The 51,054-nt window shown below is 71.3% G+C and carries 50 protein-coding genes; 20 read left to right on the top strand and 30 right to left on the bottom strand.

The window, feature by feature from the left end; genetic code table 11:
• Nucleotides 1-280 precede the first annotated feature (280 nt).
• Complete coding sequence (gfa, locus tag D2K64_RS17205; RefSeq protein ID WP_120009625.1) at nt 281-859, top strand: S-(hydroxymethyl)glutathione synthase; 579 nt, start codon at nt 281-283, stop codon at nt 857-859.
• 209 nt (nt 860-1,068) lie between these two features.
• Here gfa and D2K64_RS17200 read toward each other — a convergent pair whose 3' ends face one another.
• The 15 genes from D2K64_RS17200 to D2K64_RS17135 all read right to left on the bottom strand — a co-directional run bounded on the left by D2K64_RS17200 (nt 1,069) and on the right by D2K64_RS17135 (nt 16,312).
• The gene (locus D2K64_RS17200; RefSeq protein ID WP_238384254.1) at nt 1,069-1,326 is read right to left on the bottom strand and encodes a formate dehydrogenase subunit delta; all 258 of its coding nucleotides are present in this window, start codon (nt 1,324-1,326) and stop codon (nt 1,069-1,071) included.
• Between the two features lie 36 nt (nt 1,327-1,362).
• Nucleotides 1,363-4,224 carry a formate dehydrogenase subunit alpha gene (gene fdhF / locus D2K64_RS17195; protein WP_120009618.1) on the bottom strand — a complete coding sequence of 954 codons (2,862 nt, stop codon included), beginning with the start codon at nt 4,222-4,224 and terminating at the stop codon, nt 1,363-1,365.
• A gap of 14 nt (nt 4,225-4,238) precedes the next feature.
• Nucleotides 4,239-5,792 carry a formate dehydrogenase beta subunit gene (locus D2K64_RS17190; RefSeq protein WP_120009617.1) on the bottom strand — a complete coding sequence of 518 codons (1,554 nt, stop codon included), beginning with the start codon at nt 5,790-5,792 and terminating at the stop codon, nt 4,239-4,241.
• Nucleotides 5,789-6,262: a formate dehydrogenase subunit gamma gene (locus D2K64_RS17185; protein WP_120009616.1), complete on the bottom strand. Its 474-nt coding sequence runs from the start codon at nt 6,260-6,262 to the stop codon at nt 5,789-5,791. The genes D2K64_RS17190 and D2K64_RS17185 overlap by 4 nt, the downstream gene beginning before the upstream one ends.
• 58 nt (nt 6,263-6,320) lie before the next feature.
• On the bottom strand, nt 6,321-7,247 hold the full coding sequence (locus D2K64_RS17180) for a LysR family transcriptional regulator (protein WP_120009624.1): 927 nt from the start codon (nt 7,245-7,247) through the stop codon (nt 6,321-6,323).
• 49 nt (nt 7,248-7,296) lie between these two features.
• On the bottom strand, nt 7,297-7,983 hold the full coding sequence (locus tag D2K64_RS17175) for an ABC transporter ATP-binding protein (RefSeq protein ID WP_120009615.1): 687 nt from the start codon (nt 7,981-7,983) through the stop codon (nt 7,297-7,299).
• Nucleotides 7,970-8,713: an ABC transporter permease gene (locus tag D2K64_RS17170; protein WP_120009614.1), complete on the bottom strand. Its 744-nt coding sequence runs from the start codon at nt 8,711-8,713 to the stop codon at nt 7,970-7,972. Before D2K64_RS17170 ends, D2K64_RS17175 begins: the two co-directional genes overlap by 14 nt.
• Nucleotides 8,714-8,867: 154 nt before the next feature.
• Complete coding sequence (locus D2K64_RS17165) at nt 8,868-9,857, bottom strand: ABC transporter substrate-binding protein (RefSeq protein ID WP_120009613.1); 990 nt, start codon at nt 9,855-9,857, stop codon at nt 8,868-8,870.
• Nucleotides 9,858-10,077: 220 nt separating this feature from the next.
• The gene (locus D2K64_RS24490) at nt 10,078-10,215 is read right to left on the bottom strand and encodes a hypothetical protein (RefSeq protein WP_157985902.1); all 138 of its coding nucleotides are present in this window, start codon (nt 10,213-10,215) and stop codon (nt 10,078-10,080) included.
• Between the two features lie 2 nt (nt 10,216-10,217).
• Nucleotides 10,218-10,682: a PAS domain-containing protein gene (locus tag D2K64_RS17160; protein WP_120009612.1), complete on the bottom strand. Its 465-nt coding sequence runs from the start codon at nt 10,680-10,682 to the stop codon at nt 10,218-10,220.
• A gap of 194 nt (nt 10,683-10,876) precedes the next feature.
• Nucleotides 10,877-11,875: an ABC transporter ATP-binding protein gene (locus tag D2K64_RS17155; protein ID WP_120009611.1), complete on the bottom strand. Its 999-nt coding sequence runs from the start codon at nt 11,873-11,875 to the stop codon at nt 10,877-10,879.
• Nucleotides 11,872-12,864, bottom strand: coding sequence for an ABC transporter ATP-binding protein (locus D2K64_RS17150; RefSeq protein ID WP_120009610.1), 993 nt, complete (start codon nt 12,862-12,864; stop codon nt 11,872-11,874). Before D2K64_RS17150 ends, D2K64_RS17155 begins: the two co-directional genes overlap by 4 nt.
• Nucleotides 12,861-13,736 (bottom strand): ABC transporter permease, encoded by an 876-nt coding sequence (locus tag D2K64_RS17145; RefSeq protein WP_120009609.1) that lies wholly within the window; start codon nt 13,734-13,736, stop codon nt 12,861-12,863. Before D2K64_RS17145 ends, D2K64_RS17150 begins: the two co-directional genes overlap by 4 nt.
• Nucleotides 13,733-14,698 carry an ABC transporter permease gene (locus D2K64_RS17140; protein ID WP_120009608.1) on the bottom strand — a complete coding sequence of 322 codons (966 nt, stop codon included), beginning with the start codon at nt 14,696-14,698 and terminating at the stop codon, nt 13,733-13,735. The genes D2K64_RS17145 and D2K64_RS17140 overlap by 4 nt, the downstream gene beginning before the upstream one ends.
• An 18-nt stretch (nt 14,699-14,716) precedes the next feature.
• Nucleotides 14,717-16,312, bottom strand: coding sequence for an ABC transporter substrate-binding protein (locus D2K64_RS17135; protein WP_120009607.1), 1,596 nt, complete (start codon nt 16,310-16,312; stop codon nt 14,717-14,719).
• A 127-nt stretch (nt 16,313-16,439) separates the two neighbouring features.
• On the opposite strand from D2K64_RS17135, the gene D2K64_RS17130 reads away from it, so the two are divergent.
• Entirely contained in the window at nt 16,440-17,129 is a 690-nt protein-coding gene (locus D2K64_RS17130) for a creatininase family protein (protein WP_238384252.1), read from the top strand.
• Nucleotides 17,130-17,168: 39 nt separating this feature from the next.
• On the opposite strand, the gene D2K64_RS17125 is transcribed toward D2K64_RS17130, so the two are convergent.
• The 6 genes from D2K64_RS17125 to D2K64_RS17100 all read right to left on the bottom strand — a co-directional run bounded on the left by D2K64_RS17125 (nt 17,169) and on the right by D2K64_RS17100 (nt 22,717).
• Nucleotides 17,169-17,921: an SDR family NAD(P)-dependent oxidoreductase gene (locus tag D2K64_RS17125; RefSeq protein WP_120009605.1), complete on the bottom strand. Its 753-nt coding sequence runs from the start codon at nt 17,919-17,921 to the stop codon at nt 17,169-17,171.
• Entirely contained in the window at nt 17,918-18,934 is a 1,017-nt protein-coding gene (locus D2K64_RS17120; RefSeq protein WP_120009604.1) for a ketopantoate reductase family protein, read from the bottom strand. The genes D2K64_RS17125 and D2K64_RS17120 overlap by 4 nt, the downstream gene beginning before the upstream one ends.
• Before the next feature lie 78 nt (nt 18,935-19,012).
• Nucleotides 19,013-20,512 carry a tripartite tricarboxylate transporter permease gene (locus tag D2K64_RS17115; protein ID WP_120009603.1) on the bottom strand — a complete coding sequence of 500 codons (1,500 nt, stop codon included), beginning with the start codon at nt 20,510-20,512 and terminating at the stop codon, nt 19,013-19,015.
• Nucleotides 20,513-20,521: 9 nt separating this feature from the next.
• The gene (locus D2K64_RS17110) at nt 20,522-20,992 is read right to left on the bottom strand and encodes a tripartite tricarboxylate transporter TctB family protein (protein ID WP_157985901.1); all 471 of its coding nucleotides are present in this window, start codon (nt 20,990-20,992) and stop codon (nt 20,522-20,524) included.
• A complete protein-coding gene (locus tag D2K64_RS17105) occupies nt 20,989-22,005 on the bottom strand; it encodes a Bug family tripartite tricarboxylate transporter substrate binding protein (protein ID WP_120009601.1) in 1,017 nt (338 codons plus the stop codon). Before D2K64_RS17105 ends, D2K64_RS17110 begins: the two co-directional genes overlap by 4 nt.
• Entirely contained in the window at nt 21,971-22,717 is a 747-nt protein-coding gene (locus D2K64_RS17100) for a GntR family transcriptional regulator (protein WP_120009600.1), read from the bottom strand. Before D2K64_RS17100 ends, D2K64_RS17105 begins: the two co-directional genes overlap by 35 nt.
• A 108-nt stretch (nt 22,718-22,825) precedes the next feature.
• Between D2K64_RS17100 and D2K64_RS17095 the strand changes: the two genes are divergently transcribed.
• The gene (locus D2K64_RS17095) at nt 22,826-24,013 is read left to right on the top strand and encodes a CaiB/BaiF CoA transferase family protein (protein ID WP_120009599.1); all 1,188 of its coding nucleotides are present in this window, start codon (nt 22,826-22,828) and stop codon (nt 24,011-24,013) included.
• Nucleotides 24,014-24,058: 45 nt separating this feature from the next.
• Here D2K64_RS17095 and D2K64_RS17090 read toward each other — a convergent pair whose 3' ends face one another.
• Both D2K64_RS17090 and D2K64_RS17085 read right to left on the bottom strand, forming a co-directional pair.
• A complete protein-coding gene (locus tag D2K64_RS17090; protein ID WP_120009598.1) occupies nt 24,059-25,747 on the bottom strand; it encodes a methyl-accepting chemotaxis protein in 1,689 nt (562 codons plus the stop codon).
• 134 nt (nt 25,748-25,881) lie between these two features.
• On the bottom strand, nt 25,882-26,556 hold the full coding sequence (locus D2K64_RS17085) for a GntR family transcriptional regulator (RefSeq protein WP_120009597.1): 675 nt from the start codon (nt 26,554-26,556) through the stop codon (nt 25,882-25,884).
• A 128-nt stretch (nt 26,557-26,684) separates the two neighbouring features.
• Between D2K64_RS17085 and D2K64_RS17080 the strand changes: the two genes are divergently transcribed.
• The 10 genes from D2K64_RS17080 to pqqE all read left to right on the top strand — a co-directional run bounded on the left by D2K64_RS17080 (nt 26,685) and on the right by pqqE (nt 35,539).
• Entirely contained in the window at nt 26,685-27,707 is a 1,023-nt protein-coding gene (locus D2K64_RS17080; RefSeq protein ID WP_238384251.1) for a 4-hydroxythreonine-4-phosphate dehydrogenase PdxA, read from the top strand.
• A 65-nt stretch (nt 27,708-27,772) separates the two neighbouring features.
• Nucleotides 27,773-28,774 (top strand): Bug family tripartite tricarboxylate transporter substrate binding protein, encoded by a 1,002-nt coding sequence (locus tag D2K64_RS17075; protein WP_120009596.1) that lies wholly within the window; start codon nt 27,773-27,775, stop codon nt 28,772-28,774.
• A 4-nt stretch (nt 28,775-28,778) separates the two neighbouring features.
• Nucleotides 28,779-29,261, top strand: a complete 483-nt coding sequence (locus D2K64_RS17070) for a tripartite tricarboxylate transporter TctB family protein (protein WP_120009595.1) — start codon at nt 28,779-28,781, stop codon at nt 29,259-29,261.
• 12 nt (nt 29,262-29,273) lie between these two features.
• On the top strand, nt 29,274-30,815 hold the full coding sequence (locus tag D2K64_RS17065) for a tripartite tricarboxylate transporter permease (RefSeq protein ID WP_120009594.1): 1,542 nt from the start codon (nt 29,274-29,276) through the stop codon (nt 30,813-30,815).
• The gene (locus tag D2K64_RS17060; protein ID WP_120009593.1) at nt 30,812-32,179 is read left to right on the top strand and encodes an NAD(P)H-dependent oxidoreductase; all 1,368 of its coding nucleotides are present in this window, start codon (nt 30,812-30,814) and stop codon (nt 32,177-32,179) included. Before D2K64_RS17065 ends, D2K64_RS17060 begins: the two co-directional genes overlap by 4 nt.
• A 50-nt stretch (nt 32,180-32,229) precedes the next feature.
• Nucleotides 32,230-32,373 carry a pyrroloquinoline quinone precursor peptide PqqA gene (gene pqqA, locus D2K64_RS17055; protein WP_157985900.1) on the top strand — a complete coding sequence of 48 codons (144 nt, stop codon included), beginning with the start codon at nt 32,230-32,232 and terminating at the stop codon, nt 32,371-32,373.
• A gap of 103 nt (nt 32,374-32,476) precedes the next feature.
• A complete protein-coding gene (gene pqqB, locus D2K64_RS17050) occupies nt 32,477-33,400 on the top strand; it encodes a pyrroloquinoline quinone biosynthesis protein PqqB (protein WP_120009591.1) in 924 nt (307 codons plus the stop codon).
• Nucleotides 33,397-34,128: a pyrroloquinoline-quinone synthase PqqC gene (gene pqqC, locus D2K64_RS17045; protein WP_120009590.1), complete on the top strand. Its 732-nt coding sequence runs from the start codon at nt 33,397-33,399 to the stop codon at nt 34,126-34,128. The genes pqqB and pqqC overlap by 4 nt, the downstream gene beginning before the upstream one ends.
• Nucleotides 34,125-34,406 carry a pyrroloquinoline quinone biosynthesis peptide chaperone PqqD gene (pqqD, locus tag D2K64_RS17040; RefSeq protein ID WP_120009589.1) on the top strand — a complete coding sequence of 94 codons (282 nt, stop codon included), beginning with the start codon at nt 34,125-34,127 and terminating at the stop codon, nt 34,404-34,406. The genes pqqC and pqqD overlap by 4 nt, the downstream gene beginning before the upstream one ends.
• On the top strand, nt 34,403-35,539 hold the full coding sequence (gene pqqE, locus D2K64_RS17035) for a pyrroloquinoline quinone biosynthesis protein PqqE (protein WP_120009588.1): 1,137 nt from the start codon (nt 34,403-34,405) through the stop codon (nt 35,537-35,539). Before pqqD ends, pqqE begins: the two co-directional genes overlap by 4 nt.
• On the opposite strand, the gene D2K64_RS17030 is transcribed toward pqqE, so the two are convergent.
• The 3 genes from D2K64_RS17030 to D2K64_RS17020 form a co-directional block, all read right to left on the bottom strand.
• Entirely contained in the window at nt 35,527-36,591 is a 1,065-nt protein-coding gene (locus D2K64_RS17030) for a spore photoproduct lyase family protein (RefSeq protein ID WP_238384250.1), read from the bottom strand. The genes pqqE and D2K64_RS17030 overlap by 13 nt on opposite strands.
• Nucleotides 36,592-36,596: 5 nt before the next feature.
• Nucleotides 36,597-37,472, bottom strand: a complete 876-nt coding sequence (locus D2K64_RS17025) for an oxygenase MpaB family protein (protein WP_120009587.1) — start codon at nt 37,470-37,472, stop codon at nt 36,597-36,599.
• A 62-nt stretch (nt 37,473-37,534) separates the two neighbouring features.
• Nucleotides 37,535-39,514, bottom strand: a complete 1,980-nt coding sequence (locus D2K64_RS17020; RefSeq protein WP_120009586.1) for a DEAD/DEAH box helicase — start codon at nt 39,512-39,514, stop codon at nt 37,535-37,537.
• Between the two features lie 338 nt (nt 39,515-39,852).
• Here D2K64_RS17020 and D2K64_RS17015 point away from each other — a divergent pair, with 338 nt between their 5' ends.
• Nucleotides 39,853-40,320, top strand: a complete 468-nt coding sequence (locus tag D2K64_RS17015) for a hypothetical protein (RefSeq protein ID WP_120009585.1) — start codon at nt 39,853-39,855, stop codon at nt 40,318-40,320.
• Between the two features lie 4 nt (nt 40,321-40,324).
• Here the strand turns inward: D2K64_RS17015 and D2K64_RS17010 are convergent, their stop codons facing one another.
• Together D2K64_RS17010 and D2K64_RS17005 are read right to left on the bottom strand one after the other, a co-directional pair.
• Nucleotides 40,325-40,759 carry a helix-turn-helix domain-containing protein gene (locus D2K64_RS17010; RefSeq protein ID WP_120009584.1) on the bottom strand — a complete coding sequence of 145 codons (435 nt, stop codon included), beginning with the start codon at nt 40,757-40,759 and terminating at the stop codon, nt 40,325-40,327.
• A 73-nt stretch (nt 40,760-40,832) separates the two neighbouring features.
• Nucleotides 40,833-41,630, bottom strand: coding sequence for a VOC family protein (locus D2K64_RS17005; RefSeq protein WP_162306214.1), 798 nt, complete (start codon nt 41,628-41,630; stop codon nt 40,833-40,835).
• A gap of 135 nt (nt 41,631-41,765) precedes the next feature.
• On the opposite strand from D2K64_RS17005, the gene D2K64_RS17000 reads away from it, so the two are divergent.
• From D2K64_RS17000 to D2K64_RS16980, 5 genes are all read left to right on the top strand, one after another.
• Entirely contained in the window at nt 41,766-43,790 is a 2,025-nt protein-coding gene (locus D2K64_RS17000) for a M3 family metallopeptidase (protein ID WP_120009582.1), read from the top strand.
• 189 nt (nt 43,791-43,979) lie between these two features.
• The gene (locus D2K64_RS16995) at nt 43,980-44,465 is read left to right on the top strand and encodes a tripartite tricarboxylate transporter TctB family protein (protein ID WP_120009581.1); all 486 of its coding nucleotides are present in this window, start codon (nt 43,980-43,982) and stop codon (nt 44,463-44,465) included.
• Between the two features lie 4 nt (nt 44,466-44,469).
• Nucleotides 44,470-45,987 (top strand): tripartite tricarboxylate transporter permease, encoded by a 1,518-nt coding sequence (locus D2K64_RS16990; protein ID WP_120009580.1) that lies wholly within the window; start codon nt 44,470-44,472, stop codon nt 45,985-45,987.
• A gap of 92 nt (nt 45,988-46,079) precedes the next feature.
• Nucleotides 46,080-47,081 carry a tripartite tricarboxylate transporter substrate binding protein gene (locus tag D2K64_RS16985; RefSeq protein WP_120009621.1) on the top strand — a complete coding sequence of 334 codons (1,002 nt, stop codon included), beginning with the start codon at nt 46,080-46,082 and terminating at the stop codon, nt 47,079-47,081.
• Nucleotides 47,082-47,184: 103 nt separating this feature from the next.
• On the top strand, nt 47,185-48,399 hold the full coding sequence (locus D2K64_RS16980) for an MFS transporter (RefSeq protein WP_120009579.1): 1,215 nt from the start codon (nt 47,185-47,187) through the stop codon (nt 48,397-48,399).
• 60 nt (nt 48,400-48,459) lie between these two features.
• Here the strand turns inward: D2K64_RS16980 and D2K64_RS16975 are convergent, their stop codons facing one another.
• Nucleotides 48,460-49,449 (bottom strand): Bug family tripartite tricarboxylate transporter substrate binding protein, encoded by a 990-nt coding sequence (locus D2K64_RS16975; RefSeq protein ID WP_120009578.1) that lies wholly within the window; start codon nt 49,447-49,449, stop codon nt 48,460-48,462.
• Nucleotides 49,450-49,773: 324 nt separating this feature from the next.
• Here D2K64_RS16975 and D2K64_RS16970 point away from each other — a divergent pair, with 324 nt between their 5' ends.
• Nucleotides 49,774-50,082 (top strand): hypothetical protein, encoded by a 309-nt coding sequence (locus D2K64_RS16970; RefSeq protein WP_120009577.1) that lies wholly within the window; start codon nt 49,774-49,776, stop codon nt 50,080-50,082.
• A gap of 88 nt (nt 50,083-50,170) precedes the next feature.
• Here the strand turns inward: D2K64_RS16970 and D2K64_RS16965 are convergent, their stop codons facing one another.
• The gene (locus D2K64_RS16965; RefSeq protein WP_202910721.1) at nt 50,171-50,689 is read right to left on the bottom strand and encodes a GNAT family N-acetyltransferase; all 519 of its coding nucleotides are present in this window, start codon (nt 50,687-50,689) and stop codon (nt 50,171-50,173) included.
• Nucleotides 50,690-51,054 lie beyond the last annotated feature (365 nt).

The following is a 51,054-nucleotide window of genomic DNA, read 5'->3' as shown; positions in this document are numbered from 1 at the left end:
TCCTCCACCACCAGCGGCTTGCCCGCCTCCCACGCCACCGCCGCTACCGTCCTCATGCCCAAACCTCCCTCATGGCTTATTGCGCACCGTCAGCTTAGCGTCACCCGGTCGCGGGATCAGCCCTGATTTGTTTCCACCACACGCACCTCTGCGATTCAGCTTTACCTGCCGAAGCCATCTGCCTCATGCTTGGCCGTCCATCCGGCACCGCCACATGCAGGGCTTTCCGCGCCGGGCGCGGCTGGAGGATCAAGCCGAGATCAACGGCAGGAGCATGGAAATGTCTGAGACGATACGGATTCATCCCGCGATCGACCATGGACTGACGCCGGCATCGGGAAGCTTCGCCGGCGGCACCCTGGTATGCCGATGCACGGAGCGGCCGGTGAAGGTGCGTGTCTCCACGCAGGTCGCCCACGATCATGCGTGCGGCTGCACCAAATGCTGGAAGCCGGAGGGAGCCATCTTCTCCCTGGTGGCGGTGGTGCCGCAGGACAAGCTGGAAGTGGTGGAGAACGCCGACAAGCTGGCCGTGTTCGACTCCTCCGCCACCATCAAGCGCTACGCCTGCAGCGGCTGCGGCGTACACATGTATGGCCGCATCGAGAACGAGAAGCATCCCTTCTACGGCCTCGACTTCGTGCATCCCGAGCTGTTCCAGGAGGATGGCTGGGCACCGCCCGAATTCGCCGCCTTCGTGTCCTCCGTCATCGAGTCCGGAGTCAGCCCGGATCGCATGGGCGGCGTGCGCGCGCGTCTCAAGGAACTCGGGCTGGAACCCTATGACTGCCTGTCGCCTCCGCTGATGGACGCCATCGCGGCGCACACCGCCAAGGCGGCCGGTGTGACGGCCCACTGATCCAGGCCGCCGGGGTGGCCGCGGCCACCCCGGCTCCCGCACCGCGCCGCCATCGGCGCGATGCTTCGTCATGCCGTCACGGCGCCGGAGCTTGCCGCAGACTTTCCCGCCGTCGCGGATGACGCCGATCCGCGTGAGCGTCGGGCGTTCACGTCGGGCGTGGCCTGCCGAACAGGTTTGTCCCGGGGCGAACTGCGGCACGGCGGCCATCACCCGGCGTCGCTGACCATGGAGCCGAGCTCATCGGGTCCCGCGATCACCTTCTCCACCGGATCCTCGCCGGCCGGCGCCGGTTCCAAGGCACTCCGCACCAGGTGGTGAAGATCGATCTCCGCTCCGTCGGCGGCGTCGGCGCGCAGGGTCTCGATCATGCGCGGGGTCCAGAAGGCGTGCAGGTGATCGCGGATGCCCGCGACGGCCTCCCGTTCCGGGTAGGATGCGAAGAACGCGGCGATCTGATTGGCCATGCGGGCCAACTTGGCGCTGTTCATCGGCGAAAGACCTCACTCCGCGGCATCGGCCGGCCGCTCGATGCGCGTCAGCGCGGTATCCTCCAGGAAGAACCGCGCCTGCCAGTCGGAAGGACGGTTGGTGCGACGCACCTGCACCGCCGTCACCTTGTATTCCGGGCAGTTGGTGGCCCAGTCGGAATGATCCGTGGTGATCACGTTGGCGCCGGTCTTGGCATGGTGGAAGGTGGTGTAGACCACGCCCGGCTGCATCCGGTCGCTGATCATGGCGCGCAGCGCGATGTCGCCGGAGCGGCTTTCCACGGACACCAGGTCGCCCTCGGCGATGCCGCGTGCCTCGGCGTCGAAGGGATGGATCTCCAGCACGTCTTCCTCGTGCCAGCGGCTGTTCTCCGTGCGCCGTGTCTGCGCGCCGACATTGTACTGGGACAGGATGCGCCCGGTGGTCAGGATCAGCGGGAAGCGTGGTCCGGTTCGCTCCTCGGTCGGGATGAACTCGGTGATCATGAACTTGCCCTTGCCGCGCACGAAGCGGTCCACATGCATCATCGGCGTGCCGGTCGGCGCGTCGTCGTTGCAGGGCCATTGCAGCGAGCCCAGGGCGTCAAGCTTGGCGTAGCTGACGCCGGCGAAGCTCGGTGTCAGCGCGGCGATCTCGTCCATGATCTCGGAAGGATGCGTGTAGTTCATCTCGTAGCCGAGGGCGCGCGACAGCGCGATGGTCACTTCCCAATCGGCCAGCCCGCCCAGCGGCGGCATCACCTTGCGTACCCGGCTGATGCGGCGCTCGGCATTGGTGAAGGTGCCGTCCTTCTCCAGGAAGGAGGAGCCGGGCAACAGCACATGCGCGTATTTCGCCGTCTCGTTCAGGAAGATGTCCTGCACCACCACGCATTCCATGGCGGCGAGGCCGGCCGTGACGTGCTGGGTGTCGGGATCGGACTGGGCAATGTCCTCGCCCTGGATGTAGAGCGCCCTGAAGCGCCCCTCCACCGCCTCGTCCAGCATGTTGGGGATGCGCAGGCCCGGAGCGCCGCTCAACTCCACGCCCCACAGCGCCTCGAAGCTGTGCCGCGTGGCGTCGTCGCTGACGTGGCGGTAGCCGGGCAGCTCATGCGGGAAGGAGCCCATGTCGCAGGAGCCCTGCACGTTGTTCTGCCCGCGCAGCGGGTTCACCCCCGTGCCTTCCCGCCCGATATTGCCGGTGGCCATGGCCAGGTTCGCCATGCCCATCACCATGGTGGAGCCCTGGCTGTGCTCCGTGACCCCGAGACCGTAATAGATCGCGGCGCGCCCGCCGGTGGCGTAGAGCCGCGCCGCCGCCCGCACCTCGGCCGCCGGTACGCCGGTCAGCGCTTCCACCGCCTCCGGGGCGTTGCGCTCCTGCGCGATGAAGCGCGCCCAGGATTCGAAATCATCCAGGTCGCAGCGCTCGCGCACATAGGCTTCGTCCACCAGCCCCTCGGTGACCACCACATGCGCCATGGCGTTGATCAGCGCGACGTTGCTGCCGGGCCGCAGCGGCAGGTGGTGCGCCGCCTGGATGTGGGGCGAGCGCACCAGGTCGATGCGGCGCGGATCGGCGACGATCAGCTGCGCGCCCTGCCGCAGCCGCTGCTTGAGCCGGGAGGCGAAGACCGGGTGCCCGTCCGTCGGGTTGGCGCCGATCACCAGCACCACATCGGCCTGTTCCACCGAACTGAAATCCTGCGTGCCGGCCGAGGTGCCGAGCGTCGCCTTCAGGCCATAGCCGGTGGGCGAGTGGCAGACGCGGGCGCAGGTATCGACGTTGTTGTTGCCGAAGCCGGCGCGCACCAGCTTCTGCACCAGGTAGGTTTCCTCGTTGGTGCAGCGGGAGGAGGTGATGCCGCCCACCGCGTCGCGGCCATGCTGCTCTTGGATGCGGCGGAACTCGCGGGCGGTGTGGTCGATGGCTTCCTGCCAGCTCACCTCGCGCCAGGGATCGGTGATGCGGGCGCGGATCATCGGCTTGCGGATGCGGTCGCGATGCGTGGCATAGCCCCAGGCGAAGCGACCCTTGACGCAGGAATGGCCCTCATTCGCCTGGCCGCCCTTGTAGGGCACCATGCGCACCACGGTGGAACCCTGCATCTCCGCCTTGAAGGAACAGCCGACGCCGCAATAGGCGCAGGTGGTGACCACGCTGTGCTCCGGCTGGCCCATGGCGATCACGGTGTTCTCGGTCAGCGTCGCGGTCGGGCAGGCCTGCACGCAGGCGCCGCAGGAGACGCATTCGGAGCCGAAGAAATCCGTACCGCCCGGCGACACGCGGCTGTCGAAGCCGCGCCCCTCGATGGTCAGGGCGAAGGTGCCCTGCACGTCCTCGCAGGCGCGGACGCAGCGGTTGCAGACGATGCATTTCGACGCATCGTAGGTGAAGTAGGGGTTGGACTGATCGAGCGGCAGCGCCAGCGGCGAATCCGGCTTCACGTGGTTGGCGCCGTCCTCGCCGTAGCGCACTTCCCGCAATCCCACGGCGCCGGCCATGTCCTGCAGCTCGCAATCGCCATTGGCCGAGCAGGTCAGGCAATCCAGCGGGTGGTCGGAGATGTAGAGCTCCATCACGCCGCGCCGCAGCCGCGCCAGCCGCTCGTTGCGGGTGTGCACCACCATGCCGGGCTCCACCGGGGTGGTGCAGGAGGCGGGCGTGCCGCGCCGCCCCTCGATCTCCACCAGGCAGAGGCGGCAGGAGCCGAAGGGCTCCAGCATGTCGGTGGCGCAGAGCTTCGGGATCTGGGTGCCCAGCATCATCGCCGCCGCCATCACCGAGGTGCCGGGCGGCACCGCCACCGGCTGGCCGTCGATGGTCAGCCGCACCGTGGCCTCCCCGGGGCGGAGCGGCGTGCCGTAATCGGTTTCGCGGATCAGCGGCATGGCGGGATTCCGTTTCATTCCGCGGCCTGGGCCTGCACACGCGGCAGGAAGTCCTCGGGAAAGTGGTTGATGGCGCTGAGCACCGGCAAGGGCGTCAGGCCGCCCAGCGCGCAGAGCGAGCCATCGGTCATCACCTCGCACAGGTCGCGGACGAGGTTGAGGTCCTGGCGCGGGTGGTGGCCGGCGATCACCCGGTCCACGGTTTCCATGCCGCGCACGGCGCCGATGCGGCAGGGCGTGCATTTGCCGCAGCTTTCGGTGGCGCAGAACTCGAAGGCGAAGCGCGCCTGCCGCGCCAGGTCGACGCTGTCATCGAACACCACGATGCCGCCATGGCCGAGCATGCCCTTGGCCGCCGCCATCGCCTCGTAATCCAGCGGCAGGTCCAGCAGGGTGTCGGGGAAATAGGCGCCGAGCGGCCCGCCCACCTGCACCGCCCGCACCGGCCGGCCCGAGCGCGTGCCGCCGCCCAGATCCTCGATCACCTCGCGCAGCGTGATGCCGAAGGGTAGCTCGAACAGTCCGCCATGGCGGATGTTGCCGGCCAGCTGCACCGGCAGCGTCCCTAGCGAACGGCCGGTGCCGAGCGCCGCATAGGCCTCGCCCCCGTGTTGCAGGATCCAGGGCACGGCGGCAAAGGTGAGCACGTTGTTGACCAAAGTGGGGCGCTGGAACAGCCCGTGGATCGCCGGCAGCGGCGGCTTGGCGCGCACCACGCCGCGCCGCCCTTCCAGGCTTTCCAGCAGCGAGGTTTCCTCGCCGCAGATATAGGCGCCGGCGCCGATCCGCAGCTCCAGCTCGAAGCCCTGCCCGCTGCCCAGCACGGACGGGCCGAGCAGCCCGGCGCCGCGCGCGACGGTGATCGCGCCCTGCATCACCTCCGCCGCCAGCGGGTATTCCGAGCGCAGGTAGATGAAGCCCTTGCTGGCCCCGGTGGCGAGGCCGGCGATCGCCATGCCCTCGATCAGGGTGAAGGGATCGCCCTCCATCAGCATGCGGTCGGCAAAGGTGCCGCTGTCACCCTCATCGGCGTTGCAGACGACGTATTTGCGGTCGGCTCCGGCCAGCCGCACGGTGTTCCACTTGATGCCGGCGGGAAAGCCGGCGCCGCCCCGGCCGCGCAGCCCGGACAGCTTCACCGCGTCCACCGTGGCTTCCGGCCCGGCGGCGATCGCCGCCGCCAGCCCGGCGAGGCCGCCACCGGCGCGGTAATCCTCGATCGAGAGCGGGTCGGTCACGCCGCAGCGTGCGAAGGTCAGCCGCGTCTGCCGCGCCATCCAGGGCAGTTCCTCAGGCGGGCCGAGACGCAGCCGGTGCGGCGCGCCGTGCAGCAGGCCGGCGTCCAGCAGCTCCGGCACATCGGCCGCGCGCACCGGGCCGTAGGCGATGCGGCCGCGCGGCGTGTCCACCTCCAGCATCGGCTCCAGCCACAGCATGCCGCGCGATCCGGTGCGGATGATCTGCACTGCCTCGCTGCGCCGCGCCGCGCCATCCCGCAGCGCCGCGGCCACCGCCCCGGCGCCCAGCGCCTCGGCCACGCTGTCGCGCGGCAGAAACAGCCGGATCATGGCACCGCCTCCTGTAGCATCGCTTCCAGATCCTGCTGGTCCAGCCGCGCCACCGGCTGGCCATCCAGCAGCGCCGCCGGGCCATTGGCGCACAGGCCGAGGCAGTAGCTCGGTTCCAGCGTCACCCGGCCATCGGCTGAGGTTTCGTGCCAGTCCACGCCCCAGTGGCGGCGCAGCCGGGCGTGCAGCGCCTCAGCGCCGACCGCCTGGCAGGCCTCGGCGCGGCACAGCTTCACCACGTGGCGGCCGGGCGGCTGGCGGCGGAAATCATGGTAAAAGGTCAGGCAGCCATGCACCTCGGCGCGGGACAGGTTCAGCGCCTCGGCCACCAGCGGCACCGCGGCGTCGGGCACGTGACCGAAGGCCTCCTGCAAAGCATGCAGGATCGGCAGTGTGGCGCCTTCAAGGTGCTGGCGCTCACGGATAATGGCTGCGGCATGGTCCGTGTTCCACGCCTGCGCGGCCTGCATATCGGGCGTCCTCCCGCCACTTTGGGAGAATGGAAGCACCCGGACCAGGCCGGATCAATCAAGCGCTCGGGTGGGTCAACAAGGAATCTTTGTTAAACGCATCCTCCGACGCCAGGGTCTTGGCCAGCCGCAGCAGGGCGGCGACGCTGGGCAGCATCGCGTCGCGCTGCGGCACCACCAGCCCGATGCGCTGCACCACCACGGGATCGTTGATCGGGATGCAGCGCACCGAGCCGGGCGGCCCGGCCGCCTCGGCGAAGGCCGAGGGCATGATGCTGGCGCAGATCCCGGCGCGCACCTGTTGCAACAGCAGCAGCACGGAGTTGGATTCGATCGCCGGCGGCGGCGGGGGACGGCCGCCGCCCAGATGCTGGTCGACAATGCGGCGGTTCTGCATGTCCGGCGTCAGCAGGCACAGCGGCAGGGACGCGGCTTCCGCCCAGCTCACCGATTCCCGCTCCGCCAGGGCGCCACCGGGCGCCACCAAGAGGCAGTAGCGCTCCTCGTACAGCGGCAGGCTGGCGACCCGGCCCAGCGGCTCGTTGTCGAGATAGGTGATGCCGGCATCGATCTCCAGGTTGCGCAGCCGCGCCAGGATCTCGATCGAGGTGGCGGAATGCACGGTGAAGCGGACCGCGGGATGCCGCGCCATGAAGGGGCCGGTCAGCGCGCCGATGCGCGGAAGGGCGGTGGGCACGATGGCCAGGCGCAGATGACCGCTCAACTCCTCGCGGAAGGAGCGCAGTTCCTGCTGCATGGCCCGCGCATCGCCGACGATGCGCCGCGCCCAGCCCAGCACGCATTCGCCTTCCGGCGTGAAGCCCTGGAAGCGGGAGCCGCGCTGCACCAGCAGGGCGCCCATCCGCTCCTCCAGCTGCTTCAGCGCCGCGGACAGGGTCTGCTGCGACACGCCGCAGGATTCCGCGGCGCGGCCGAAATGCCGCTCCCGCGCCAGGGCCAGCAGCAATTCCAGGCGGTCGATCACGCCGCAGCCTCGCATCCCGGCGGCCGCGGCGCCAAGCCCCCGCGGCGCCTCATCCCGCCAGCGCCGATTGCAACACCGCCGGCTCCCGCCGCGCCGCCTCGGGCACGGCCACCAGCGCCGACAACGTCGCCGGCCGTGGCGTCAGCATCGCCACCCGGCCGGCCAGCGCCGCCGCATCCTCCACCGCATGCGTCACCAGCACCGCCGTGGTGGCACCCTCGGCCAGCACCGCCGCGATCACCGCCCGCATGCGCACGGCATTGGCCGCGTCCAGCGAGGCGAAGGGCTCGTCCAGCACCAGCAGCTCGGGCCGCACCGCCAGCGCCCGCGCCAGCGCCGCCCGCCGCGCCATGCCGAGCGACAGCTCGCCCGGCAGGCGCGGCGCCCAGCCCTCCAGCCCGACCCGGGCCAGCAGCGCCTCCACCGGCGGCGGCGGCAGGCCTGCGGCGGCGGCGACGATGCGCAGGTTCTCGGCCAGGCTGCGCCAGGGCAACAGGCGCGGCTCCTGGAACACCATGCCGATGCGGCGCGGGCGGTGGCGCACCTCGCCCTCGAACGCCGTGTCGAGGCCGGTCAGGATGCGCAGCAGGGTGGTCTTGCCGCAGCCCGAGGGACCGAGCAGCGCCGTCACCGAGCCGGGCGGGAAATCCAGCGCCACGTCGCGCAGCACCTCCAGTGCCGGCCCGCCGGCACGGGGCTGCGCCTTGCGGCGGATGCGCAGCTCAAGCAGCGGCATCGCGCCAGGCCCGGGCCCGCCGCTCGGCCGGCCGCAGCGCCAGCGCCTCCACCCCCAGCATCACTGCCGCGAAGGACAGCGAATACGCCAGCAGGCCGGCGACGTCGAAGAGCTGGAACCGCAGGTGCAGCTCGAAGCCGACACCGGATGGCCGCCCCAGCAGCTCCACCACCAGCACGATCTTCCAGACGATGGCGAGGCCGGAGCGCGCCGCCGCCGCCAGAAACGGCGCCAGCTGCGGCAGCACCACCTCGCGCAGCCGCATCAGCGGGCCGAAGCGGTACAGCCGTGCCACCTCGTCCAGCGAGGGGTCGAGGGCGCGGGCGCCTTCGCGCACCACCACCACTACGTTGGGCAGCTTGGCCAGCGCCACGGCGCCGATCGCCGCCGCCTCGGTCTGGCCGAACCAGATATAGGCCAGCAGGATCACCACCAGCGCGGGGATGTTGAGCACCAGCGTCACCCAGGGATCGGCGGCGGCATCGGCGGCGCGCCAGCGCCCCATGGCGTAGCCCAGTGCGCTGCCCAGCGTCATCGCCAGCAGAAAGGCGCCAGCGACGCGGGCCAGTGTGGCGGCCAGCGCCGGCAGCAGGGTCCCCGCCGCCAGCTCGGCCCGCAGCGCCGCCAGCACGGCGGGCGGGTCCGGCAGGGCGCGGTCCTGCAGGGTAGCCGCCAGAACCCACCACAGCGCCAGCAGCAGGGCGGCGGAGGCGGCGCGCCAGAGGATCATGGCCGGGCCGGGAACAGCGGCCTTGCTCCGGGTTCTTTCCCGCGCCCGGGCCGTGCTTCCCCGCGCCGCCGCACGGTGGCCGCACGCGGCAAGCCGGGCCCGGCGCCCAGCCGGGGAGCCGCGAACGCGGTGGCTTCCCCCGCCATGCCGTCCGTCATGCCGTGTCCCGCCAGAAGGTGCCGGGAACCAGCGCCGGCGCGGTTCCCACCAGCCGCGTGCCGCCTTCCTCCGCCAGCACCGCGTAGAGCCGCGCGGCATCGGCCTCTTCCGCCGCCACCGGGCGACGCGGGATGCCGGCGCGGAAGCGATCGCGCAGGCGGCGGAACATGGCATCCGAATCGGCGCGCATCAGCGGGCGCAGCGCGTCCCACTCGGCGTCGCTGCTGGCCAGGATCGCCTTGGCGGCGGCGCTGGCGCGGCGATAGCCGGCCAGGACATCGGGATGAGCGGCGGCCCAGCGCGCGTCGAACACCGGCCCGATCATGGACACCGGCGCGCTGGCGCCCAGGGCGGTTTCCACCGCCTCCATGGCCAGCAGCTCCCGCAGGCCGTCCGCCTCGACGCGGGCGGCGAAGTTCCAGTACAGCAGCGCCGCGTCCAGCCCGCCGCGACGCAGCGTCTCGGCCAGCAGCGGCGGCGCGCCGAACACCGGCTGCGCCTCGGCGGCGAGGTCGATACCCTGCCGCCGCGCATGCGCCAGCAACAGCAGCCACGCCTTGTCGAGCGGCCCGCCGGACACGCCGAGGCGCTTGCCGCGCAGCCCCGGCAGCCCTGACACGCCCGAGCCGGCGGCCAGCATCAGCGCCGCGATGGAGGTGGAGAAGGGCAGAAAGGCCAGCGGCAGGCCTTCGGCGCGCTGGCGCGACACGAACAGCCAGTCCCCCACCATCATGTGCACCGTGCCGGCCAGCAGCGCCACGCGCGTCGCCTCGGGCGAGGCGAACTCCACCGCCTCGATGCGCACGCCCTCGCGCGCCGCCAGATCGTGCCGGGCGATGGTGTCCAGCTCCCATGACACGGTGCCGAAGCGCAGCGTGCCGATGCGCAGCACCGGCAGCGCCGCGGCGGCGCGGCGGATCAGGAACGGCGCCGGCAACAGCGCCAGCAGGGCGCGGCGGCTAGCGGATGGCAGGCTGGGCGGCATGGGCGGTTCCGGTGTTGCCGCGCGGGGCACCGGCGGCAGCCGCGGCCGGCGGGGCAGCGGTGATGCGGCTCGGCGGCGACGTGGTCCTGCGGCGCATGGACCCTTCTCCCTCGGCGGCGGCCATCCCCGCGCCGGGCCGTTCTGCCACGGCCTGCGGCGGGGTGGTGCGTTCCGGTTGATCCTGGCGCCGATGGCGGCGGCGCGCAATGGCCCCGGGATCTCAGCGCGGCGGGATCAGCTGCCGGATGCACGTGGTCAGCGCGTCCATGGAGGATAGCTCGGTCATCACCTGCATGCCGGCCTCCAGCCGCCCCTCCCCGAGCACGGCGCTCTCGGCATAGCCGGTGATGAACAGCACCTTCAGCTCCGGGCGTGCGATACGGGCGGCATCCGCCGCCTCGATCGCCGCGTAGCCCAGCTCCTCCACAGCACGCCGCCCACCGCCCCGGCATCGTCGTGCAGCGGCGAGAAGGAGAAGGACCACCAGGTTTCCTCCGGCACGCCATGGCGCGCCATGGTGACCGGCATGTCCTCGAAGCGGCTGGTGCCGCCGGCCAGCGCCTTGTCCACGAAGGGCCGCACCGAAGTCCAGGCATCGGCCCACAGCGTCCTGACCGGCTGCCCGAGCGCCCTCGGCAGGCGCGGCCCGAGCACGGGGCGATACGCATCGTTGAAGAAGAAGGTGAGGTCCGGCCCCCAAAGCAGGTACAGGCTCTCAGGCGAGTTCAGCATCAGGTTCAGCGCGGCGCGCAATGCCGCGGGCCATTCCCCGGGCTGCCCGTGCGGGCTGGCCGACCAGTCCTGCGCGCGGATCGCCGCGCCCATCTCGCCCCCGGCGACGGGAAACGGAGCCAGGGGGTCCCTGCCTCAGCCCGCCCGGCGGCAACCGCGACGCGGCGCGGCCGGCAATGCCGGGCCAGGAACCAGAAGACCGATCAGGGAAAAACGCAGCGCCATGCCCCGCCTCTAGCATCGGCGGCGGCATCCACCCAGGGGCCGGGCCGCGTTTCCGCCACGCCTCAGCCCGTGCCGCCAACCCCGCCATGGTGCAGGTGGCAGGCCGCCTGCTGGTCCTCGGCCACCGGCAGCAGGGCCGGCGCCTCGGCCCGGCAGCGCGGCCCGGCCTGCGGGCAGCGCGGATGGAAATGGCAGCCTGGCGGCGGCGCCAGCGGTGACGGCAGCTCCCCCGCAATGGGCCGGAACACGCCCCGCCCCTGCCCCAGCCGGGGCACGCTGTCGAGCAGGGCGCGGGTGTAGGGATGCGCCGGGCGGGTGTACAGCGTGCGGGTCGGCGCCAGCTCGACGATGCGCCCAAGATACATGATCGCCACCCGGTCCGAGACGTGCCGCACCACGCCGAGGTCGTGCGAGATGAACAGGCTGGTGAGCCCCAGCTCCGCCCGGAGGTCCATGAACAGGTTCAGCACCTGCGCCTGGATCGACACGTCGAGCGAGGCCACCGGCTCGTCCAGCACCAGCAATTCCGGCCGCAGCGCCAGGGCGCGGGCGATGGCGACGCGCTGCCGCTGCCCGCCGGAGAACTGGTGCGGGTAGCGGTTGCGCAGCGCGGGATCGAGACCGACGCGTTCCAGCGCCCGCGCCGCCAGGGCATCGGCTCCGGCGCGGCGCACCATACGGTGCGCCAGCGGCCCTTCCGACACGGTGTCGCCGACGCGCATGCGCGGGTCCAGGCTGGCGAAGGGGTCCTGGTGGATCATCTGCACCCGCGGGGTGCGCTTGTGGCCGTGCTCGCGGATCGGCCGCCCCTCGAACAGCACCGCGCCCTCGCTGGGCGCGTAGATGCCGGCCACCATGCGGCCGAGGGTGGATTTGCCGCAGCCGCTCTCGCCCACCAGCCCGACCACCTCGCCGGCCGTCACGTCCAGCGACACCTGGGTGACGGCGCGCACGCTGCGCGGCGGCCGGGGCTGGCCGAGCAGCGCGGCCAGCCGATCGCCGAGGCCGAGGGGCTGGCCGAAGCGCTTGCTGACCCGCTCCAGGCGCAACAGCGCGCTCACGCGGCATGCTCCACCGGATGGTGGCACAGCGCGGTGTGCCCGGCACCGAAATCGCCCTGTGGCGGCGGCGTGGCGCACACCGTCGTGGCGCGCGGGCAGCGGGTGCGGAACAGGCAGCCCGGATCGCCCCCGGGGGGCGGCAGGCCGCCGGCCAGCTGCGGCAGGCGCTCGCCCGGCGCGTGGCCGGAGGGCACGGAGCCGACCAGGGCCACGGTGTAGGGGTGGCGCGGCGCGGCGATCACCGCGTCGGCCGGGCCGCGCTCCACCACCCTGCCGGCATACATGACGCAGATGGCGTCGGCCAGCGACGACACCACCGCGAGGTCATGGGTGATCCACAGGAAGGCGGTGCCGGTGCTGTCCGCCAGCCGCCGCACCTCGGCCAGGATCTGGCCCTGGATCGACACGTCGAGCGCCGTGGTCGGCTCGTCGGCGATGATCGCCTTGGGGCTGTGCAGCAGGGCGGTGGCGATGGCGACGCGCTGCCGCATGCCGCCCGAGAGCTGGTGCGGGTAGGCGTCCAGCCGCTCCCGCGGGCTTGGGATGCCGACGGTGGCGAGCGCCTGCCCGGCCCGGTCCCAGGCGGCGGCGCGTGACACGCGGTCATGCGCGCGCACGGCGGCGGCCATCTGGGTGCCGATGCGCAGCACCGGGTTCAGCGTCATCAGCGGGTCCTGGAACACCATGGCCACCTGGGCGCCGCGGAGGCGCCGCATGGCGCCGGCGGCCAGATGGCCGATCGGCCGGCCGTCCAGCAGGATCTCGCCTTCCACCACCCGCCCCGGCGGCTCCACCAGCCCGAGGATGGAGAAGCCGGTCACCGATTTGCCGGAGCCGCTCTCGCCCACCAGCCCGAGGATCTCGCCGCGGCCGATGGCGAAGGATACGCCGTCCACCGCATGCACGATCCCGCCCCGCGAGGCAAACTGCGTGCGCAGGCCGCGCACCTCCAGCGCCGGCAGGGACCGAACCGGGGATGCGCCGCTCACCGCCGGCGCCTCGGGTTCAGCACCTGGCGGAGCTGGTCGCCCACCAGATTGATGGCCAGCACCGTCAGCATTAGCGCGATGCCGGGATACACCGAGATCCAGTAGCGGCCCGACAGCATGAACTGGAAGCCGTTGGCGATCAGCAAGCCGAGCGAGGGGCGAGTGATCGGCAGGCCGAGGCCCAGGAAGCTCAGCGTCGCCTCCAGCGAGATGGCGGTGGCGATCTGCACCGTCACCACCACAATCAGCGGCGGCAGGGTGTTGGGCAGCAGGTGGCGCAGCAGCACGCGGCCGCCGGAGAGCGGCGTGGACAGCGCCGCCTCGATGTAGTCCTTGCGCCGCTCGGCGCTGGCGGCACCGAAGGCGGTGCGGGCGAAATAGGCGTATTGCGCGGCGATCAGCGCCAGCATCAGCTGCGGCACGCCCTGCCCCAGCATGGCCACCATCACCAGCGCCAGCAGGATCGCCGGCAGCGACAATTGCAGATCCACCACGCGCATCGCCAGCGCGCCGAACCAGCCACCGTAATAGGCCGCGGCCAGCCCGATGGCGGCGCCCACCACCAGCGCCACCAGCCCCGCCGTGACCGAGATGGTGAGGCTCAGCCGCAGCCCGTACAGGATGGCGGACAACAGGTCGCGCCCCGCATTGTCGGTGCCGAGCCAGTGGACATAGCCGCCCGAGCCGGTCTCGCCCGGCGGCAGCCGCGCATCGAACAGGTCGAGCCCGGCCTGGTTATACGGGTCCTGCGGCGCGATCCAGGGGGCGAGCAGCGCCAGCGCCACCACGGCGACCACCACCAGCAGGGCGAGCACGGCCACGGGGCTGCGCCGGTACTCGGCCCAGCCCTCGCGCAGGGCGGTGGCGTTCACGGCGCGCCCTTCACCCGCACGCGGGGGTCCAGGAAGCCGTAGGTCAGCTCGACCAGGAGATTGATCAGCACGAACAGCAGCACCACCAGGATCAGATAGGCGACCATCACCGGGCGGTCGAGCGCGGTGATGCTCTCGATGATCAGCTTGCCCATGCCCGGCCAGTTGAACACCGTCTCGGTGACCACGGCGAAGGCGAGGGTCGAGCCGAATTCCAGGCCGAACACGGTGATGATCGGGATGCCGATGTTCTTCAGCACGTGCAGCCCGACCACCTGCCGCTCCGGCAGGCCCTGGGCGCGGGCGAAGCGGACATGCTCGGAGCCCATCACCTCCTCGGTGCCGGCGCGCACCAGCCGGATCAGCAGGCCGAACTTGAACAGCGACAGGTTCAGCGCCGGCAACAGCAGAAAGGTCCAGCCCTCGGCGCTCCAGATGCTGAGGCCGAGCGCGCCGGTCGGGCCGCGCCCGCCCGAGGGCAGCCAGCGGAACTCCACGGCGAAGAACAGGATCAGCAGCAGCCCGACCCAGAAGGTCGGCACCGAGAAGCCGATCACGGAGACTGCCATGATCGCCTTGCTGGAGCGCGCCTGCGGCCGGTAGCCGGCCCAGATGCCGAGCGGCACGCCGAGGAGGGTGGCGATCAGCATGGCGGTGGTGGCGAGTTCCAGCGTCGCCGGCAGGCGCGACAGGATCAGCGACAGAACCGGGATGCGGAACACGAAGCTGTTGCCGAAATCCCCCTGCAGCACGCTGCCGAGGAAACGCAGGTATTGCTGCCACAGCGGCAGGTCCAGCCCGTATTGCTGGATCAGCGCCAGGCGCTGGCCCGGCGACGCGGCGGGGTCGATCAGCACGTCGATCGGATTGCCGATGGCGTAGACGCCGAGAAACACCAGCACCGACATGACCAGCATCACCAGCGCCGCCTGCGCCAGCCGCCCCAGGAAAAAGCCCAGCATGAAGCCTGCGCCGGCCCCTTAAGCGTTCTTCGGGGTGATGCGGTGGGCCAGCGATTCCTGATCGACGCGCGGGGTGAAGGAGAGCTTGTTCCTGCCCATCGCCCACACCGTCTGCGGCATCACGATCGGCAGCATCGGCCGGTCGTTCATGCTGATCTCGGTGGCGCGCTCGAACAGAGCGCGGCGCTTGGCGTCGTCCAGCGTGGCGCCGCCCTCCTCCAGCAGCTTGTCCACCTCCGGGTTGCTGTACTGGGAGCGGTTGAAGCCGCCGAGGCCCAGCGCCGTGTCCGCCTTGTGCAGCAGCGCGCCGTAGGTATAGGACGCCTCCCCGGTCAGCGTGCCCCAGCCCGACATCTGCAGCGAATATTCGCCACGCTGGCTGGCCGGAAAGAACACCGTGCCGGTGACGGCGTTGGGGTTCACCTTCAGCCCGAGCCGCGACCATTGCTGCGCCAGCGCCTCGCACAGCGCGGAATCACCGGGCAGGCGGTTGGCGGTGGCGAAGAAATCCACCTCGAAGCCGCGCGGGTAGCCGGCCTCGGCCAGCAATGCCTTGGCCTTGTTCAGGTCCGGGCGGCGCTCCGGCAGGTTCTTGCTGGAGCCGAAGAAATTATCCGGCATCAGCTGGCTCATCGGCTTGGCGAGCCCCTCGAACACCACCCGCGACAGGGCGCGCCGGTCGATCGCCAGATCCATCGCCTGCCGCACGCGCGGGTCGAGGAACGGGTTGACCTCGATCTCGCGGCCGTCCACCCGCACCGGCTTGGGCAGCTTCTGCGCCAGGTTGAAGTACACGTTGAACACGTAGACGCTGTCGCCCACCACCACCTCCATGGTGGTGTCGCGCTGCAGCGCGGCGACGTCGGTGGCGGGCACGTAGTTGATCATGTCCACCTGGCCGCTCTTCAGCGCGGCGATGCGGGCGGCGTCGTTCGGGATCTCGCGCCGGATCACGCGCGCCCAGGGCTGCTGCCCGCCCCACCATTCCGCATTGCGCTCCAGCACCAGGTCGCCGCGCGGCTCCCACTTCACGTAGCGGAACGGGCCGGTGCCGATCGCCGCCTGGCCGGAATTGAACTGCTCGTTGCGCGGCTCCATGCCGATCTTGTGGGACACGATCATCAGCCGGGTGAAGTCGTTCGGCAGGGTCGGCGCCGGGCCGTTGGTCATGACGCGGACCGTCAGCGGGTCCACCACCTCGGCGCCGCGCGCGCGCTTGGTGTAGAGCGTCATGGTCATCGGGCCGGTGACCTGCGGAATGCGCTCCAGCGAGAACTTCACGTCCTCGGCGGTGAAGGGCGAGCCGTCGTGGAACTTGACGCCCTCGCGCAGCTTGAACTCCCAGGTGGTGTCGTCCACCGCCGTCCAGGACACCGCCAGCGCCGGCTGCAGGCCCAGATTCTCGTCCTGGCCGACCAGGCTGTCGAAGATGTGGCGCAGCGCCTCGATGTGCCCGCCCAGCGTGGACCAGTGCGGATCGATGCTTTCCGGCCCGGTGCGCACGCCGACGGTGAGGGTGCGCGCCGCGCCGGCGGCGCTGCCCTGGGCGCGCAGCGGCAGGTGCGGCAACAACGCGGCCGCAGCGGTGGCCGACAGGAGTTGGCGACGGTTCATGACGACACCTCGAATCCTGGGAAAGGCCCTGGCGCCGGTCCGGCAACCGGCCACACTCTGTTGCGAGGCAGCGTGAGCCGGATTCGCGCGGCCGTCAACGGAGTGCGGGTGGATGCGGATCGCCGGGATGGATTGGAGAGCGGTGGAGAACTGGCTAGCGCGGGATGACCGCTGCGTGCTGCCGCTGGGCAGCACCGAGCAGCATGCCGGGCTCAGTCTCGCGGTGGACAGCATCCTGTCGGAGCGGGTGGCGGCGGAAGCGGCCGCGCCGCTCGGCGTGCCCGTCTTTCCCGTGCTAGCCTACGGAATTACGCCGGCCTTCGCGGCTTATCCCGGTACCGTCAGCCTGCGCGCTGAAACCTATCTGGCCATCCTGCGCGACGTGCTGGAAGGGCTCTACGATCAAGGCTTCCGCCGCATCCTGCTGTGCAACGGGCATGGCGGCAACACGCCCGGCGCGGCGGCGGCGCTGGAGTTCACGGGGCGGCACCCGGATGCCCGCACGCGCTGGCACGATTGGTGGCGTGCGCCGCGCACCCAGGAGGCGGTGCAGACCACCGACCCGGTGGCCAGCCATGCCAGCTGGATGGAGAATTTTCCCTGGACCCGCATCCCCGATGCGCCGCCGCCGCCGGAACAGCCCAAGCCGATGACCGACCTGGACCGGCTGCGCACCCTGTCCCCGGTGGCGGTGCGCGAACAACTGGGCGACGGCAATTTCGGCGGGCTGTACCAGCGGCCGGATCAGGAGATGCTGCGCATCTGGCAGGTCGCGGTGGCCGAAACCCGTTCGCTGCTCGAGGATGGCTGGGCCTAGGGCAGCGGCTCCGGGCGGCACCACCCGGCCATGGGCGCCCTAGCGCCCACCATCCACCGACAGCACCTGCCCGTTGACGAAATCCGCCAACGGGCTGGCGAAGAACAGCACCGCGTTGGCGATGTCCTGCGGCGTGCCGAGGCGGCGCAGGGCGATGCGGTCCACCAGCGCCGCCTGCCCTTGCGCGCCATAGCCCTGCCACTGCGCCGTGCTGGCCGGGTTGCTCGGGATCAGCCCGGGCGCCACGCTGTTGACGGTGATGCCGTGCGGACCCAGCTCATGCGCCAGTTGCCGGGTCAGGCCGACCACCGCGTGCTTGGCGCTGGCATAGGCCTGGATGCCGGTGAGCGAGGCCTGCAGCCCGGCGCCGGAGCTGATGGTGACGATGCGTCCGCGCCCCGCCCGCTTCATGCCCGGCGCCGCGGCGCGGCTGAGCGCGAAGGCGGCGCCCAGGTTGATCGCGATGATGCGGTCCCATTCCTCGTCCGTTACCTGCTCAACCGGCCGGAACACCTGACCCGCCACGCCGCCGGCATTGTTCACCAGCACGTCCACCGCGCCGCCTGCCGCCGCCTCCACCCGCGCGATCCAGCCGGCGGCGGCGGCGCGGTCGGTGAGGTCCACCGCGTCGATCTCGATGCCCGGCGAAGGCGGCCCTTCCAGCCCCGGCGCATCCGGGTTGCAGCCGAAGACCCGGGCGCCGAGCGCCGCGAAGCTTTCCGCGATGCAGCGGCCGAGGCCGTGGCCGGCGCCGCTCACCGCCACCACCCGTCCGGTGAAATCCAACTTCATGGCAGCAGCTCCAGCAGGTTGCGGTCATCCAGCGGGCGCTCGCCGCGCTCGATCGCGTGGATCATGCCGGCCAACCGGGCGAGGCCGGGGCAGGCGATTCCATGGCGGGCGCCGCGCTCGATCACCGGCACCACCTGGGCATCCACCTCGGTGCGGCGGCGGCGCACGGCGAGGTCGCGCCAGATGCCGGAATGCGTCTTGGCGCTGCCGCGATTGAAATCCACCATGGCGGCGACGGAGCGGGCAGCGTGGTCCGCCGTGGCCGCGGGGCCGAAGGCGTCCGGGTCGAAGCCGTTGAAGCCGCGCGGCCGCACCCCCTCGGCGGCGGCCACCGCCATCACCTCCCCCGCCAGGCGGCGGAAGGCGGGCAGCAGCTCGGGCCGCGCCAGGCAGTCGGCGATGCCGGACTGGCCCAGCGCCTGGGCGAACAGCAGGGCGCCGTAGCCGAGCTTGCCCCAGAGATAGCTGTGGATGTCGCGGGTGGTGATCGCGTCCGGCTCGAGATGCCGCAGCAGCGCGTGCAGCTCCGCCAGCCGCGGCGTCATGCGGCCGTCGATCTCGCCCAGCACCACGGCGGCGCGGTTGCCGAGCAGGATCTCGCCCGGCCCCATCCAGTCGGCGCCGAAATTGACGAACGCGCCCACGGTGCGCGGGGCGCCGACCACGCCGGCGATTATGTCCTCGCACAACCCGTTCTGCAGCGACAGCACCAGGCCGTCCGCGGCAAGGTGCGGCCGCAGGGCCTCTGCCGCCTCCGCAGTGTGGTGTGCCTTGACGCACAGGAAGATGCGGCGCCACTGGCCCTGCAGCTCGGACGGCAGGAATGCGGGAGCCTGCACGGAGAATTCCGCCACCGGCCCGGTGATGCGCAGCCCGCCATCCCGGATCGCCGCCACATGCCCGGCATCGATGTCAACAAAGGTCACCGCGATGCCGGCCCGGCGCAGAAAGGCGCCCACCGTGCCGCCGATCGCCCCCGCACCCCAGACCAGCACGCCGTCATCGATCGCCATGCATCGCATCCCCTTCGCAGCGCCACGATCCTGCGATGCCGCGGCGGGGAGGTCCATCCCCCGCCGCCACGGCCAGGGTCAGACCTCGCGCGCCTGCGGCTGGCGCAGCCGCGCGGTGGCGCGGAGCACCGGCGGCACCAGCAGGCCGAGCGCGGTGATGGCGAACAGCACCAGGGCGATTGGCCGCCCGATAAAGCCGCCCACCACATCGTCGCCGAAGATCAGGATCGACTGCTTCAGGCTTTCCTCCACCATGGAGCCCAGCACCAGCCCCATGATCAGCGGCGCCGGGGAGAAGCCGGTTCGGCGGAACGCGAAGCCCAGGATGCCGAAGGCCATCATCAGCCACACATCGCCCATCGACTGGTTGGCGCCATAGGCACCGATCACCGACAACACGAACACCGCCGGCCACAACAGCGCGGCCGGGATCAGGCTGATGCGCGCGAACAGCTTCGCCGCGCCGAGGCCGATGACCAGGTACAGGATGTTGGCTGCCAGCATGGAGGCGAACACGGCGTAGAGCAGCCTCGGCTGCTCGTTGAACAGGTGCGGGCCCGGCCGCACGCCCTGCACGATCAGCCCGGCCAGGATGATCGCCGTGGTGGCGCTGCCGGGAATGCCGAGCGCCAGCGTCGGCACCATGCCGCCGCCCACGGCGGCGTTGTTGGCCGCTTCCGGCCCGGCCACGCCCTCGATCGAGCCATGGCCGAATTCATGCTTGTGCTTCGACCAGCGCCGGGTCTCGTTGTAGCCGATCAGCGCCGCCGCGGTGGCGCCCAGCGCCGGCAGGATGCCGATGAAGGTGCCGATGACGCTGCCCAGCCAGATGCTGCGGTTGCACTTTCGGAACTCAGCGCGACCCGGTACCCGCACCGCATCCATCTTCAGCAGGGTCGGCTTGCCCATCTGCTGCGTCGCCTGGTCCAGCATCTCCCCCACCGCGAACAGGCCGATCAGCGCGGCGACGAAGGACACCCCGTCGGTCAGGTCGTAGAAGCCGAAGGTGTAGCGCTCCACCCCCGTGGTCAGATCGATGCCGACAGTGGCCAGCAGCACGCCGAAGGTCGCGGCGATCAGGTTCTTCACCGCGCTGTCGCCACCCACCGCCGCGCACATGGACAGGCCGAACAAGGCCAGCGCCAGGTATTCGGGCGGGCCGAAGCTGTAGGCGGCGCGCGACAGCAGCGGCGCCGCGACGATCATCACCACCACGCTGAAGATGCCGCCGATGGCGCTGGCCACCGCCGACATGCCGAGCGCCATGCCGGCCTCGCCCCGCTCGGCCATCTTGTAGCCTTCGAGCGCGGTGGCGGAGGCGGAAGGATCGCCCGGCGCGTTCACCAGGATGGCGGTGATCGAGCCGCCGAAATTGGCGGCGCAGTAGATCGAGCCGAGAAACGCCAGCGACACCACCGGATCGAGCCCGAGGGTGATCGGCAGCATCAGCGCGATGGTGGTGCTGCCGCTGATCCCGGGCAGCGCGCCGACGGTGATGCCGATCACCGTGCCGGCCACGATCATGAACAGCGCGAAGGGATCGGCCAGGATGGCCATGCCGGCCAGAAACGCTTCCATGCCGCGCCCTCAGCCGAACAGCGCATCGCCGAGCAGGCCGCCCGGCAGGGTGAAGCGGAAGATGCGCACAAACAACAACCAGATCACCAGCGTCACCAACGCCGCGCTGAGCAGCAGCACGGCCGGCCGCCGCTCGCCCCAGAGCCGGCCGACCACGATGGGGAACAGCACCATGGCCGGCAGCATGCCGATCAGCCCCAGCACGGGAAAGAAGCCGAGGCACGCGGCCAGGGTCCACCAGGTGCAGCGATGCACCGGCGGCAGCGCCGCTTCCTCGGCCGGGCTGGAGACGAACAGCACAACCGCCAGCAGCAGCAGGATGGCGCAGATCAGCCGGGGGAACTCGGCGGCGCCGAGCCCTTCCATCAGCGCCGCCGGCACGGAGTCGAAGGTAAAGGTCAGCGCGAAGGCCAGGCCGGCGATCCCGGCCACGGCCAGCGCCACGCGTCGGTCGCGGCCCAGATGCGCGGCGACACTCATCGCGCCACGCCCAGATCGGCCAGGGCCTGCCGGCCCTCGTTGGAGAAGGCTTCCAGCTGCGCCTGCCATTCGGCGCGGCCGGCGACGCTGTCCAGTGCCTGGCCGGAGGTCTTGAGGTAGTTGCTGAAGGTAGGTCCGCGCAGGCCCTTCAGCATGCCTTCCTCCAGCCGGGCGATGCGGTCCTCCGGCACGCCCTTCATCACCGCGTAGCCGCGCGTGGTGGCGGACACGAAGTCGATGCGCAGCTCGCGGGCGGTTGGCGCCTCCGGCAGCGAGGTCATACGCTCGCGCGACAGCACCATCAGCGGCCGCACCTCGCCGGCCCGCAGCTGCGCCTCGCCTTCGGCGAAGTTCAGCAGGCCGACATCGATGTTGCCGCCGACCAGGTTGACCACGATGTCGCCGCCGCCGCGGAACGGCACAGCGGTGGGCGGGCGGATGCCGGCTGCCTTGGCGAAGCCCACCGTGGCCACGTGATCGACGCTGCCCACATGGGTGATGCCGAAGCGCAGCGAGCGCTCCTTGCCGATGGAGGCGAGCTCGTCGGCCGAGCGGAGCGGGCTGTCGGCGCGCACCATGACGACCTGCGGGTCCTCGGTGGCGCGGGCGATCGCCACCAGATCCTCCATCTGCGTCCCTGTGCGGCTGCGCAGCATGGTCAGCAGGTGGGTCTGCGTCAGCAGCAGCACGGTGTGGCCATCCTTGGGCCGCTGCGCGGCATAGGCCAGCGCTGCCGCGCCGCTGCCGCCGGTCTTGTTGACCACCACGATCTCGGTGCCGAGCGCGGCGGCGGCGTCCACCGCCGTCATGCGGGCGGTGATGTCGGTGCCGCCGCCGACGCCGGCATGCGTCACCACTTCGATCGGGCGCGAGCCGAAGGCGGCCTGCGCCCGCAGGATGGAGGGGGCCCCTAGCAGACCGAAGCCCGCGGCCCCCAGCAGAACCGATCGGCGGTGCCATGCCGCCGCGCCGCGCGCCTCAGCCGGGCGGCAAACCTGATTTCCTTCTTGCATCGCTTTCTCCCCCGGCCACTTGCTGTGGCCTTGATTGGTCTGACGGATGGCTCGCGGCGAAGCGGGCCCGGCCGCCGACAATGTGGTGCTCGCCGGCGGCGCGGGCGGCGGCGACGTCGCCGTCGCGCAGCGCCTGCAGGATGGCGGCGTGCTCGGCGTTGGACTGGCGCATGTTCTCGGGCTGCAGCAGGGCACGGCGGCGGAACAGGTGCAGTTCCTTGCCCAGCCCGTCATACAGCTGCGCGGCGCGCGGGTTGGCGGCCAGTTCGAACAGCGCGGCGTGGAACTCCAGGTTCAGCGCGTAATAGGTGGCGGCGTCATCCGCCCGCTCGGCCGCCGTCAGGTCGCGCATGATGCGCTCCAGCGGGGCGAGCAGCGCCGGGGTGGCGCGCGCCGCGACGCTGGCGGCGGCGTGGCCGGTCAACGCCACGCGGATGTCGAAGACCTGCAAGGCTTCCTCGACCCGCATGGTGCGGACATAGGAGCCCTGGTTCACCACCGCGACCACGAGGCCGGAGCGTTCCAGCCCGCGCACCGCTTCCCGCACCGGGCCACGGCTGACGCCGAGCCGCGCCGCCAATGCCTGCTCGTTCAGCCGCTCCCCGGGCGCGATCTGGCCGGACAGGATCAGCCCCTCGATCTCCTGCGCCACCAGGGAGGCCAGGGAGCGGGTGCGGACGATCTCGAGCGGCGTGGCCAGCGGAGCAGACATTCCGCGACCCTGCACGTGCGAAACGTTTTCTGTCAACTGAATGATGCCAACTGTCGACAGTTGACAAGCTCTTGGCCTAACCTGCCGGCAACCACGGAGGAACTCCCGATGCCGCAGCCTTCCACCGCCTTGTCCCGCTACACCGTGCTCGACCTGACGCGCGTCCGTTCCGGCCCGACCTGCGTGCGGCAGCTGGCCGATTGGGGCGCCCGGGTGATCAAGGTCGAGATGCCCGCGGGGCTGGATGCCGGCGACCCGATGGGCGGTCCGCGCGGTGGGCCGGATTTCCAGAACCTGCACCGCAACAAGCGCGGCCTGACGCTGAACCTGAAGCAGCCGGACGGCGTCGACATCCTGAAGCGGCTGGTGCGGGAGGCGGACGTGGTGGTGGAGAATTTCCGCCCCGACGTGAAGGACCGCCTCGGCATCGGCTACGAGGCGCTGGCGGCGATCAATCCGCGGCTGGTGTATGCCTCGATCTCCGGCTTCGGCCAGGACGGCCCCTATGCCGACCGGCCGGGCTTCGACCAGATCGCGCAGGGCATGGGCGGGCTGATGAGCATCACCGGCCTGCCCGGCCAGGGGCCGGTGCGCGTCGGCATCCCGATCGCCGACCTGTGCGCCGGCATTTTCGCGGCGCAGGGCATCCTGGTGGCGCTGCTGGAGCGGGAAACCTCCGGCCAGGGGCAATGGGTGCAGACCTCGCTGCTGCAGGCGCAGGTGTTCATGCTGGACTTCCAGGCGGCGCGCTGGCTGATGGCCGGCGAGGTACCGAAGCAGGCCGGCAACAACCACCCGACCAGCATCCCGACCGGCGTGTTTCCCACCGCCGACGGGCACATGAACATCGCCGCCACCGGCCAGCGCATCTGGCAGCGCTTCTGCGAGGTGCTGGACCGTCGCGAATGGCTGGAAGACCCGCGCTATGCCAGCAGCGCCGCGCGCAGCGAGAACCGCGACGCGCTGAACGCGGCCATCGCGGAGGTCACCCGCACCGACACCAGCGCGGGCTGGGTGGAGCGGCTGAACGCAGCCGGCGTGCCCTGCGGCCCGATCAACAGCATCGACCAGGTGTTCGCCGATCCCCAGGTGCAGCACCTGGGCATCGCCACCCCGCTGAAGGACGGTGGCGAGGCGCCGGTGGCCTATGTGGCGCAGCCGATGACGCTGAGCCGCACGCCCAGCAGCATCCACAGTCACCCGCCGTCGCTGGGCGAGCACACCGAGGCCATCCTGGGCGAGCTCGGCTTCGACGCCGCGGAAATCGCAGCGCTGCGCGACCGCAAGGTGGTCTGACGCATCGGCGGCCCTTCCGGCGGGAAGGGCCGCCGCCGCGGGTCGTCAGGCGCTGCGGACCTGCGACACGAAGCCGTTCACCTCGCTGGTCAGCTGCTCCGACTGGCGGGACAGCTCGCTGGCGGCGGCCAGGACCTGCGACGCGGCGGCGCCGGTGTCGTTGGCGTTGCGGCTGACCGCCTCGATGTTGCGCGACACCGCGCCGGTGGCTTCCGCCGTGCGCTGCACCGTGCGGGCGATCTCGCCGGTGGCCGCGCTCTGCTCCTCCACCGCCGCGGCGATGGTGGTGGTGATGGAGCTCATGTCATCGATCGCGCTGGCGATGCCCTGGATCGCCCGCACCGCCTCCTGCGTCGCCGTCTGGATCTGTGCGATCTGCGTGCCGATCTCCTCCGTCGCCTTGCCGGTTGCCTGGGCCAGGCTCTTCACCTCGGAGGCGACCACGGCGAAGCCCTTGCCCGCCTCGCCGGCGCGGGCCGCCTCGATGGTGGCGTTCAGCGCGAGGAGGTTGGTCTGGCCGGCGATGGTGGTGATCAGCCCCACCACCTCGCCGATCTTGCCGGCGCCTTCGGCCAGGGCGCGAACCGTGCCGTCGGTCTGCCGCGCCCGCTCCACCGCCATGCTCGCCACGCCGGAGGCCTGCGTCACCTGCCGGTTGATCTCGGCGATGGAGGCGCTCAGCTCCTCGGCGGCGGCGGCCACCGTCTGCACGCCGCCGCCGGCCAGGCCGGCCGCGTTGCTCACCTCCACCGCCTGGCTGTTGGTCTGCTGCGCGGTGCTGCTCATGCTGCGCGCCGTGGCTTCCAGCTCGGTCGAGGCGGAGGACAGGATGCCCACCATGTTGCCGACGCGGCTTTCGAAGCCCCGCACCAGCTGGTCCACCTGCGCCGCGCGCTTCTCGCGCCCGGCACGGGCCGCCTCCTGCTCGGCCGCCAGGCCCGCCGCGGTGACCATGCTGTCCTTGAAGACCTGCACGGCGGCCGCCATGCCGCCGACCTCGTCGCCGCGCTCCACATCGGGGATGCGGACCTCCAGGTCCTTGGCGGCCAGGCGGCGCATGGCCTCCGTCATGCAGGCGATCGGCACCGAGATGTTGCGGATCAGCATGAGGCCGATGACACCGCAGAGCACCACCATGGCGGCCAGCACGGCCAGGATCCTGCTGTGGGCCAGGTTGCCGATCTGCTGGCCTTCCTCGGCCGCGCGCACGCCGCCCTGGGCGTTGAACTCGATGCTCGCCTGCAGCGCGGCGCGGAACTCGTTCATGGCCGGGTTCATGGCATCGAGGAAGGCGGCGGCCTCGGCCGGCTTGCCGGCGGCGACCAGTTCCTTGAGGGTTTCGGAAACCTCCTTGTAGCGCTGCCAGCGGGAGGAGACTTCCTCGGCCAGCCGCTTCTCCTCGCCCGGATCGATGTAGTTCCTGTATTCGGCGTAGGTCTTGTCGAAGAGCTGGATCTGCGCCTCGGCGTTGGACAGGGTCTGCTTGCGGCGTTCGGCCAGCGCACTCGTGGCGAAGATGTACTGGTTCAGCCGGACCCGCTCCGCCACCTGGGCCATGCGTCCCAGATGGCGGGTGGAGGGCAGCCAGTTCCGGCCGATCTCGGCCGCCGCGTCGTTCACCGCGGCGAGCTTGCCGGCGGAGAACAGGCCCAGACTCAGGGTGGCAATGAGCACGAGGGCGAAGGCGCCCATGATTTTCGTGCGAATGGTGAATCGGTTGAGCAGCCGCGACATGTGCACTCCAGGCCAGCAAATTGCGGCCGGATTGTTGCCCGACGAAGCTAACCATCCTTGAAGACGCCCCGCATTTTCGCGCCGCGGGCCGGGATCGCGCGTGCTTCCGGCACGGCCGGCGCGCCCGGGCGCCCCTAGATCAGGGGCGCCACGCGGTCCAGGGTGCGGTCCAGATGCAGCGCCAGCACCTCCGCCAGCGCCTCGCCGTCGCGGGCGGCGAGGGCGCGCACCATCTCCTCGTGCTCCGCCACCGCATCGGCCCATTTGCGTTCCCCGGCATTGCCGATGAAGCGCAGGTGCTTCATGCGCGCCTGGATCGCCCCATGCGCCCAGGCCAGGGTCTCGTTGCCGGACAGCGCGACGATGGCGGTGTGCACCGCCTGGTTCAGCTTGAAATAGGCGAGGCGGTCCCGCGCCGCGTAGCGATCCAGCATGGCGGCGTGCAGGGCGGCGACGTCGGCGATCCCGGCCTCGGTGGCGGCGGCGCAGGCCAGGCGGCCGGCAAGCGTTTCCAGCGCCTTCAGCACGGTCAGGCTGTCGGCGGCATCCTTCAGCGTCAGGCGGCGCACCACCCCGCCCCGCGCCGGCACCAGCTCCACCAGCCCCTCGCCGGCCAGGCGGCGCACCGCCTCGCGCAGCGGCGTGCGGGATACGCCGAGCTGCGCACACAGCGCCACCTCGTTGAGCCTGGCGCCGGGCGCCAGCTGGCCCTGGGTGATCAGGTCGCGCAGCCGGGTCGCCACCTCGGCGGGCAGGGATTGCCGGATGATCGGACCATCGTCCTGAAGGTCTGCGGTTTGCGGCGGCACGGCGGGCCTCGTTTCCTGCGGGTGCTCGGCAACTGTCTTGACGGGCACCGGGGAGCTTGTCTAGGAGTCCATACTGTATGCAGTATGAAGCTGCACGCAAAGAACCGGACGGGGAAACGTCGATGGGCATGCTGGACGCTGCGAGGCCGCGCCTCGCCCTCGCCATGGGGGACGCCGCGGGGGTCTCGCCCGAGCTGACGGCGCGGGTGCTGGCGGATGAGGCGGTGCGGGACGCCGCGACGATCATCGTGATCGGCGATGCCCGCGTGCTGGAGGAAGGCGCCCGCGTCGCCGGCGTCACCCTCGACATCGACGTGCTGGCCGATGGGCAGGCGCTACCCGCCAGCCCGTCCCGGCCCGTGCTGATCGATCTCGGGCATTGCGACCCGGCCACGGTGCGGCTGGGCGAGGTGTCGGAAGCCGGCGGCCGCTTCGCCACGGAGAATTTCCGCCGCGCCCTGGCCATGGCGGCGGCGCAGGAGGTGGACGCGATCTGCTTCACCCCGTTCAACAAGGCGGCGATGCGCCTCGTCACCCCCGGCTACGAGGATGAGATCGGCTTCACCTCCGAAGCCATCGGCTTCCATGGCGTGGCCAAGGAATTCAACGTGCTGGAGGGGTTGTGGAATGCCCGCGTCACCTCCCACGTGCCGCTCAAGGACGTGGCCTCGCTGCTGACCAAGGCCACCATCCTGGACAATCTGAAGCTGACCGAGGACGCGCTGCGCGCCTCGGGCATCGAGCGGCCGCGCATCGCCGTCGCGGCGCTGAACCCGCATGCCGGCGAGGGCGGCAATTTCGGCCGCGAGGAGATCGACGTGATCACCCCGGCGGTGGAAGAGGCCAAGGCGCGGCAGATCGGCTGCGACGGCCCCTTCCCGGCCGACACGGTGTTCGTGCGTGCGCGGCGCGGCGATTTCGATGCGGTGCTGACCATGTACCACGACCAGGGGCAGATCGCGATGAAGCTGATCGGCTTCGACGCGGGCGTGACGCTGATGGGCGGCTTCCCCTTCCCGATCTGCACCGCCGCGCACGGCACCGCCTACGACATCGCCGGCCAGGGCAAGGCGCATCCGGGCGCCATGCGCAACGCCATGCTGCTGGCCGCCCGCATGGCCAGCCGCAGCCGGGAGGCCGCCGCCGCCTGACGCGGCATCCCGCGGAGACCCGGAATGCGGCCCGCGATCCAACCATCCTAGGGAGAGAAAATCCGATGAAGCTGTTGCCGAAGGCCACCCTGGCGCTGGGCGCCGTGCTGCTGTCCACCCTGCCCGCCGCCGCGCAGCAGAGCTGGAAGCCGACACGCCCGATCGAGTTCGTCGTCACCTCCGGCGCCGGCGGCGGCACTGACGTGTTCGCCCGCGCCGTGCAGGCGGCGATCAACAAGCACGACCTGGTGCCGACCTCCGTGGTTGTCACCAACAAGGGCGGCGGCTCCGGCGTCGAGGGCTATGTCTACGGCACTGGCGCCAAGGCCGACCCGCACAAGGTGATCTTCGGCACCAACAATGCCTGGACCCTGCCGATGGTGGCCAAGACCAGCTGGTCCACCGCCGACTTCACCCCCGTCGCCATCATGGCCTTCGACGAGTTCATGCTCTGGACCAAGGCGGACGGCCCCTACAAGACCGCCGCCGACTTCGTGGCCGCGGCGCGCGCGCAGCCGGGCACGCTGCGCATGGGCGGCAGCCAGACGCATGACACCGACCAGACGCTGACCGTGCTGATCGAGAAGGCGGCTAAGATCCAGCTGAAATACATCCCCTATCAGGGCGGCGGCCAGGTCGGTGTGCAGCTGGCCGGCGGGCACATCGAGGCCAACACCAACAACCCGTCCGAAAGCGTCGGCGGCTGGCGCGGCGGCCAGGTGAAGCCGGTCTGCGTGTTCCGCAGCGAACCCTTCTCGCCCGGCCCCAAGGTGACCGAGACGCAGGGCTGGTCCGACATCCCGACCTGCGCCAGCCAGGGCATCCCAATCGAGCAGTTCAGCATGCCGCGCACGATCTTCCTGCCGCCCGGCGTGCCCGCCGCCGCCCAGACCTACTGGGCCGACCTGTTCCGCCGCGTCAGCGAGACGCCGGAATGGAAGGACTACGTGACCCGCACCAGCCAGAGCGGCCGCTTCGTGTCGGGCGACGAGATGCGCCAAGTCATCCAGAAGGAGGAGAGCGAGACGCGGGAGATCTTCTCCGAGGCCGGCTGGCTGGTGAAGTAACGCCATGCTGACGCGCTTCCATCTGGAACTGGGCTTCGCGGGGCTGGTGCTGCTGATCGGCGCCACCGGGCTGGTCGGCTCCTCGGGCCTGGATTTCGGGTGGGGCGCGGACGGACCGCGGGCCGGCTACTTCCCCTTCCGCGTGGCGGTGATCCTGGTGGCCATGGCAACGCTGGTTGCGGTGCAGGCCATCATCAACCGCGCCGCCCTGCGCCGCGTGGTGGTGGCCGAGCCGGAGGGGCTGCGCCGGGTGCTCGGCTTCGGCCTGCCGATCATCGGGCTGGTGCTGGTGGCGCAGTGGCTCGGCCTGTACGTGGCCATGGCGCTGTACCTGCTGGTGGTGATCCGCTGGCAGGGCCGGCGGCCCTGGCACACCGCGCTCGGCGTCGCGCTCGGCGTCACGGTGGTCACCTTCCTGATATTCGAGATCTGGTTCCAGGTGCCGCTGCTGAAGGGCCCCCTCGAAATCATGCTCGGCCTGGGCTGAGGAGTTCGCCGCATGCTCGCCAACATCGACTCGCTGATGCACGGCTTCACCGTGGCGCTGACCGGCTACCATATCATGCTGATGGTGGGCGGCGTGCTGCTTGGCATCCTGGTGGGCGTGCTGCCGGGCCTGGGCGCGCCCAACGGCGTCACGCTGCTGCTGCCGCTGACCTTCAGCATGGACCCGGTCTCCGCCATCATCCTGCTGACCAGCCTGTACTGGGGCGCGCTGTTCGGCGGCTCCACAACCTCGATCCTGTTCAACATCCCGGGCGAGCCTTCCTCCGTCGCCACCACCTTTGACGGCTATCCCATGGCGCGCCAGGGCCGCGCCACCGAGGCGCTGACCTATGCCTTCCTGTCGGCCGGCTTCGGCGCGCTGGTGGGCATCATCGTCATCACGCTGCTGTCCTCGGCAGTGGCCTCCTTCGCGCTGCGCTTTGGACCGCCGGAATACTTCGCCGTCTACGCGCTGGCCTTCGCCTCCTTTGTTGCCTTTGGCGGTGGCGCGCCGGTGAAGACCATCATCGCGCTGGGGCTCGGCTTCGGCTTCGGCATGGTCGGCACGGACACGGTGTCGGGCTCGATGCGGCTGACCTTCGAGCTCGACCAGCTGATCCGCGGCATCTCCTTCCTGGTGGTGGTAATCGGGCTGTTCGGCCTGGGCGAGCTGCTGCTGACCATCGAGGAAGGCCCCGAGTTCAAGGGCGCCTCCGGCCGCATCGACCCGCGCGAGATGTTCCGCGCCGCGGCGCGCATGCCGCGCTACTGGTTCGCCATGCTGCGCGGCAGCGCGGTGGGCGTCTGGATGGGCATCACGCCGGGCGGACCCACCGCCGCCTCCTTCATGTCCTACGGCATCGCCCGCCGCACCTCCCGCAACCGCGACAATTTCGGCAAGGGCGAGCCGGAAGGCGTGATCGCGCCCGAAACCGCGGACCATTCCGCCGGCACCGCGGCGATGCTGCCGATGCTCTCCCTCGGCATCCCGGGCTCCGCCACCGCCGCCGTGATGCTGGGCGGGCTGATGATCTGGGGCCTCAATCCGGGGCCGATGCTGTTCCTCGAGCAGCGCGATTTCGTCTGGGGCATGATCGCCTCGATGTATCTCGGCAACGTCATCGGCGTGGTGCTGGTGCTGGCCACCGTGCCGCTGTTCGCCGCGATGCTGTCGGTGTCCTTCTCCATCATCGGGCCGATCATCGTCACGGTCTGCATGGTGGGCGCCTACACCGTCGCCGGCGCGCCGTTCGACCTGTGGCTGGCGCTGGCCTTCGGCGCGGTCGGCTACCTGATGAAGAAGCTGGACTACCCGCTGGCGCCGTTGATCCTGGCCATGGTGATCGGCGACAAGGCCGAGGACGCGTTCCGCCAGTCCATGCTGTCCTCCAGCGGATCGCTCGGCATCCTGTGGTCGAACTGGCTGGCCGGCACGCTGACCACCCTGGCCATCCTGTTCCTGTGCTGGCCGTTTGTTGCCCTGCTGCTGGGGCGGCGCAGCGCCGCCGAGGTGGCAATCACGCCCGCCGCCGGCCATGAGGAAAACCGCGCATGAACCACGAGATCCTGTTCCGCGACCTGCAGCACAAGCGTTTCCGCGTCGGCATCGCGGGCGCGCGCGGCGGCTTCAGCCGCACCCTGCTGGCCGCGCTGCGCGCCGTGCCGCAGCTGGAGATCGCGGCGCTGTGCGACCTCGACACCGGGGGTGTGGAGCAGCTGCTGGCCGAGCTCGGCTATCCGCCTGCCGCGTTGTGCGAGGATGCGGCTGCGGTGCGCGCCGCGGCCGAAGCCGGCAGGCCCGTGCTGCTGCGCGACCACACCCTGCTGGACGCGGTGCCGATGGACATCGTGGTGGAAGCCACCGGCCAGCCCGAGATCGCCGCCGGCATCGCCGAGCGCTCCATCCGGCGCGGCGTGCACGTGGCCATGGTGACCAAGGAAGCGGATTCCGTGGTCGGGCCGCACCTCAACGAGCTCGCGAAGCGGCAGGGCGTGGTCTACACCACCGCCGATGGCGACCAGCCGGCCAACCTGATCGGCCTGGTGACCTGGGCGCGGCTGCTCGGCTTCGAGGTGGTGGCCGCCGGAAAGTCCAGCGAATACGACTTTATCTGCGATCCGGCCGACCACGTGGTTCGCTGGACCGACCGGCGCTGCGCCGCGCCGGACCTGGCCTCGCTCTGGACGCTGGGCGATGACGTGGCGGCGACCCTGGCGCGCCGGTCCGCTGCGCTGGCCGAGTTGCCGCAGCGCGCCACGCCCGATTATTGCGAGATGAACGTGGTGGCCAACTCCACCGGCCTGCTGCCCTCGCGCGACGAGCTGAACTACCCGCTGTGCCGCATCACCGAGCTGGCCGATATCTTTATCCCGCGCGCCGAGGGCGGCATCCTGGACCGCACCGGGGTGGTCGACGTGTTCAACCTGCTGCGCAAGGAGGACGAGGTCAGCTTCGGCGGCGGCGTCTTCGTGGTGGTGCGCTGCACCGACGCCGGCACCTGGGAGATGCTGCGGGACAAGGGCCATGTGGTGTCACGCAACGGCCGCTATGCCTGCATCTTCCTGCCCTACCACCTGATGGGGCTGGAAACGCCGCTGTCGCTGTTGTCCGCCTGCGGGCATGGGCGCGCCTCCGGCAGCGACCGGCAGGCGGTTCACGCGGTGATGGTGGCGCGCGCCGACCGCGACTTCCGCGCCGGCGAGTTCCTGGAGATGGGCGGCCACCACCACGTCATGACGGATGCCACCGCCCTGCTGCTTCCGGCGCAGGAGGCGGACGGGCTGGCGCCGTTCTACCTCGCGGCGCACAAGCGGCTGCGGCGGGACGTGCGGCGCGGCGATATCCTGCGCGAGGCCGACCTGGAGCTGGAGGGATCGGGCTTGCAGCGGCTGCGGCAGGACATCCGGCCTGGCGGCTGATGCGGGGGGCACGGAGGCCGGCCGCCAGGCGGCCGGGCCCGGAAAAGCCCTTGAAAACCGCCCGCCACCGCACCAAAGTCCAAGGCGCTGCAAAACCCTGGAGGAATGCTCAGATGGCCTGGAAAAAGCCCCGCGTGACCGAAGTTTCCCTCGCGCTCGAGATCAACTCTTACGCCTGCGCCGAGCTCGGCTGATCCTTGCCGCGGGAGGAACGATACCCGCTCCTCCTGTTCAGGCTTTCCTGAAGCCCCGCGCCGCGAACCGGCCGCGGGGCTTTTGCTTCATCGGGCAACCGGCATGCTGCGTGTGATCATCCTTGGCTCGGCCGCCGGCGGCGGCTTTCCGCAATGGAATTCGGGCGGGCCGGGCTGTCGCCGGGCGCGCGTCGGGGATCCCACGGCGGCTCCGCGCAGCCAGTGCGGCCTGGCGGTGAGCGCCGATGGCGCGCGCTGGGTGCTGCTGAACGCCTCGCCCGACCTGCGGGCGCAGATCCTGGCCACGCCGGCCCTGTCTCCCCGGGGCGATGCCATCCGCCATTCGCCGATCGCCGCCGTGCTGCTGACCGGGGCCGAGGTGGACACGCTGACCGGCCTGCTGACGCTGCGCGAGCGGCATCCCTTCGCCCTGTACGGCGCCGCGCCCGCCCTGGCGGTGCTGCGCGACAACCCGATCTTCCGCGCCGTCGATCCCGCCATCGTGCCGCGCCGCGAGGTGCCGCTCGACACCCCCCTGGAGCTGCGCGACGCGGCCGGCGAGGCGCTCGGCCTGACGGTGGAAGCCTTCGCCGTGCCCGGCAAGGTGCCGCTGTTCCAGGAACAGGACGGCGCCGATCCGGGCCGCGCCGAGGATGGCGAGGCGCTGGGCCTGCGCATCACCGCCCCCAGCACCGCCGCGCCGCTGCTGTTCATCCCCGGCTGCGCCGCCGTCACCCCCACCCTGCGGGAGCGCCTGTCCGGCGGCGGCTGCCTGCTGTTCGACGGCACGCTGTGGCAGGAGGACGAGATGATCCTGGCCGGCGCCGGGCCGAAGACCGCGGCCCGCATGGGCCACATGGCGATGCGGGACAGCGTCGCCGCCCTCGCGGGGCTGGAGCTGGGGCGCCGGGTCTTCATCCACATCAACAACACCAACCCCGCCCTGCTGGCCGACAGCCCGGAGCGCGCCGCGCTGCGCGAGGCCGGCTGGGAGGTGGCGGAGGATGGCATGGAGATCGTGCTGTGAGCGACGACGCGCTGCTGAGCCCCGAGGCGCTGGAGGAGCGGCTGCGCGCCATCGGCGCCGAGCGCTACCACATCCTGCACCCGTTCCACCGGCTGCTGCATGACGGCGCGCTGAGCAAGCCGCAGGTGCAGGCCTGGGCGCTGAACCGCTACTATTACCAGGCGTCGATCCCGGCCAAGGATGCCTCGCTGCTGGCGCGGCTGCCGACGCCAGATTTGCGCCGCGAATGGCGCCGCCGCCTGATGGACCATGACGGGGACGGGGTGAAGCCCGGCGGCGTCGAGCGCTGGCTGGTGCTGTGCGACGGGCTGGGGCTGGAGCGCGGCTATGTCATGTCCCTCCAGGGCCTGCTGCCGGCGACGCGCTTCGCCGTGGATGCTTATGTGCGCTTCGTGCGCGAGCGCTCGCTGCTGGAAGCCGTCGCCTCCTCGCTGACCGAGATGTTCTCGCCCAACATCATCTCCGAGCGCGTCTCGGGCATGCTGCGCAGCTACGACTTCATCAACGAGGCGACACTGGCCTATTTCACGCCGCGGCTGACCCAGGCGCCGCAGGACGTCGCCTTCGCGCTCGACTACGTCAAGCGCGAGGCCCGGACCCGCGCCGAGCAGGAGCAGGTGCTGGGCGCGCTGCGCTTCAAATGCGACCTGCTCTGGGCGCAGCTGGACGCGCTGCACTTCGCCTATGTGGCGCCGGGCCTGCCGCCGCCGGGCGCGTTCCGGCCATGACCGCGGTTCTGACCCCGGACAGCATCCCGCGCCTCGCCCGCGGCATGAAGCTGCGCGAGGACACGGCGCGTGGCCAGTGGGTGGTGCTGGGGCCGGAGCGCATGTTCGTGCCGGACGAGATCGCGCTGGAGGTGCTGCGCCTGCTGGATGGCACGCGCAGCGTGGATGGGATCGTCGATGAGCTGGCCGCCCGCTATGCCGCGCCGCGCGGGGAAATCGCCGCCGACGTCGCATCCCTGCTGCGGGAGCTGGCGGAGAAAGGCGTGGTGCAGGCATGAACGCGATCATTCAGCCATCGGACCGTTCCCCAGGGCCTCCGCCCGAGCCGCCGCTAGCGCTGCTGGCGGAGCTGACGCATCGCTGCCCGCTGCGCTGCCCCTATTGTTCCAACCCGGTGGAGCTGACCCGCGTCGCCGCCGAGTTGGACACCGCCACCTGGGCGCGCGTGTTCCGCGAGGCCGCGGCGCTGGGCTGCCTGCAGGTGCATCTCTCGGGCGGCGAGCCGACGGCGCGGCGCGACATCGCCGAGATCGTGCGGGCCGCCTCCGAGGCCGGGCTGTACACCAACCTAATCACCGCCGGCGTGCTGATCGATGCGGCGATGATGGCGCGGCTGGCGGAGGCCGGGCTCGACCATGTGCAGCTCTCGGTGCAGGACACCGAGCCCGGCTCGGCCGAGCGCATCGGCGGCTACCGCAACGCGCTGCCGAAGAAGCTCGCCTGCGCGCAGCTGGTGCGCGATGCCGGGCTGCCGCTGACGTTGAACGCGGTGGTGCACCGGCAGAACCTCGACCGGCTGCCGGAGATGATCGCGCTGGCCCTGGAACTCGGCGCCGGGCGGCTGGAAGTGGCGCATGTGCAGTATTACGGCTGGGCCCTGGCCAATCGCGACGCGCTGCTGCCCACCCGCGCCCAGTTGGAAGCCGCCACCGCCGAGGTCACGCGGGCGCGGGAAGACCTCAAGGGCCGGCTGGTGATCGACTACGTGGTGCCGGACTACTACGCCAAGCGGCCGAAATCCTGCATGGGCGGCTGGGGCCGGCGCTTCCTGGCGGTGTCGCCGGCCGGTCGCGTGCTGCCCTGCCACGCCGCCGAAAGCCTGCCCGGCTTCGACTTCCCCAATGTGCGGGAGGTGTCGCTGCGCGAGGCGTGGGAAAATTCCGAGGCGTTCAACCGGTTCCGCGGCACCGGCTGGATGAAGGAGCCGTGCCGCAGCTGCGCCCGCGCCGAGATCGACTGGGGCGGCTGCCGCTGCCAGGCCTTCGCGCTGACCGGCGACGCCGCCGCCACCGACCCGGCCTGCGGCCTGTCGCCGGACCACGCGCTGCTGGACATGGCCGTGCGCGAGGCCGCGGCCTCGGAAGGCGACTTCACCTACCGGGTGATGGGCGCCGCGCCTCAGAAGGCGTAGCGCACGCGGCAATAGGGCAGGCGCTGCGCCAGCAGCGCCTCGAACCGGGCGAGCCAGCGCTTCTTCCAGGGCGTGCGGTAGCGCAGGTTCACCTGGCCGCCCTCGGAGCGCTTGTCTTCCTGGAGGTCGGGGCGCCACAGCAGTTCCTCGGCCCTGGGATGCCAGGCGAGGTTGAGCTCGTGCAGCGCGGCGTTGTGGGTCAGCATGATGATCTCGGCCGCGAGCTGCTGCTTCAGCGCCTCCGGCAGGGCGGCGTCGAGCTGGTCAAACAGATCGCCCCATTCGGCTTCCCAGCCCTCGCGCAGCACCACGGGCGAGAAGTTCACCTGCACCTCGTAGCCGGCACGGTGCAGCTCGGCCATGAAGCGGATGCGCTCGGCCACCGGGGCGGTGCGCACATCCAGCAGCCGGGCCAGCGCCGCCGGCATCAGCGACATGCGGATGCGCGTCCGGCCGCGCGGGTCGTAATCCAGCAGCGCCGGGTTCACCCATTTGGTGGCGAAGCTGCCCTTAGCGTTGGGCAGGCCGCGGAACACGGCCACCAGGTCGCGCACATTGTCCGACACGGCCGCATCCAGCGACAGGTCGCCATTCTCGCCCAGGTCATACACCCAGTCGCGCGGGTCCACCTGGTTGGGCTCGGGCTTGGCGCCCTGCCGCGCCGCGTGGCGGGCGAGGGCGGCGCAGATCTCCTCGATGTTGACGAACACGCTGACCGGATTGGCGTGTCCCTTGCGCCGCGCCACGTAGCAATAGGCGCAGGCCATGGCGCAGCCATTGGAGCTGGACGGCGCGATGAAGTCGGCGGAGCGCCCGTTGGGGCGGAAGCCCATGCCCTTCTTGACGCCGAGCACCAGCACCTCGCGCTTGTTGCGCAGGTAGTCGCCGGCCTCGCCCTCGCGCAGTTCCGGGATGCGCCAGTGGGAGGCAACGGGGATGCGTTCGGCCCCGGGAAAGCGCGCCAGGATCTCGCGCCCGCGGGCGAAGGACTCCACCTCCGGCTCCAGGAAGATGCGGCGGATGTCGAGCAGCGGCGGCAGGCTGTCGGTCAAGGTGCTCAACCCGGGCGGAACGCCCAGCGCAGCGTCTCGGCAATGCCGAAGGTGCCGGCGCGCAACAGGGGCTGGCGCAGCGGCGACACGTCCAGCCCGTGCAGGGTGCGGGCCCAGCCGGGCAGCAGATCCACCGCCGCCTGCCCGGTCAGCACCTGCATCCTGGCCTTGACCGGATGGCCCGGGGGCCGCTGCAGCACCAATCGTGCCACTTCGGCGGTCCGGGCATCGCGGCGCAGGGCGGGGCGCATGGCGCGGATCAGCCGCTCCGCCGCCGCCCGGCTGCGCGGCACCGGATCAGCGCCCAGCGCCATGGCCACCTGCGCCATCTCGGCGAAGTAGCGATCCTGGTCGGCGCCGGACATGCGCGGCTCGGCGTAGCGGATGTAGCCGTTCAGGAAGCTGGTCGCCTCGGTCACGTTCACCCAGGCGAGCGAGGCAGGATCATTGGCGGAATAGGGCGTGCCGTCGGGCAGTGTGCCGTGCACGTGGTCGTGGATGCGGCGGACGCGGGCGATCACCGCCTCCGCCTCCTCGCGCCCGCCATAGGTGGTCTGAGCGATGAAGCGGGCGGTGCGGCGCAGCCGGCCCATCATGTCCTGGCGGAAATTGGAATGGTCCCAGACGCCGGCCAGCACGGCCGGATGCAGCATCTGCAGCAGCAGCCCGGCCACGCCGCCCACCATCATCGAGGTGATGTCGCCATGCACCCGCCACGATACCGAGCGCGGGCCGAACAGGCTGTCCTCCCGGCGCTTCACCGGCGCCTCGCCACGGGCGCGGTCGTTGAACATCCGCACCACCTCGGCGACGATGGCCTGCTTGATCGGTCGCGCGACGGGCGCGGGAAGCCAATCCGGAAAGCTGCTGGGCTGGGACATGCGGGACCGTGCGGTGGTTGGACTTGAATATGGGTGCGCCGCGCGCGCTGTCACCCGTCGCCTCAGGAGGAGCGACGCCTGCCATTGGGCCGCTTTTCCGTTCCTTGTACCCCCTGGCTGCGCGGCGGGCGCCATTCGCGCCGCTTGCGCGCGGTCCAGGCATAGCGTGGATCATCCGCCACCAGGTGCAGGTGGTCGGACAGACGGTTGCGCTCCAGCCAGCCGATGCTGGCCTCCAGCTCCATCAGCGTCATCTGCGCCCGCGCCTTGTTGCCCATCACGCGCTTCAGGATGGCGTTGTAGCGGTGGTACAGCCCCGGCCCGCCCGCGCCTCCATGCGGACCCTGCTGCATCGCGTCATCCTCCACCGCCTGGGACGCCACCATCTCGCCGATGCGCCCGCGCAGGCGCCGCTCGGCGACCGAGGGCGGCTCGAACATGTCGCCCTGGCCCGGCTCCAGCTCCGGCCGCTTCAGCGCCAGCTCCGGTCCCGGTGCCAGGGTGCGGAAGCGCAACGTCAGCGCGTTGGAGGTGAGCGGCGTGATCCCCTCGCGCGGCGGCAACCGCTCGCGCAGCCAGAGCGGCAGCACGCCGCCGGTGACGCGGGCACGGGGCTGGCGGGCCAGCGTGCCCTGCTCGGTTTCCATGCGCAGGCGGAAGCGGCCGAACAGCGGGTCGTCGGGGTGGAACACCACCGCCCGCTGCGCCTCGTAGGGGCCGGCATGCGGGTCGATGCGGGTGGCGCGCGCCACCATCTGCTCCAGCCACGGACGCGAGCGGATATGCGTCAGCGCCGCCACCACCGCCACCTCCGGCACGTCCAGCCCTTCATAGGCCATGGCCACGGTGACCAGGATGGAAGGCTCCGGCCGCAGCCGGAATGCCGCCAGCAGCTGCGGCGATCCGGGGCAGTCGGAGGTGGCGAGGCCGACCGAGGCTTCCGCCTGTTCCGGTGGCACCCAGCCGCGCAGCACGGACAGGTAGTAGCGTGCCGTCGCCTGGTCCGGCGCCACCACCAGCAGCTTGCCGAGGCCCGGCGCCGCCGCGGAGGGTGACAGGCCGCGCTCGCGCCGGCGGCGTGAGCGCAGTGCCCGCGTCGTCAGGAAGGCCTGGCGCAGCAGCGCCTCGGCGAAGCCGGTGCGCAGCGCGGTGAACAGCGCCGGGCGGGTGGTCTCGTCGGGGTGGAAGCCGGACAGGCGGTGCGGCCCGACCTCCTGCCCTTCCTCGCTGCGCCAGCTCGCCTCGCCATCCAGCGCGCCGAAGGTGACGGGCAGCACCGCGCGCTCGGCGAGGGCCTGGGCGCGGCTGTAGCCGACCACCGCCCAGCCCGGCGCATCCAGGTCGACTTCCCGCGTGCGCGCCTTGCTGCCCTCGCGATAGGGCAGCCACAGGATGCCGCGGCCGTCGGCGCGCTCCAGCGTGCCGGACAGCAGCAGCCGCACGGCGGCGCATTCCAGCAGCGGCAGCAGGGCCCGCGACCAGGCGCCGGCCGGATCGTCCTCCGCGCCATCCTCCGCGGCGCCGGACGCCGCGCGGGATGCCCCACGCGATGCCGCGCGGGATGCCGCGCGGGATGCGCCGCGGGATGCCACTGGGTCGATCTCCGGCAGCGCCGGCAGGTGGTGCATCTCGTCCACCACCAGCAGCGTCGGGTGGCGGCGGAACTCGGCCAGGTGCAGCGCGGGCGCCGCGGCGATGCCCTGGTAGGTGGTGACGTAGCCATCCAGGCCGCGGCAGGGATCGGGCGCGTTCTCGGCGGCGCGCAGGCCGATGCGGTGCTCCAGCGCCGCGCGCCATCCGGGGTCGGCGAAGGCTTCCTCGGCCTGCTGGCGCAGGCTGTCGCGCGGCACCACCCAGCAGATCCGCCGGATCAGCCCGGCCTGCATCAGCCGCGCGGCGGCGATCACCGGCAGCAGCGACTTGCCGCCGCCGGGGGTGACGGCGGCGAGGATGTCGCGCGCTTCGGTGGCACCGGACGCGATGGCGGCCACGACCCCGGCCAGCTGGCGCTGATGGGTGCGGAGCTGGCGAGGCACAGACACCGGCGGATGGATCCTCCCCCGCAACAAGGAACAGGAAGAGAACTAAGTGTGAATACAATGGTTTCGGCTGTCCAGTGCGAAACCACACTGAAATGGCGCCCGTAACTCCATCCGATGCAGTCGATGGCAGCGATCTCACCGCTTCGCGAGGCTCGATTTTCGGCTTGTTCCGCCCCTCCGGGCAGGCCTAGAACACTTGAACAAACCTAGAACAAACACCATCTGAACCCTGTGGCCGGAACGATGGCGCGGAGCTTTCTCCCCCTCGCCGGCCAAGCCTTTTCCTTGCCCGTTTTGCCGGCCCGCGCGTCCCCCGCCGCAGGCCGTGGAGGTGCGCCGTGTCCGAGTACTTCCCGAACTCCGCCCTGCGCGAGCTGTGGTACGCCCGCCGCGCCGTGCTGCTGGCCGCGCTGCGCGAGGCCGCCGCCGGCGCCGCGGAACACGGTGCGGAATACCGTGACATCAATGGCTGGGCCGCCTGGGCGCGGCTGGGGCGGCATGCGGTGGACGTCACCACCTCCATGCCGTTCAGCAACGCCGACACCATGCCGGTGCTGCTGCGCTTCAGCCGGTCGGACGGCTTCGGCGCGCGCAAGCCGTCCTGCCGCGAGATCGCCCTGACCTTCGAGAACGGCAGCGACCGCCTCACCGCAACCGGGCAGCAGGCGCTGTCCGAGGTGGTGCAGCATTTCCTGCGCCTGCTGCGCGAAGGACCGGCTGCCAGCACCGCGCGGCGCGGCCCGCGCAGTCCGACGCGCAAGGCGATGCAGGCCCGCGCCGCCTATGCCAAGGCGATGGCCGGCTGACGCCTCAGCTCCTGGCCTTGCCCTTGCCACGGCCGGGCCGCCGCCCGCCGGCGGATGGCGGTTCCGGCTCCGGTCCTGCCATCTTCAGCAGCACGTACAGCGCGGCGGCGCGACTCGGCACGTCCAGGCGGCGGTAGGCGCGCAACAGCGCCTCCTCATCCCCGGCGAGCAGGCCGAGACTGCCCTGCTCCTCCTCCAGCAGTTCCTGCGGCGGCTCGGTGTCGGGATCGAGGCCGACGAGGTAGGAGACGGAGGTGCTCAGCGCCTCCGCCAGCCGCACCAGGCGCTGCCCGCGTGGAACCGGTGCGCGGCCATCCCCCAGCCGCTGCAGCAGGTCGGGCGGCAGCCCGGCATCGGCGGCCACGGCGGCAAAGTCCAGGCCGAGCCGTTCCAGCCGGCCCTCGATCCGCTCCACCATGGGCGAGATGTCGACATCCATCGGCGGGTCCTGTGCGCTGGGCGGTTGGGCGAAGAACGGAGCGGAGGCGGCCGAGTTCCAGCCCCTTCCCTGCTCAGCCGGCCAGCCCGCCTTCCCAGCCGAGCAGAACGCCGCCCGCCGCCACCGGCGGCGGCGCGGCGCCGTTCTGCGGCGCGGCGAAGACCAGCCCGGCCTGCGGGGCGCCCGCGCCGGCGCTCCAGCGCGCGGCGAAGCGCTCGGGGGCCAGGAACGCCACCGCCGGCCCGCGCCGGGGATCGGCCACCCGCCACTCGCCCGGCGCGGCCTGATCCGCGGGGAGCCCGGTCATGGCGGCGTAGCCAGCCGCTTCCGCCGCTGGGTCGCCGACCCGGATCTCGACCCGCTGGAACTGCCGGCTGCCATTGGCGTGGCGCAGCAGGCCCGGCAGCCAGACGGTGTCCGGCGTCAGATGCCGGCAGGCGAAGTAGCCGAGGCCGGCGGGCGACGGCTCCACCGTCCAGGGCAGCACGATGAAGCGCGCCTCGGCGCTGCCGCCGTTCTCCAGCGGAACGGGGCGGCCGAAGGCGAAGGGCTCCGCGGCCGCGATGCCGGCGGCGCGCAGCTCGGCGGCGGCGCCGTCCGGGTCGAGCAGGCGCAGCGCGATCCGCTCCAGGCCACCACCCTCGGCGATGCGGCGGCGGGTGATTGCGTTGAACGGCGATTCCGCCACCACGCCCATCAGCTCCACATAGGCGTCCTCGAACATGATCGTGTGGTTGGCGGTGCCGAGGCCCGAGCCGTGCTCGCCGCGTGGCGACACGGTGAAGCCCCGCGCCCGCCATTCCGATGCCGCCGCCGCCAGGTCGGCCACCGCGATCACCACATGGTCCAGCCCCGCCAGCTGCTGCCGCATCGAACCTGCTCCTTCTCCACGCCGCATCAGGACGGCGACGCGGAAGCGTCCGGGAAGCGCTGCGCGCTGTAAAGCCGCCCGGCCGCCGCGGCGGGTGGTTGACCGGCACCGCCCTCCCTGCGCCAAACTCCCGGCATGACGCAGAACAACCCGCTGCTGGCGCCCTGGACCACCCCCTTCGGCGCACCCCCCTTCGACCAGATCCGCCCCGAGCATATCCGCCCGGCCTTCGACGCCGCGATGGCCGAGCACTTGGCGGAGATCGCCGCTATCGGCAGCGACCCCGCCCCGCCCGCCTTCGGCAACACGATCGAGGCGCTGGCCCGCAGCGGCCGCGCCCTGGCGCGGGTCGGCAACCTGTTCGGCAACCTCGTGGTCAGCCTGGGCGGCCCGGCGCTGGAGGAGCTGGACCGCGAATTGTCGCCCCGCCTGGCGCAGCACGGCATGCGCGTGGCGCTGGACCCGGACGTGTTCCGCCGCGTCGCCGCGCTGCATGGCCGGCGCGACGCGCTGAACCTGGAGCCCGACCAGGCGCGGCTGCTGGAGCGCACCCATCTCGGCTTCGTCCGCAGCGGCGCCGCCCTGGCGCCGGAAGCACGCGCCCGCATGGCCGCGATCTCGGAGCGGCTGGCCACGCTGCACACCCGCTTCGGCCAGAACGTGCTGCATGACGAGAAGAACTGGCACATGGCGCTGGAGGAGCGGGACCTTGAAGGGTTGCCGGACTTCCTGCGCGCCGGCATGGCGGAGGCGGCCGCGGCGCGCGGCGTCGCCGGCTATGCCGTCACCCTGTCCCGCTCGCTGGTCGAGCCCTTCCTGGCTTATTCCGCCCGGCGCGACCTGCGGGCCCGCACCCATGCCGCCTGGGTGGCGCGCGGCACCCATCCCGGCGCGCATGACAACCGCCCGCTGATCCCCGATATCCTGGCGCTGCGGGCCGAGCGCGCGCGGCTGCTCGGCTACCGCGACTTCGCCGAGTTCCGGCTGGCCGACAGCATGGCCGGCAGCGTGGCGGCGGCCGAGGCGCTGCTGGCCGAGGTGTGGGAGCCGGCCAGGCGCCGCGCCGGGCAGGAGCGCGACCGGCTGCTGGAGGTCGCCCGTGCCGAGGGGCTGGAGGGCGATCTGCAGGCCTGGGACTGGCGCTACTACGCCGAGAAGGTGCGGCTGGCCGATCACGCGCTGGACGAGGCGGCGCTGAAGCCGTTCTTCCCCTTCGAGCGCATCCAGCAGGCCGCCTTCGACACCGCGTCCCGCTTGTTCGGGCTGCGCTTCGAGCCGCTGCCCGACCTGCCGCTGTATCATCCGGACGTGCGCGCCTATGAGGTGCGCGACGCGGAAGGCCATGTGGGCCTGTTCCTGGCCGATCCCTTCGCCCGCGCCGACAAGCGTTCCGGCGCCTGGATGAGTTCCTATCGCGACCAGGAGAACCTCGACGCGGCGGTCTCGCCCATCGTGGTGAACAACAACAACTTCGCCCGCGCCGAGCCGGCGCTGCTGTCCTTCGACGATGCCGAGACGCTGTTCCACGAATTTGGCCACGCGCTGCACGGGCTGCTGAGCCGGGTCCGCTACCTGCCGCAATCGGGCACGGCCGTGCGGCGCGACTTCGTGGAGTTCCCCTCGCAGGTCTACGAGCACTGGCTGTCCCTGCCGGACACGCTGCGCGCCTATGCCCGCCACCACCGGACCGGCGAGCCCCTGCCCGAGGCGCTGATGCGCAAGCTGCTCGACACCCGCACCTTCAACCAGGGCTTCGGCACGGTGGAGTACGTGTCCTCCGCCATGATCGACCTGGCGCTGCACCGGCTCGAGGATCCTGCCGCGCTGGACATCGAGGCGTTCGAGGCCGAGTTCCTCCAGCGGATCGGCATGCCGACGGCGATCGGGCTGCGCCACCGCCCGCCGCATTTCCAGCACCTGTTCGCCGGCGGCGGCTATGCCGCCAGCTACTACGCCTATCTCTGGTCCGAGGTGCTGGACGCGGATGGGTTCGACGGCTTCACCGAAACCGGCGACCCGTTCGACCCGGCCATGGCGGCGCGGCTGCGCCACCTGCTCAGCGCCGGCGACACCGAGGATCCGATGCGGCTCTACACCGGCTTCCGCGGCCGCATGCCCGACACCGCCGCCCTGCTGCGGATGCGCGGTCTGGCGGCCTGAACCGCCCGTGCCCCCGGGCGCGTGGCCCGCAGGGGCGCCGGTGGGGCTTGTTCCGATGTCGTGACACGGGCGGCGCTTGACCATCCGCTTGTAGGGTCATCACACTGGCTGGCCGGCGCCATCGACGCCGCAAGAACAGGCGGCAGGGCTTCGCCCCGCATGCCTGCAGCCAGGGAGGGGAACAGGGCTTTGCAGTTGTCGGACAGGATCACCGGGTTGTGCCTGGTCGCGCTCGGTGGAGCGGCGGTGTATGGCGCCACCCAGCAACCGGGCGTGCCGGGCCAGGATGTCGGGCCCAGCGTCTTTCCCATGGTGATCGGCCTGGGGCTGATCGGCTGCGGCGCCCTGGTGGCGCTGCGGGTCGGCCGCAGCTTCGAGGCGCCGGACGAGGTGGTGCCGCCGGAGCCGGGCGAGGCCATGGCGGCGCCGCCGCGCTTCGCGGAATGGCGCGCCTTCCTGCCACCCCTGCTGCTGGTGTTCTACATGCTGGCGGTGGACACGCTGGGCTTCCTGCTGGTCGCTGCGGCGATCACCCTGGTGGTCTGCCTGACCCTCGGCGCCCGCCTGCGCCTGGCGCTGCCGCTGGCGGTGCTGGCGCCGATCGGCATCCACGCGGTGTTTGTCCGGCTGCTGCGGGTGCCGTTGCCCGACGGCCTGCTGACGCTGCCCTGGTGACGCCATGACCGATCTTCTGGAAGGCTTCCGCCTGGTTCTGCAGGGCGACGTTCTGATCGCCATCCTGGCATCCGCCGTGTACGGGCTGGTGGTGGGCTCGCTGCCGGGCCTCTCCGCCACCATGGCCACGGCGCTGCTGGTGCCCGTCACCTTCTACCTGTCGCCCATCGCAGCGGTGGCGACCATCATCACCGCCTCCGCCATGGCGATCTTCTCGGGCGACATCCCGGGTTGCCTGCTGCGCATCCCGGGCACCCCGGCGTCCGCCGCCTATACCGACGAAGCCTATGCCATGACCCGCAAGGGGCAGGCGGAGATGGCGCTCGGCACCGGGCTGTGGTTCAGCGCGGTGGGCGGCATCGCCGGCACGCTGGCGCTGCTGGTCATGGCCCCGGCCCTGGCCGAGGTGGCGCTGAACTTTTCCTCCTTCGAGTATTTCTGGCTCGCCGTGCTGGGGCTGATGTGCGCGACCCTGGTGGCCCGCTCCTCGCCGGTGAAGGCGATCGCCTCGATGCTGCTCGGGCTGCTGTTCTCCTGCATCGGCATGGAGAACCCGGCCGGCACGCCGCGCTTCACCTTCGGCATGACCGACCTACTTGGCGGCATCGAGCCACTGCCGGCGCTGGTCGGCGTGTTCGCCGTGTCGCAGGTGATGCGCGCCCTGGCCGAGGCCGAGCCACCGCCGCTGCCGCGCCGCCGCTTCGGCAGCATCATGGCCGGGCAATGGGCGCTGACCAAAAAATACCCGAAGCCGATGATGCGCGGCAACATCGTGGGCATCATCATCGGCGTGCTGCCCGGAGCCGGCGCCGACATGGCCGCCTGGGTGTCCTACGCGATGTCCAAGCGCTTCTCGAAGGAGCCGGAGAAATTCGGCACCGGCCATCCGGAAGGGCTGGTGGAGTCCGGCGCCAGCAACAACGCCTCCCTGGCCAGCGGCTGGGTGCCGGCGCTGCTGTTCGGCATCCCGGGCGACACCATCACGGCGATCGCCATCGGCGTGCTGTACATGAAAGGGCTGAATCCGGGCCCGACCCTGTTCACCGAGCGCGCCTCCAGCATGTACGCGCTCTACATCATCTTCATCCTGGCCAACCTGATCATGATCCCGCTGGGCATCGTCATGATCCGCATCGCCGCCACCGTGCTGCGGGCGCCGCGGGCCTCGATCATGCCGGTCATCCTGCTGCTCTGCGCCGTGGGCGCCTTTGCCACCGGCAACAACCTGTTCGCCGTGATGCTGGTCGCCTTCTTCGGCACGCTCGGCTACGTGATGGAGCGCAACGGCTATCCGGTCGCGGCGCTGGTGCTCGGCATCGTCATGGGTTCCATGGTGGAGCAGAGCTTTGTCACCTCGCTGATCAAGTCCGACAACAGCCTGCTGCCGTTCTTCGAGCGGCCGATCTCGGCGGTGCTGGCCGTGGTCACCCTGGGCGCGCTGCTCTGGCCGGTGGCAGCCTGGCTAATGCGGCGCCTGCGCGCGCGCCGGCCGGCCGCCATTGCCGCCGCGCATCGCCCCTGACCTGCAGTTCATGGCCGTTGAATGGAAAAACGTCCATGATCAACTGGAACCGGCGGCCTGATGCCGGCCCCAATCCATACGGAGGAATGTTCATGGACCCGATCTCCCGCCTGTCCCGCCGCGGCATCCTGGGCGCCGCCGCGGGCCTCGCCACCGCCGGCACCCTGGCCCGCCCCGGCCTGGCGCAGCCGCGCTACCCGAGCCGTCCGCTGCAGATGATCGTGCCATGGGGCGCCGGCGGCGGCACCGATGCCACGGCGCGGATCATCGCCGCGCTGCTGGAGAAGGAGCTGGGTCAGCCCGTCAACGTGGTGAATCGCACCGGCGGCTCCGGCGTGGTCGGCCACAGCGCCATCGCCATGGCCAATCCGGATGGCTACTCGATCGGCATCATCACGGTGGAAATCGCCATGATGCACTGGCAGGGCCTGACCGAACTGACCTACGCCAACTACACGCCGCTCGGCCTGATGAACCGCGACGCGCCGGGCGTGCAGGTCAGCGCGTCCTCTCCCTACAAGGACATCAAGGCGCTGGCGGAAGGCATCAAGAACAGCCCGCCGGGCAAGCTGAAGGCCTCGGGCACCGGCCAGGGCGGCATCTGGCACCTGGCGCTGGTCGGCTGGCTGCAGGCGATGGGACTGAAGCCGGACCATGTCCGCTGGGTGCCCTCCAACGGCGCGGCGCCCGGCATGCAGGATCTGGTGGCCGGTGGCATCGACATCGTCCCCTGCTCGATCCCCGAGGCGCGCGCCATGCTGGATGCCGGGCGCGCCCGCAGCCTGGCCATCATGGCGCCGCAGCGCGACCCGCAATTCCCGGACATCCCGACCCTGAAGGAGAGCCTGGGCGTCGACTACCAGACCGCGGTATGGCGCGGCATCGGCGCGCCGCTGAAGCTGCCGGCGGAACAGGCCGCCACGCTGACCGCGGCGCTGCAGCGCGTCTACAAATCCAATGAGTATTCCGAGTTCATGAAGTCACGCGGCTTCGGCATGGACTGGGCGGACGGCGCCGGCTTCGGCAAGGTGATGGCCGAGACCGATGCCTCGATGGGCGAGGCGATGCGCGCCGCCGGCCTGGCCAAGGCCTGACTCCTCCATATCCGGCGGGAGCGGATGGCCGATCTCTGGCTCCCCGCCCCGCCGGCCCCCGCCCCGCCGGATCGGTGGCCGCCATGGTGGAGAAACAGCGTCCATGCGCGGAAAGGCCGCCAACATCGCCCTGATCACGGCGGCCCAGGTTCTGGTGCTGTCGCTGTGGTTTTCCGGCACGGCGGCGGCGCCGGGCATGGCGCGCGAGGCGACCGCGATCACCCCGACCTATCAGGCGCTGCTGACCAGCGCCGTCCAGGCGGGCTTCGTGGGCGGAACCCTGGTGAGCGCGGCGCTTGGCCTCGCCGACCGTTTCGATCCCCGCCGCGTGTTCGCGGCGGCGGCGCTGGCCGGGGCGGCGGCGAACGCCGCCATCCTGGCCATGCCCCTGGGCGCGGACGCGGCGGTCGCGGCGCGGTTCGTCACCGGGGCTGCCCTGGCCGGCGTTTATCCCGTCGGCATGAAGCTGGCCGCGGGCTGGGCGGACCGGAACGATGTGGGGCTGGTTGTCGGGATCCTGGTCGGCGGCCTGACGCTGGGCTCGGCCACTCCCCATCTGGCGAATGCCTTTGGCGGGCTCGACTGGCGGCTGACGCTGGGCAGCGCCTCGCTCGCCGCGCTGTTCGGGGCGGCGCTGGTGGCGCTAGTGCGGCTCGGGCCGCGGCATGCGCCGGCCCCGCCCTTCAATATCGCCGCGGCGCTGCGGCTCTGGAGCAACCGCGGCACCCGCCTCGCCACGCTCGGCTATCTGGGCCACATGTGGGAACTCTATGCCATGTGGACCTGGGTGGGGCTCTATCTGGCCGCCAGCTTCGCCGCCTATCACGGCGCCGCGGCGGTTGATGCGGGAAACACCGCGCTCACCACCTTCCTGGTGATCGCCACCGGGGCGCTGGGCTGCGTCGCCGCCGGCCGGCTCGCCGACCGGCTCGGCCGGGTCCGGGTCACGGTGATGGCCATGCTGGGCTCCAGTGCCTGTTGCCTGCTGGCCGGCCTGTTGTTCGGCGCCCACCCGGCGGTGAGCACCGCGCTGTGCTTGGTCTGGGGGGTCGCCGTTGTTGCCGATTCGGCGCAATTCTCCGCCAGCGTGGCGGAGTTGTCGGAGCCCGGCCTGACCGGAACGATGCTGACCATCCAAACCAGCCTTGGCTTCGCCCTCACCCTGGTGACGATCCACCTCATGCCCGTCTTGGTGGAGCATGCGGGCTGGGGCGGGGCGTTCTCCGTGCTGGCGCTCGGCCCCGCCCTCGGCTGCGTGGCCATGCTGCGGCTAGGCCGGAGTGCCGAAGCCGCCCGCCTGGCGGGGGGCCGCGGCTGATGGCGCGAGAGCCGCGCCACGAAGGTCCGGAGGCCCCGCGCGGCTCCGGGGCCTGACCCCTCAGGTATCGGCGGTGATGCCGGCCTTGCGGATCACCGCGCCCCATCTCTCGATCTCGGCCGCCAGGAAGCTGCCGCATTGCGCGGGGCTGGAGGCGACCACGTCGGCGCCCTGTTCCTCGATCTTGTTGCGCACGGCGGGCTCGCTCAGGACCTGGGACAGTGCTGCGTGCATCCGCTCGACGATCGGGGCGGGGGTGCCGGCACGGCCGAGCATCGCCCACCAGGTCAGGGCCTCGAAATCGCCGAAGCCTTGTTGCGCGAAGGACCGGGTGCCGGGAACATGGCGGCTTTCCCCGCGCGTGGTGACGCCGAGCGGGCGCAGCACGCCCGATTTCAGGTGCTGCGCCACGGCCGGCAGGTTGGTCATGAACAAGGGAACATGCCCGGCAACCGCATCCTGGGTGGCGGGCCCGGCTCCCTTGTAGGGCACGTGCACCATGCGGAAGCCGCCCTCCTGCTGCAGCAGGGTGGTGGACACATGCGCCAGGCCACCGACGCCGCTGGTGGCGTAGTTCACCGTGTCCGGCGCCTGCTTCGCCGCCGCCACCACGTCCTCGAAGCTGTGATAGGGCGTCGACTGGTGCGCCACCATGGCGAGCGGACCGGTGGCGATCAGGCTCACCGGCGCGAAGGCCTCCATGGTCCGGAACGGCAGCTTCATGACGCTCTCATTCGTGGCCTGGGTGTCGTAGACCACCACCCAGGTATCGCCATTGGGCGCGGCCCGGGCCGCCTCGGCGGCGCCGATGGAGCCCGATGCGCCGCCGCGGTTCTCGATGACCACCGGCTTGCCGAGCACCTCCTGCAGCCTCGGCTGGAAGATGCGGGTCACCGTGTCGACCGAGCCGCCCGGCGGCCAGGGTACGATCAGCCGGATCGGGCGATCGGGCCAGGCAGGCTGGGCGCGCAGCAGGGCGGGGACGAACAGGCCGGCAGCGGTCGCGGCCAGGAGACCGCGGCGGCGAAATCCGGATGCAGTGCTGGACATGATGGTTGAACCTCCCGGCGCATTGTCGTTGCCCGGAAGGATGCACGGTCTTTCGGGGGTTTGAAACGCCGAAAGCGGCGAAACGAGCTTGGCCGGGGTAGTTTGGACCACCCGGCGCAGCAACACCGCGACCGGGGCTGTTTCGTGAACCATGGTCAGCCCGTTGCCGCCGGCCCTGCCCTCTCGGCGCGCCGCAGATTGACACTGCCGCCAGCGGCCACGATCTAGGGAGGGAGACCCGATCCGGGCCCCTCTGGCGCAGGCCTTTCCGGCATTTGTGCGATGTCGGATCAGACTGATTCCACCGCCGGCTGGAGGTCACCGATGCTCTATAATTTCTTTCTCATGCTGGTCAGTTCCTTCATCCTCGAGCCCGCACAAGCGGAGTTCGATGCGCGGCTGGCCCGGCTTGGCGCTCCTCCCGCCGTGGTCCGCGAGGTGTCCACCTGCGTGTCGGCCGCACATCCGGTGCTGGCCAGGACCTATAGCGAGAATCCGGTCCACGGCATCGCGACGGCGATCAGGATCTGGACGGGCATGGCAAGCTATGAGGCCGTTCTTCAGGCCGAGGTCCCCGAATGCAAGCCGGCGCTGGATGCGGCGCGGCCTTATATCGGTCCCGATGCCGGCTGACGGAAAGCCGTGGCGCGGATCCCCGCCTGCACAGGCGGCCTGCTCCGCCGCCAGCATGCCGGAAAACGGCCGAAGCTGAGGCCGCTGCCTAGGCCACCACGGGATGTCGGAAGACGAGGTCGTCCGGGTCCTGACGCGGCGCCTGTGGATCCGGAACGGCACCGAGGCGTTCGGCCACCCGGATGGAAGCGCTGTTCCGCGGGTCAACATAGCTGACGAGGCCGCCGGGACCGAGTGTCCGCCCCGCCCACGCCCGCAGCGCCGCCGCGGCTTCCGTGGCGTAGCCGTGTCCCTCGAAATCGCCGTAGAGCATCCAGCCGAGTTCCTTCTCGGGGTACAGGGGGCCATGGTTGATGCCCACCTGCCCCACGCATTGTCCGGTGGCGCGCAGGTCCATCATCAGGGCGCCATGTCCGAACAGCGGCCAGCAGGCGATGTCGTGGCAGAACATCCCCCAGGCCGCCCGCATGTCGTAGGGGCCGCCCATGCCCTCCGAGCGCGTCGATGCCATGAGCGCCGCATAAGCGGGAAAGTCACCCTCGGCAGGGGAACGCAGGATGAGGCGCTTCGTCGCCAGCGTCGGGATCATCGGAACGGTCACGGGCATCCTGGCGCATTCGGCAGGGGTGATGCCGCCTCCTAGCCGGTGTTCTGGCGAGGTCAAATGACGGTCTGATGTCGGCGGGTGCCGCGCGCCCGGCCTGCTCGCGCAGGATGGCGCCGCCACAGGATCTCCGTGCCCAGCCGGCCAGACAGGCCGCGATGTCCATGCGTCAGCGCAACCGGCACGCCCGCGGTACCGCCTGCGGCCAGCATGGAGATGGGCGACCTGTCCCCCGGTCAGGTCGAATGGGGCGGAGAACGCCTGGCATCCCGCCGCGCATGGCCAGCGGTTGAAAACGTATGGCCCGCCCCGTCGGCAAGCGGTTTCTGAGATCTGGCGCAGGCAGTCTGCATCAACGTATCCGGTCT

The sequence above is a fragment of the Teichococcus vastitatis genome (assembly GCF_003604215.1).
Classification (GTDB): Bacteria; Pseudomonadota; Alphaproteobacteria; order Acetobacterales; family Acetobacteraceae; genus Pseudoroseomonas; species Pseudoroseomonas vastitatis.
The sequence above is the reverse complement of the archived record's forward strand: the minus strand, read 5'-3'. Positions and strand labels throughout refer to the sequence as shown.

Excerpts from the sequence above, each read along its gene's own strand:
- gfa (WP_120009625.1), top strand. The coding sequence starts at position 281 with ATGTCTGAGACGATACGGATTCATCCCGCGATCGACCATGGACTGACG.
- D2K64_RS17200 (WP_238384254.1), bottom strand. The coding sequence starts at position 1,326 with ATGGCCAATCAGATCGCCGCGTTCTTCGCATCCTACCCGGAACGGGAG.
- fdhF (WP_120009618.1), bottom strand. The coding sequence starts at position 4,224 with ATGCCGCTGATCCGCGAAACCGATTACGGCACGCCGCTCCGCCCCGGG.
- D2K64_RS17190 (WP_120009617.1), bottom strand. The coding sequence starts at position 5,792 with ATGATCCGGCTGTTTCTGCCGCGCGACAGCGTGGCCGAGGCGCTGGGC.
- D2K64_RS17185 (WP_120009616.1), bottom strand. The coding sequence starts at position 6,262 with ATGCAGGCCGCGCAGGCGTGGAACACGGACCATGCCGCAGCCATTATC.
- D2K64_RS17175 (WP_120009615.1), bottom strand. The coding sequence starts at position 7,983 with ATGCCGCTGCTTGAGCTGCGCATCCGCCGCAAGGCGCAGCCCCGTGCC.
- D2K64_RS17170 (WP_120009614.1), bottom strand. The coding sequence starts at position 8,713 with ATGATCCTCTGGCGCGCCGCCTCCGCCGCCCTGCTGCTGGCGCTGTGG.
- D2K64_RS17165 (WP_120009613.1), bottom strand. The coding sequence starts at position 9,857 with ATGCCGCCCAGCCTGCCATCCGCTAGCCGCCGCGCCCTGCTGGCGCTG.
- D2K64_RS17160 (WP_120009612.1), bottom strand. The coding sequence starts at position 10,682 with ATGGGCGCGGCGATCCGCGCGCAGGACTGGTCGGCCAGCCCGCACGGG.
- D2K64_RS17140 (WP_120009608.1), bottom strand. The coding sequence starts at position 14,698 with ATGCTGGGCTTTTTCCTGGGGCGGCTGGCGCAGGCGGCGCTGGTGATG.
- D2K64_RS17135 (WP_120009607.1), bottom strand. The coding sequence starts at position 16,312 with ATGAACCGTCGCCAACTCCTGTCGGCCACCGCTGCGGCCGCGTTGTTG.
- D2K64_RS17130 (WP_238384252.1), top strand. The coding sequence starts at position 16,440 with ATGGATTGGAGAGCGGTGGAGAACTGGCTAGCGCGGGATGACCGCTGC.
- D2K64_RS17125 (WP_120009605.1), bottom strand. The coding sequence starts at position 17,921 with ATGAAGTTGGATTTCACCGGACGGGTGGTGGCGGTGAGCGGCGCCGGC.
- D2K64_RS17120 (WP_120009604.1), bottom strand. The coding sequence starts at position 18,934 with ATGGCGATCGATGACGGCGTGCTGGTCTGGGGTGCGGGGGCGATCGGC.
- D2K64_RS17115 (WP_120009603.1), bottom strand. The coding sequence starts at position 20,512 with ATGGAAGCGTTTCTGGCCGGCATGGCCATCCTGGCCGATCCCTTCGCG.
- D2K64_RS17110 (WP_157985901.1), bottom strand. The coding sequence starts at position 20,992 with ATGAGTGTCGCCGCGCATCTGGGCCGCGACCGACGCGTGGCGCTGGCC.
- D2K64_RS17105 (WP_120009601.1), bottom strand. The coding sequence starts at position 22,005 with ATGCAAGAAGGAAATCAGGTTTGCCGCCCGGCTGAGGCGCGCGGCGCG.
- D2K64_RS17100 (WP_120009600.1), bottom strand. The coding sequence starts at position 22,717 with ATGTCTGCTCCGCTGGCCACGCCGCTCGAGATCGTCCGCACCCGCTCC.
- D2K64_RS17095 (WP_120009599.1), top strand. The coding sequence starts at position 22,826 with ATGCCGCAGCCTTCCACCGCCTTGTCCCGCTACACCGTGCTCGACCTG.
- D2K64_RS17090 (WP_120009598.1), bottom strand. The coding sequence starts at position 25,747 with ATGTCGCGGCTGCTCAACCGATTCACCATTCGCACGAAAATCATGGGC.
- D2K64_RS17080 (WP_238384251.1), top strand. The coding sequence starts at position 26,685 with ATGCTGGACGCTGCGAGGCCGCGCCTCGCCCTCGCCATGGGGGACGCC.
- D2K64_RS17075 (WP_120009596.1), top strand. The coding sequence starts at position 27,773 with ATGAAGCTGTTGCCGAAGGCCACCCTGGCGCTGGGCGCCGTGCTGCTG.
- D2K64_RS17070 (WP_120009595.1), top strand. The coding sequence starts at position 28,779 with ATGCTGACGCGCTTCCATCTGGAACTGGGCTTCGCGGGGCTGGTGCTG.
- D2K64_RS17065 (WP_120009594.1), top strand. The coding sequence starts at position 29,274 with ATGCTCGCCAACATCGACTCGCTGATGCACGGCTTCACCGTGGCGCTG.
- D2K64_RS17060 (WP_120009593.1), top strand. The coding sequence starts at position 30,812 with ATGAACCACGAGATCCTGTTCCGCGACCTGCAGCACAAGCGTTTCCGC.
- pqqB (WP_120009591.1), top strand. The coding sequence starts at position 32,477 with ATGCTGCGTGTGATCATCCTTGGCTCGGCCGCCGGCGGCGGCTTTCCG.
- pqqD (WP_120009589.1), top strand. The coding sequence starts at position 34,125 with ATGACCGCGGTTCTGACCCCGGACAGCATCCCGCGCCTCGCCCGCGGC.
- pqqE (WP_120009588.1), top strand. The coding sequence starts at position 34,403 with ATGAACGCGATCATTCAGCCATCGGACCGTTCCCCAGGGCCTCCGCCC.
- D2K64_RS17025 (WP_120009587.1), bottom strand. The coding sequence starts at position 37,472 with ATGTCCCAGCCCAGCAGCTTTCCGGATTGGCTTCCCGCGCCCGTCGCG.
- D2K64_RS17010 (WP_120009584.1), bottom strand. The coding sequence starts at position 40,759 with ATGGATGTCGACATCTCGCCCATGGTGGAGCGGATCGAGGGCCGGCTG.
- D2K64_RS17005 (WP_162306214.1), bottom strand. The coding sequence starts at position 41,630 with ATGCGGCAGCAGCTGGCGGGGCTGGACCATGTGGTGATCGCGGTGGCC.
- D2K64_RS17000 (WP_120009582.1), top strand. The coding sequence starts at position 41,766 with ATGACGCAGAACAACCCGCTGCTGGCGCCCTGGACCACCCCCTTCGGC.
- D2K64_RS16990 (WP_120009580.1), top strand. The coding sequence starts at position 44,470 with ATGACCGATCTTCTGGAAGGCTTCCGCCTGGTTCTGCAGGGCGACGTT.
- D2K64_RS16985 (WP_120009621.1), top strand. The coding sequence starts at position 46,080 with ATGGACCCGATCTCCCGCCTGTCCCGCCGCGGCATCCTGGGCGCCGCC.
- D2K64_RS16980 (WP_120009579.1), top strand. The coding sequence starts at position 47,185 with ATGCGCGGAAAGGCCGCCAACATCGCCCTGATCACGGCGGCCCAGGTT.
- D2K64_RS16975 (WP_120009578.1), bottom strand. The coding sequence starts at position 49,449 with ATGTCCAGCACTGCATCCGGATTTCGCCGCCGCGGTCTCCTGGCCGCG.
- D2K64_RS16970 (WP_120009577.1), top strand. The coding sequence starts at position 49,774 with ATGCTCTATAATTTCTTTCTCATGCTGGTCAGTTCCTTCATCCTCGAG.
- D2K64_RS16965 (WP_202910721.1), bottom strand. The coding sequence starts at position 50,689 with ATGCCCGTGACCGTTCCGATGATCCCGACGCTGGCGACGAAGCGCCTC.